A 57,671-nucleotide genomic window follows, 5' to 3' on the forward strand; every position below is an offset into this window, starting at 1 on the left:
CGCACCAATCGCGGCGCCGCGGTACGCAAACCGAAACCATTGCCTGGCACACGGAAGCAGCGCGAAGTGACGCTCGAGGACTTGAATGCGGCGGTAATGGGGACTCACCGCAATCCGGGAGGCTCGGTGCTAAAAACCCCCTCCAGATAGATATAAAGGACTGCAAAACAACCACACCCAGAACCAACCTCAACCCCGACATCTGTATTTAGCCGGGACCCCGACATCTGAAAATGGCTTTGACATTGCGTGTAGGTCCCAGATAGAAATGTCGGGTTTGGGGGTGCGGCGGAATTCTTGGACTATTAGGAGCTAGTCCTAGTTAATGCGCACGCTCGCGTGAGGCGTCGACCAGGGGCGAACCATGAACGGACGTGAGCTGATCACGGCAAGCATGCGCGAACTCGAGCGGGTCAAGGTCATCGAGGCGGTCATTGAGGGCCGCCTGCGGTGTTTTCAGGCGGCTGAGCGGCTGCACGGCAGATCAGCCGGCTGTGCCGGCGCTATGAGGCTTGCGGGCCGGCTGGACTGGTCTCGGCCAGGCGTGGGCGGCCGAGTAACCGGGAACTGTCCATTGATCTGCGGGCCCGGGCCATGGCGCTGGTGCGGGAACGTTACGCCGATTTCGGGCCGACGCTGGCGTGTGAGAAGCTCGCTGAATGCCATGGGTTTGCGCTGGCCAGGGAGACCGTACGTCGATGGATGCGCGATGCAGGTCTGTGGATTCCGCGCGCGCAGCGCCCGCCGAAGGTCTACCAGCCACGGGCCCGCCGCGCGTGCCTGGGCGAACTGGTCCAGATCGATGGCAGCGACTACCGCTGGTTCGAGGCGCGCGCGCCGGACTGCACGCTGCTGGTGTACGTGGACGATGCCACGAGCCGCCTGATGCACCTGCACTTCACGGCAACGGAATCGACGTTCAGATACTTCGAGGCCACGCGCGCGTACCTGGAGCGTCATGGGAAGCCGGTGTCGCTGTACAGCGACAAGGCCAGCGTGTTCCGCAGCGTCAGCGCCGGCAAGACCGGGCGCCAGCTCCAGACAGTCTCACGGCGCTGCGCGTACTGGGCCACTGTCGCCGGCTTGCCTGGCAAGGCGCGTCCAATGATCTATCCTCCGTCGGCTACACCAACGAGCCGGTCCGCGCGCACGAGCATGGGCATCACAAAAATCAGTTTGCGCTGTGCGAAACCCGGACCATGGACCTGCATGCGGAAATGCCCCCGGCGCCAGTGAGGCCGGACCTCGGCGCCGGTGCCGGTAACACCACCATGCTCGCCGTTGTGCTCCTCCAGGACTCCAGGGCCCACGATGTACCGGTCATAGAGCCGCCCGATTTCCGCGAGCCGCTTCTGCCGCCTGCGTTTGCCCAGTCCTGCAAATTCACGCGGCGCACTGCTGTACGCCCGATCCTGCCCGATCGGCACGTGATCAAGCGACAGGTACAGCAACATCTTGACCAGGTAGTCCAGCGCATGCCGCCAGAACGCGATCCGTTCTTCGGGTATCGACCAGTCCCGCAGGGATGCCTCCTGTATCCCACTGATGGTCGCCGATGCATCGTCCCAATGCATGTCGTGCGCCACCCACGAGCCACTGGGCAGACTGGTGGTCGGTGCCTGCCAGGCCGCCACGGTCAACCTGCGGCCAGCGGTTGCCTTGTCAGGAAGACCTGCATGTTCAAACACGGTGAGCGCAGTCAAACCGCCCGGACGATTACACTCGCACGACGGGGGAATGATGCACAATGCCTTCGCAGGCAGTCGCAGCAACCGGGGCGGCACATCATGACCGATGTCACTGACCTCCATCAGCCGGTGCAGCGCGGCAGTCGGTTCATAAAGCGCGCCCTGCCGCTGCCAGAACACCTCTTGCAGACAGTTCATGTTCGCGAGCATCATCACCAGCTGTCCGTCGTCGCTCGAGCGCAGATCGAGCTGGCTCTGCGCTTCGATGAAGCCGGGCAATGCCGCACACATTGACAGGGGCGCATACCTGGGATCACGCAAGCGGGCTGCAAACTGTGCCCCTTCCCGGCCGGAAGCGCGCCAGACCGCCTGCCAGGCGTCAAGCGCGCCCGTGGCGCGGTAACGCACTGGGGGCGGCAAGCTGATGAATTCCGGCGCCGACGCGCGCAGCAGACACTGCAACGCATGCCCGATCGCTTCCTCAACCGGGGTCCGTCCGGGGGGACCGGGTGCTGCCGCCGGACGCTGCCCCGCGGGAGCAGGCCGGGAAATGCGCGGGGAAAACCGGGACTTGAGGGCCCACTCACGGGCCGAAGCCGCGCCGGAGGCAGCGGGATCATCCTTGACCACGATGTCCATGGTACCCGGTAGCCACGAGACATACTGATCCCATGCACAATGAATCACCACATCCTGCACGACAAGGCGTACGGCCTCCTGGGGCAGCGGATCGATCATGCACCAGTCACGCATCTGCGGCCAGATCGCTTCGCATAAAGCACTCACGACGCCATTGACCTCGTCCATTTCCAATGGCCGGCTCGCAAGTTGCGCCTCAATCAGGACCGATACGCCCGGAAAAACGCCCTGGATACGCACGGGGCTACCGCACCTCGACCAGGAGCCCACCAGCGCGCTGAGCAGCATGGCGTGGGCCGTTCCATCGTGACGGCCGCGCAGTGCCATCTCCTGAACCCATCCGCTTTCGGGAGGTGATCCGAACGCAACGGACCTGCCTCTGTCGAGCCTGAGACGCTGCTTCATCCCTTTGACCTCACTGTCCATTCATCGACCTATATTTACGGATACGTATCATGTCCGTATCAGGCCGCCGCCTTCAGTGCCTGAAAATTGATCGCGAGGATCATGCGAATGAGTGCTCACGCGAAAACCAGCGAGCCGTTCGTCTGCCGGCAATGGGTTTGCCGCGTGATGGCAATATTCGCGCTTCCTTTCTGGTTAGTTCGTCGCGGATTCGGGAGATTCCGTGCCACTCGTCAGGCGTTGCGAACAGTCGCGCGACTTTCACTGTGCAGGTCGCGTCTTCTGTGTGTCGCCGTCGGCAACGAGATCGTTGCCGACGAGTTCGAGCTTCAGCGGGTCATCAGCCGACAGCTTTTTCTTCGCGAACACATGACGCCAGGTTGTGCGGCCCCTCGCGTCACGGAAGAACGCCACCACCGCAACGTACTGCGTGTCGGCCTTCATCGGTTGGGTGACATTCACCGCACCTCCCGGCGCCACGATGACGCTGGCCATGTCCTGGAGGTCCTGGGCCAGCACCGAACGGTCGTCATTCAGCAGATCGTCGTACGACGCGGCGTCAAACCCTTTGCGGTCCTTGAGCTGATAGATGCGCACGGCAACCGAGAACGGCTGGTTGCCCGAGGTACTGTTCAGCGATGACCGCGCGCTGAGGTCCACGTTGAGCGTCTTGACCGTCTTGTGAAACACCGCGTTGTACGCGCTCGCGGTGCCGTCCGACACGGATTGCCACGCGCCGCACGCCGACAGGATGAGGCACAGGCCCGCTGTGGCCACTACAGGAAATATCCGCACGGTTCCTCCGTGATTCATGGGTTCAGTGAGTCGCAGTGGAATGGCTATCCAACATGCCTGCAATAGAGACGAATGCCATTCACACGGTGGCCCCTTCCCCAGTGCCGGCCATCGAGCTTTTCGGAACTTCGGCGGTCAAAGACGCTGTACTGTCGTGCGATGTAGAGGCAACTGTCTGCTCGTGGCTATTCCGATATACGTTCCGATAACGCAGGTAACCACCGGTGATGTCCTGCGGCTCCATATTCGTTGGAAGACGGAATCCAGCGCGCGAGTCGTGCAAATAGCGGTTGAAAAGATTTTGCACTCCTTTGGGCACGTCGGAATTTTCGGTTGCAGCCGAGAAGAGTTCGCGGGTCTCGTCGCTTGTCGGACGATGTTCCCATGCGAACTTTGCTGCCGTGGCGGGTGAGAGAATACCAAGCATGGCTTCGGTACCTAGCGTCTTAAGCGGGGATTGCAAGCTGGTGCGAATTGCATTTACCTGCTCAACCAGATCATCCTGCGCCTCTTTCAGTTGGCCTCTGTCGGGTTCTTCTGCCGAAATATAGATGTCGCGATATTGCAGATCTACTTTCGTCGGCAAGGCTTTACGCCACTGCAGGTATTGACGCGTGTGCTGATGAATCATGTTCATCACGCCGTCCTTGCCTGATGAGCTCGAGGCGATGTGGCATTCGTTCCAGTACGCCTTATAATCTGAGAGCAACTTGACCGGAATCTCGAATGCGTCCTTCTGTGCAGGCCCGTTGACAGAGGTTACCTTGCGCTTGCTCTGGTTGCTTTTCAACACAGCTACCAGTTTGTCCTCCCATTGACGCAGAGCTGCGATACGGCGTTGCTTTTCCATAGCGATGTTCGCCATCATTCTTCCTAATTCGGCCCCTAGACCGACTGAGGGGGCGAGGGCTTGCCTCATCATGCCGCTCGAATTAGAGCCCGAGCTAGAACTAGAACTGATGGAGTTGACGAGTTGCTTAGCAGCATCATCGGTGAGCAACACATGTCCGTCTGTGGCATACGCATGTATCGAGTTAAATATGCGCGTGATGCCCCAATTAATGCGGTCTGCACCCATGTAGCCCGCACCCAAACCTAGCGTATTTCCACTCTGATTGTTGTCGCCGATTTCCTTCATCGGAGTACCCACGCCGGTGATGTACCATGGAAATAATCCGCTCTCAGCATCAGGAATCACGGCGTTAAAAAGCCGGGCGACATTACTGTGTTTGCTTCGATCCCTCTGATTTCCGGTGGCTTTCGGCTCGACCCAATCTTGATTATTTCCTGTCCCATCAAAAAAAATGGTGGTATAGACTTGGCCTTGGCAATGCCCGGCCTCCTGCTTGTGTATGCAATCCATTGCGGCAGATCTTTGCGCCAATTCGCGTGGTGAAAGCTTGCGATAGCCATCTTCTGGAAGCGGATCCGGAATCGTGAGCGTGCAAGACATTTTCATCGTCCTTGTTATTTCTTCTACATTCTGGCTTCGTCGCCTTTCAGCGGGTAGTCAGGGTTAGTTATATAAACGAGATCTGTGACGAAAACTTTTATCTCGCCATTCCGCAGAAAATGCACGGCAAAAACACCTGTGTCCTTAGGTCCGAAAGGCGGGACAGTGACAGTACGACTTTGGGGGTTTTTGTTGTATTCATCGGTCCATCTCACTGTGACAGTCATACCGGTGGCGTATTTCGCCGGGAGAGCGGCGCAACAGGCAAAGCCTCCCTGCTCATGCTTGCCAAGATAGGAGCCAGCTTCCCCGTTAACTGAAAAGCCACCGATATCGTGATCGGTATGGTTGTAGCCTACGACGTCGAGTCCCATGGTGTCATCGGCTACCGCATTGCGATGGATAAGCAACGCGCTCGACAGCGCGAGAACTACGAAAAATGCAATAATTTTGATCAAGCGATACATTTTGGCATCCTTCTTATTCGTCACAGATTGAGCGAGTTGTAGCGACCGAGATTGATTGTTACTGTTTGGTTTTCGGCAGGCGTCAGTAGTGCGGTCCAAGCCAGACGTGGCCGATGCACGCCGGATGGCGCAGCGCCTCCCGTCAGGGCAAGGGTGGGCGCAGCGGTTGCAGGAATTTCCATGCGCAATAGCGCGTCGGCCTTGTTGCCAAGATAGAGGCCCACCAGACGCATCAGATCCTCATGGAGCACCTCGCCCGGTAGTAGCGCATGCGCCTGTGTCGTATCGAGCGGCCGGATCGTCACGAGAATCGCCTGCGAGCGGTCGAGCACACGGGAACCCAGGACGTGGCCATCACCGAGTCCGCTCAGGGCTGGGCCGTTGCCCCGGCGGCCACGCGGCCTCGCGGTCAGCCCCTGCTGCTGCCCTGCTGGCGTCCACTGCGGGTAGAACTCGCGCACCGTGACACTTGCCCCATCAAGCAGGTGGCTCACGACGCCCTTCACGCCCTCTGCCGGGCGCGTACGCTGCATGAAGAGCCCAACCAGCGCCAGAAGCCGCGACGGTGCCAGGCCGGCTTTGCCGGCCGGGTCGCCAATACCCAATCCGGCGAGAGACAGGAGGTACTTCGAGATTTCATCGGTACCGCCCGGGCGGAAATTGACCGGATAGTGATACTTGAGCCAGGCGCGATAGAGCAGCGTGACGATGCGATGGTTGAAGATGTCGAGAAAGGCCGTCACCTTCTCGTGCCCTTCCTTGCGCAGCACGATGTCGTCGATCAGGTGCGGCGGCATCGCCGCATCCACGCCATAGAGGCCAAGGAAAGTGGTCTGCACCGACGGCGGTGCGTCCTCATCCTCCTCATCGAACGCCACGCCCGCGACTTCGGACCCCGGGAACCCGACCCGCGCGCGCGGCTGGAAGCGCACGGGCTCGTGCTCCGGTGTGTCCTGCGTACCGAAGCCGGGTTTATCGGGCGTCTGCAGTTCGAGCAGGCGCAGCAGCTGGAACACATTCATCTGCGGCGCCGAGGACAGCAGCGCGCGCACAAACGGCGCGAGCTTTGGCCGGCGGACCCGCATGGCATCCATCCCGCTCATAGCGGCGACCTGTCCGACTTGCTGGCCGGCCACTCGATACGCTCCTGGGTGGGGAGGCTGATGATCACGAGCTGCGTGAAGTGATTCACATCGGCATAGAGTTCAAAAAAGCGGTGCAGCATCTCGCCGAAGAGCATCATGTCACCCTCGCCGGCAAACGCGTGGCTGTCGAGCGTTACCTCGATCTGCGTGCCCCGCTCCACGGCGCCCTGCATGACCTTGCGCTGGCCCTTGCGGGTGACCTTCTGGATGCCGTCGAGGCGTCGACGGTTCATCTCGCCGTTGGTCCAGTCATACAGCGCGAGCGTGCCACGCAGGATTTCCGCGTCGAGCTGCGACAGGTAGTTTGGGGCGAGATGGGAAAGAATGCGCCATTGATAGCGGTCGCCCTTGGGCGGATGCAGTGGCAGCGTAGGCGAAACGAGATTGCGAACGCGTGCGACGTTCGAGATCCCCTTGCCCATCTCGTTGATGCCGGCGTCACGCAGGCCCTTGCGGGGCAGCATGCCGTTCGTGCCGGTGACGCGCAGCGACAGCGTTTCGCGCGGCAGCGCCTCGGCGTTTTCCCACGCCTGGCCGCCGAGCACCAGCCACGTTTCGTAGAGCCCCTTCACGCCCTGCTGGACGCGCGTATGGTAGTAGCGCTCAGGAGCCTCGTGCTGGAGCATGCCGCCGCGGTGCCTGAAGCTCGAGAACGGCACGTATTCGACGCGGTCGCCCGTTGCATGGTCGTGTGCGTCCACCGCATCAACCGAGTACGTTTCGACGTGCTCGCCATGGCGTAGTCGCGGCCGCACGACATAGGACGTCGCGTGATGATCGACGCGGATCGGCTCCGCATCCATGCGGAACAGGTTGATGATCGGCGTGCAGAACAACCGGATGTTCTTTTCCGAAAAACGCAGATCGGACGGATAGGTCTGGTTCAGCACCACCTCGACCTCGAATTCGGTCACACTCGGCGCGAGCGCGGCGAGATCGATGCCGTGGAGGTCAAGGAAAAGGAACTTCTCCGGGAAGCTGAAATATTCGAGGAGCAGCTGGTAGCCGCCAAAGGAATTATCGGCCTTGGGCCACAGGCGCTCGTCGGCACCGAATCCGGCCGTCGCGAAGTACGCGTCCGGCAGCGAACGCGGTTCGCCATCGCGCACGGACGGAAGGCGCAACAGGATGTCGTCGACATGACGGGTCAGCGCGAGATGCAGGGCCGTGGCCACCGGTCGGTCGGCGTTCAGGTACAGCCGCAGATGCGGAACACTGAGGGTGTTTTGCCGCGACTGGGCCTCGATCTGGAACGTCAGGCGAATGGTCGAGCGTCCGTCTTCACGCGATCCGGCACTGGCCGACTTCAGCTGCAGCGGTAGCAGATCCACCGGCCAGGTCGTCCGGTAAGTGCAGCGGGTGCCTTCCGGACCGATCGGGTCGGAGCGCACCTCGATATCTGCTGGAATCGTTTCGCGCTTCTGCAACGTGCCGAAGTCGGGAACGAGCTCGAGGATGGAGAGCGACGGGAGTGTGCGCAGATAGTGTGGCCAGAGCAGGCTCACCAATGCCTCGGTGATCTCCGGCAGTTCGTCATCGAGTTTCTGGCGCAGGCGCCCGACCAGAAACGCGAAACCTTCGAACAGCCGTTCGACGTAGGGGTCGCGCTCGCCCACGCGATCGAGATTGAGCATCCGTGCGCGGTCCGGATTGGCTTTCGCGAACTCCCGACCGGCTTCGGTCAGATAGCGCATCTCGGATTCGTAATAGCGCAGCGTGGAATCGTCGTCCATGCAATTTTTCCTGGGTATCTTTTTACAGAACGGCGACGGCCCGAGCGGGATCGAGAACGGTCATTTCATGGCCGAGCTTTTCGATCTGGCGGGTGATTGCCGGTTTGTCGGCATCCTTGCGATTCATGGATGCCTTGAGCGTCTTGAGCAGGTGGTGCTTGACCTCGAACGTCAGCGATGGCTCCCATCCGGCGAGCCTGAACTGCGGACCTCCGGCATCCAGCTCGGCCAGCAGGCGAAGACAGATGTCCGGCCGGCCGGCATGGTCCGCGACGCGCGCCATGACCCAGCGCTGCAGATAGCGCTGGCGGTCGGTGCGGATCCCGGGCAGCGCGTCAATCCACGCAAAGGCCGCCTCAATGCCCTGCGACTGTGCGAGCTCGCGTGCCTGTATCTCCATTTCCTGCCAGTTTGCGACAGCGCCATCTTCGCCGTCGGTCGATACCGGCAACGCGGCGAGCGCCTCGCCCTGGTCAAGATTGCGCACGACCGCATTACCTGCGATCCATTCGAGCGTCGCATCGTCAGCGAACGGCGTGCCGTCATTGAAGGCGAGCCGCTGGACGCCTGGCATGCGCTCGAGAAAAAGTGCAAAGTCGGTCTTCAGGATGTCCCGCCATTCCGTGTATGGCGATCCGGCGTGATCGAGCGCGACTTGCTGGTAGTACTGCAGGTCCAGCCACAGGTGGTTGTCGCCTTCCATATAGGCGCCTTCGACGCGCTCGAGCAGCTCCAGCCACTGCTTCTGCAGGACGAGCCGTTTGAACTGCTGCCGCAGTTCAGCCCGTGGCGGAGCAAGACGCGTGTGCCCTTTAGGATCGGCCGGCGGTACCTCATGAACGGTATCCCAGCGCATGCAGCGCACGAGACGCGCCGCTGGCAGATAGCCATGTTCCTCATCGCGCAGATATTTCGCCAGCACGCGGGTGTACTCGAGCGCGTCGCGCGTCGAGGCAATCGCCGTGACGCCAGCGGAGAGCGAGCCCGATCCGCCCGGCATTGCCGTTGAGCTTTCCGTCACCGGCCGCAGGACGTCTTCGCCGCCTTCGAAACGGGAAACCAGCGCCTGGAGGTTCGGGTGGGCCGTCTCAGGCCATTCTGCGGTTTTGCCGATCAGCAGGTTCAGCGCCGCCATGGCCCGCTCGAGCTCCGCGGGCGCGAACTCGCCGTGGCGGTCGAGCTGTTCCAGCACGCGTGCCGTCGCCACCCATTCGATCGCCGAGCGCTTCGCTTCGTCGCGGGCCGGCAGCAGGGCATGGCCGAAGCGGTCGACGAGTGCTGCGATGAGTTCGAGGCCATCGGAAAGACCTGCCGCACCCTCCTGGCGAACCCGTGCGAACACGTAATAGCCCGCGAGGCGCAGATCCTTGCCGACCTCGCAGATCATCTGCTGGCAGTTCTGGACGATCAGCTTGTCGTCGATTTCGGAAAGCTTGCCGATCTCTTCCTTGACCGCAATGAAGGCGTCGTCGTATCCGGGGTCGCGGCCCACGCCCTTCCCGTCCGCGGACGGCAGGGGTTTGAGCCACGCTTCCCATGCGCTGAACCGCTCGCGTGCGAGTTCGTCCGGGTTGCGCGCGCCGAAGAGCTGCTCGATGAAATTTGCGAACATGCTCATTCGGTGTCCGGAACAGCGCCATGGGGAAGTGAAATTGGCGCGTGACGGGCGGCCGCGACGGCCGACGCTGGCAGAGGCGGCGGCCCCGCGTTCTTCATCGCACCCGCGCCCGGCGCGGCTGCCGGCGCGAAGATTCTCGTGGGCATAGAGAAGCCGCGCAGGGCAAGCAGCTCCAGTGGGCCCCTGCCTGCATCGGTGCGCATCACATAGGTGAGCGGGTGCGTCACGTTCTTCGGCACCGCAGTCTCAGGCGCCTTTGTCGTCAGTGTTGTCGGATCGCTCGCCATCGTGGGCGCTGAGGCCGCGACCGGACTCGACGCAACTGCGGCGGCTGCGACAGTGGTTGGCACCGGTCCGGGTGTGGCGATCCACGTCAGCTTGTATCGCGTATCCGAGAGCGGCTCGACATTAGCCGACGCCAGCATGCGCACGAAAGCCCAGCGCCCCTGCTTTTCGAAGCCCTTGTTGAGTCCCGACTGCACGGTCTGCCACTCGAGGCGCGTACCGGTCACGAGCAGGTCATTGCCCGGCCACACGAACGGTTGCCAGCGATCGGCCGAGTTCAGGTATTTCATCGTCTGCCCGTCGACGGTAAGCTGCGTTTCCGTTACATCGGCAGCCGGTTGCGGCATCAGGTCGAAGCGATACTGCGCGGCACCCGAAGCCAGCATGTGTGACGCAATGCCCTGCAGCACATTGATCGCCTTCAGGAAGGCCGGATCGAACCGCAGTCCCGCACCTGCACTGCCGGGTACCCAGCGATCGCCGTGCAGCTCGAGCGCACCGGCGAGCTGCTGGTTGATGAACGCGGGAACGAGGCCGGTCTGGTCGCGCAGGAAACGCACGAGCTCCGGAAAGGATGCGTCGTCATCGCTTGATGCGAACGGATAGCGGCCCTGGAATGCGCGCGCCCACGGCTCGACAATGCTCTGCCGCCATGCGTCGTTCAGGCTCGCCTGAGCCGGTTGCATGACCGCCTGCATTGCCTGGTCGACAGGACGCAGGAAGAGCGCGTCACCAAGGCCGGACCACTGTTCGCCAAGGCTTGCTGCAACCAGGCTTGCATAGGTGCGGGTGTCGGACAGTTCGGAACTCTTGCCCTGGAATTGTGCCTGTGCGACCCGCTTCGCCTGGTCATCCATACTGCCGCTATTGGTCATGGCCTCGATCTTCAGGCGCAGCGTGGTCACTGCGTCGAGGTAACGCTGCAGGCTGACGTTCGAGTCAGCAGCCTTGCCTTGCGGCTGGGCGGCGCTCACGAGCCGGAGCACAGGCCCGAAGGACGCATCGAGCGGTGCCGCCGGAATGACGGCCTGCGCGGCGCCTTCCACTGCTCCAGCGTAGGCACGGCCCCCCATCAGGCTTTGGGCTTTTGCGACGAGCGTATCGGAGAGAGACGTGATGTTCTCACCTGCCCGGCCCTGATATTCGAATGCCTTCATCAGCGCGATCATCGGCGACTGGCGGGAATCGGCAAAGAGGCGGATCTGCTCAGCGATCGCGGGCAACGTGGGCGCACTCACCCACTGGATCGAATTGGCGAACGCCTGCCACTGTCTGCCGTATTCGTCGAAGTACATGTCGCGCAGTGCCTTGCGAAGCGCATCGACCGACTGCGCTGGCTGTGTACTTGCAGATGCGTTCAGCACCCAGTCGGACGTCACGTTCTGGCGTTGGGCTGCTTCGTCTATGGCTTGCGAGATCTGGCCATCCCATGCCTGCCGCGTGTAGACGCCCGGCACCGTGGCGCCCGTGCGGAACAGTCCGCGTGCATCGGTGCCGGCGAGCAGCGTGGCCAGTGTCTGGTCGCCGTACTTACCAGTCGCCGCGTCGAGGATCGAGTGATAGATCGTATCCGTCGAGTTGCTCGTGCCAATCAGCGCGAGCAGCACCTGTCGCGTGTTGTTCACGAGATCTGTGCGGGGCTGGATCGCCCATTCAGGGTGAGCCCCGAGATGCTGTGCAAAGAACGGGAAAAACTGGTGAGCCAGGTCCTGCCGTTCACCAACGGTCAGGCTGGCGTTCGTGATCCAGTTCCACGTGAGCTCAGGGACCATCACCTTCGCGTCGGCGCGCTTCGGTCCTGCCAGCATCAGGTAGGCGCGAAGGGTCTTGTGCCCGGCGAGCGCCTGCTTGCTCGTTGCCTCGTCCGAAACATCCGTACGCATCGCGGCGACATTTGCCAGGGACGATTCGAGTCCCTGCTGCGTCGGTGAGACGAGCAGACGTCGACTTGCTGAGGTGTAGGCCTGCCAAAGGCCCGTAAGAATCGCCTTGTCGCGGTTCAGGCCGAAGCGCGAATACCACGGCGCGCCTGCCGACGCACGATATTCGAAGCGTTCGATATCGTGCTGGACATCAAGCAGTGCATGGAGCCCCGAGCGACCATCGGACGCCGAAGCCTGCTGTCGAGCCAGCTGGTTTGCATAGACGAGTTCGCGCGTATTGGAACCGCCAGAAACGAACATGCCAGCAATCCAGAGGATGGCAAAGGCAGTTACGAATGTCGCGCCAATCTTGCTCGGATGCCAGCCTACGCGGCGACCACACACTCTGCCGCATGCCTTGCCGATCTCATTCCAGATGGAATGCAAAGCGACGGCCTCCCGAGTTGTCGTCATCGGAGCTTCGGAAGCAGGCAAGAACCATATACCGCGCACCTCGAGCGGCACTCGAACCGAGGTCGACAAGGCTGCCGCGAAGTCAGATATCGACCTGTATTGCTTCTCCAGTCGTTTTGAAAGAGCAGCGAGGTAACGATGTTGTCTATCCCGGGCAAGGCTACTGGTTCCCACGCGGGCGAGACGATCTGCGAGTGTACGCAGCGCGTTCGATGTCACCGCCCCGTCGTGCTTCCGCGGGAGGGAACATCCAATCGGATTGTTTACCTCTGCATCTAGCGCATTGATCCCGGAATCAGCAACGATATAGACCGGCGGCGCCAGATACAGTGCGTGAGCAATTCGGTAGAACAGCGATCCAAGCGCGGATGCTTGTCGCTTCAACGCGGCCTCGTCGCTTTTACCATCGACGACAAGTGCAACGGCGTCGACCGGTGGGCACCGCCTGAGTTTGTAGAGTTTGCGTAGCCACGTTTCCTCAGGTAGTCCATTGCTTCCGCGTGGCGCCCACAACAGAACCATATCTTCTGTCGCAAACCAATGCCCTTTGGTTACGGAAGGCAATTGCTTCGCAATCAGTTCGTCGTCGCCCGTTACAAGTACCCAGGGCAAGTGATAACGCCAACGCCAGCCATAAATAGCCCGCAATTCATGAGCGATCTTTGATTGCCAGTCATCGTCTCCCGCCGAAGTCATCCGGGCGGCGGCATCGCGCGTGTAGCGATCAGCACTACGGGTCGGCGCCAGCCTCGAAAGCCACTTCCACGCCAATGCGAGTAAACCACGCCCGAGAAGCAGGATGGCACCTGCAAGCAGTATCGCGAGTACCCGCACCGCCGGCGACGGATGTATCGACGCCCCTTTGAACCAGGCAGTGACAGCCAGGCCCGCCGTCGCTAATCCGACAACGAGCCAATAGGCAGATATCTTTCGAGCGGCCATTCTTATTGCCTTGTCTCTTCGAGCTTGGGGGTTGGCTGAATAACAGCGAATTGCAGGGTCCCCTGTCGGCTCATCACCAGCTGGGGAGCATCAGTCTGGGACGCATGTTCGGCTGCAACGGCAATCGCGAGCCACGACGCGGCGACACCCGCATCGCCGATCGCTGCATCGATATCGTGAATACCAGAAAACTTCTCCGATTCGGAAACCGCCATGGACAGATCCGATGACGCCTGCAACAACGCTGACCGATCGGCGGCCGCAATCCCGGCCTGCCAGACGTCTGCGATCTCCGAAGCCTCGGTACCGCCCCACATCAATGCCGTGGAGAGGCCCTTATTGAAGTCGTCGGCGACCTCTACCGGACGATGCAACATGCCAAGAGACGACAAGCCACTGCGTTCGACAAGTGGCGCCCAGCCGAGCAGAATCGCGACAGCCGCCTCCGCACTGTTTTCAACCGGCGTCTCTCGCAACTGCGCAGCGACAACAAGAGCGATCCGTTCCAGCGACGGTCCACCCAGAACGTCGAGCCATGTATCGAGGTCCATTACGCCTCTATCCATGCTGAACAGCTCGCATCGAGCGCTTTCGTAGCCAGCGGATTGCCAGCATTGGTGCCAGACGTCTTCCATTTCGTTGCGGTTTAATTCCACGGGGAACTGGAGATACACACCGAAAGGTGCTTGATCGGGAAGGGATTCCAATGCCACTTTGAGCTGCTTCAGGAGTTCAGCAAAGCATGATCGATATCGATCACACGGAATCCCCCCGATCTCCACCAATGCTGTATGGCGAACGGCACTTCGGCCGTTCGAGGGTTTGCGCGCCTCAAGCGCACCTCGACGACTAACGATGGCGCTCGCGCTTCCAACGGCGCAGAGATAGCGATGGTCAATGATCGACAGGGGTTCGCGAGCAAAGCGCAGAGCCTCATCGTGATCTGCGTTTCGTGTGTCTCGCTCCGCCTCAGTACGGTCCGTTTCCTGCTCCCAATAAAGGAGCCGAAACCCATAGGCGATTCCACCTGCCACTGAAGGGAGGAGGAGCACGCGAACCCAGAACCAGGTGGTATTGGTCGGCGCGCCCTTGGGCCACGTAACGAGCGCCAACGCAACGCCACCAGCGACAATCAAAGCCACCAGGATGCCCCACAAAAGGGGATTCGGTAGTGATGGCTTCGAGTCATCGTCAATCGGAGGAGGTAACTCAACCGGCATCGGGAAGTATCAACTCAGGCTTGAAATCAGTCGGCAGCCGCACATCGCCCGGTACCCGTGACGGGCGAGCGGTATGCCATCGTCGTCTGTCATCGATTCATCCCCGTCGATGATCCGGTTGGGACGGATATCGGGATGCTTCGGGCAGGTCACTTCGTCGCCCTTACGGGCGACTCTCAGCCCGTCGTAGTCCATTGTCGAAGACGCGCTGATTACTTTTCCACCGTGGTCGGTGGAATCACAAAGTCGTATGAAGTCCATATTCGATTGTCCGTTGTTATTGCAACTCAAAAATGCCGCTTCCCATTGGCCGCATGGCATTGAGGCTGACTTCGATTCTGCGATTCGGTTCGATTACGTCCGTCCAAGCGCGTATGGTGACGTGTCCGGACAATCTCAATCCTTCCCGGTTCCCAGCAGAAATTAGGACATCCGTTATTCGAAATTTGCATTGAATTCCGCTCTTTGCACATTATTGGTCGCTTACGCGAACCCTTATCTGACAAGGAGTATCGGAGGCGAAGTAGACCGTATACCCCTGCCTATTAAGGATTCCACGGTACGTATCTTGAGAGGCGCAGCCTCGGATTTCATACCGGCGTTGATCTTCCAAGTTGGTCCCAAGTGACGATTTAATGACAAATAAATCTCCATACTCACCGTTGCCAATTCGTTCCACCAGAACATGGTCTCCACTGTCGGGAGCATCGAGCCAGATCGTGCTGGTTCTGCCTCTGGCGTCTGACACTCCCGCGGCTGCACGGTCGCTAAGTGCGGTGTCATCAGGTGCCACCCGAACAATCCTCCGATCGTGAAAGACGATGTAGTACGGCGTGTTCGCAAGTCACCGGATCAGAAAGCACAAACGACGATGCGACGCCTGATGCAATGACGCTCGAAGCGGAAGCTGTCTGCAACGTCGAGGAAGCTTGTTCAGCTTCGCGCTGGAACACGCAAGCCATCAAGAATGTGCAGGAGACCAGTATCGCGAGTACCGATTTTGTCAAGGCATCAACTCCGTTGTTTTACCCAGGATATGTTTTCGCACCTCACGCCGCGATCCGCATCGGTCCGAACTCCCGCAGGATCGATGCACCGCCTGAGCGAAGCGGGAAAGCTCCGGAGGTGGCGGGCACAATAATTACTCGGCTGCCATTCATTGCTTAAGATCAACGAGATGTCATGCTTCCGTCTCCCTTCTGCCGCATGGCATCGGGTCTGAGCCGGATTGAAGGGATCATGGCGTCCCACAAACCCATTGCCTCCTTGGGCGTAAGGGAAGAACTGATATATTTCCCTATGTTCTCCTTCGGCCCCCTAACCAGTTGCCCACCTGCATCGAGATTGATATTCATGTGAGGTCGCACCATTGCTGGATCACGACGCATCGACTCCGCCACAAACGTGAGTAACGTAATGTCGCCATGATCGTGGTCCGTCAATCGCCCCAGCCACTCGTGCGCCTTAATGCCGCCTAGCGTAATATCCCGATTCCGAAACGTATGAACTTGCGGCAGGCCGGATGCGTCCTTCACCCGCTGCGTGAGGTAATCCGAAGGGTCGGGCGTGAGCCCCTTGTTATAGATCGAAAAGTGAAAGTCAGGATACCGGTCAAGGAACATATAGGTATTTCCTTCTTCCTCGTCCTGACCGCTGTCAACGACAACCGGCCCAAGACAGTAACCCGGGCCCGCCTTCTCTGCCGTCTCATACGGGCGGATTTCGCTGGCGATCCTGAACAATCGCGCTGCTACCTGCTCAGGCGTCTCAACCCTTCCACCCGGCTCAAAGCGGCCCGCTCCATCGACGCCTTCGTACGAGGTCGCGGTAAGCGCGAGTTGTGTCTTTCCCACGAGCAAATGCAATTCGTGTTTGCTGGCAGCTGCGCTTTCTCCTCCGTCCTGCTGCCTGAGGTAGATCGTGTGGTCGTCGACCACACGATAGTCGAGCAGATTGGATTTTTTGGTCTTCCAGTTCTTGTCGCCCCTGTCGATCTCTAACGCTTCCGCATCCATCGCGGTTCCCAATGTTGCCACGGTACTGTCAAGCGATTCGATCGATACATCAACGGTCTTGAAGCTTTTATCAAGACCGAAGTACAGCTTGACATCTCCAACAATTCTTGCATCTTGTGGGGCATTCATCAAAAATCTACCGACACAAATAGATTTCATGTTCGAAGTCAGGTTCTCGATCACTTTTTTTTCCTTCTCACTGGGACCGCATCCCGCCAACAATGCGACGATTGCAACGGTTACAACTGCACGGAACGTTCGTTGCCTCATGTGTCGACCTTGGTTTTCGAAGCGATCTTTTGCAGTGCATACAATGCGACGAGTTGCGCAGTATGGTTTTGATAGGCCGGCTCGTGCTTGATCCCAGGCAAACCGAACTGCTGCTGAATCGATGCCGCACCGCTACGAAGGGGAAAAGCCCCCGAACTGACCGGCACAGTACCGTCGCCTCCGCCGTCCTGCGCGGCACAGACAAGATCCCAGTAACTCGTATCCATGACAGTGGCACCATTGAGGCCGGGTGTCACAGTCAAACCGCCACCAACATGAAGCGGATTCCTCCCGTCATCGCGTACGCCACCAAAGCCCATATTCCTTACATCTTCGGGCGTAGGTGGCGCCTTTGCGTCGGGTGCAACCATGCCGCGTTTAATTTTCCAATGCACGCCCTCGAAACTTGGAACTTTTCTGTCCTTTCCATAAAAAACATAGGTATTGGCATGATAAGAGTCTCGAATGCCATCGTGAAAATCACGGGCCTTACCAACATTTTTCTCAAAATCCGACCACGTGAGATTGTTTCCGCCTTCCGGGCTTAGCCATTCCTTACGCGCCAACCCCCACCAACGGTCCTGTCGCAGGTAGATATCCTGATACGGATTACCCGAACCCGGTTCAGCGTTACCTACTGTTTTCCCGGAAGGCCCGTCTATGGTCAGCCAGCCCGCACGATACTGGTCTGTCGGCAATAGCTGCAGTGCTCCCGGCGCCTGCGCGAAAACCGCCGTAACGTCCGGCCCTGTGTACCCGATCGTGCGAGCCCCCAGCTGGGCAGCGAGTTTGTCTTTCGGATGCAACCAGGACGGTTGAATCTCGTCGGCCATACCGATCTTGCACCGACGATATGCGACGGCCGCGCCGACAGCGGGCATCACACCGTGAACAATGCCAGCGATCGTCTCCTGCATCCCTTCAAGCTTCTGGCAGGCTCGCGCCACCAGTCCGCCCATCGAATGCGTGACCAGCACGACCTGCGAACAGCGCGACTTGCCCCGATTATTCTCATCAATGACGAAATGGATTCGCTTACGCAACAAATCTGCGGCCGCTTTGTTACTGTCAAGCCAGTTGTAGCCAAATGCATAGACCGGCATCCTGAATCGTGCGCGTGCAATCAGGTCGTCTGAAAACAAATCTGCGGTGCCTTTTTCAGCCAGAGTCGACCACCCTTCAGCCTGCGGCATCGACATGCGAATACCCGATGTCAACGGCTGCACGTCCCGTGATTGACCAGGCACAGGAGTCGCGGACATGGCAACGTATGAAAACTGCTGCCACCTTGCCGGATTGAATCCCTGACCATTCAGAACCTGCTCCAGCCAAACCAGAAAGCTACTGTACGACGTCTCGCCAACCTCCCCCCAGCCACGAGACACGTACGATTTTGTCTCGTAAATCGACCCTGCGGGTTGCGTCGGTACGGCCCCGTCGGGGTCCACCTCAACTCCAGCAGGATCCAATACTTTCTGTCGATCGCCGGTACTCTTTGTCAACATGTCACGCAAAAGCGTCGTAGGTATTCCCCCAGTGCTATCGAGCCGCCATACAGGGGTGCCGCGAGCTTTACTCCGCAGATTCGATCCCATGATTCCCGGTACAAAGATCACCGGCAGGACGTGGTCCGGTGGTAATTCCAGGATAACCGGGTCGGTAATATGAGCAGCGGTCAACTGCCAGCTGAATTCATGCCCACCATCGGCACTAACGTTTCCCGGCGCGTACCGGGTTTGATCGACTTCACTCATTACGCGCTGCCTCCGTTGGATAAATCAGGAAAGCGTACGCGCAGACCTTCCACGGATACGCCCTGCTGCAGGTTGATCAGGCCTTGCGCGTCCGTGACACCGTGAATTTCGCCACCATCGGCGCGGGTCAGGATATACGCCCTGTTCTTGGCTGCTTCGCCGTTGGGCAACTGGACACGGAAGCGTTCATTAAAGGGAGTGCCATTCCAGCCGTTCGCGGCAATCGACAGCGTTTGCGCCCCGCGTTTGCCCCAATAGGCACATTTTTCAAGAATGTCTCCGGAGGTGCCATTTTCAATGCGCTCGCCACTGATCCGGATATACGATCCACCAGCCCCAATCCAGACCTCCTTTGCGGCAGTAAGGATGAGTTTTCCGTCGACACTGGTAATCGTGACGTCTTTCAGCGCAGAGAGGGACATTCCGTCGCCCTGCGCCTCCATTTCGACCTTGCCCTTGGCAGCGAAGATCTTTACACCCAGCTTCTGGGCAAAGAGGGATATCGCCTGACCCGCGGCCACAGTGAATTTCTTCAATACACCAAAGTCCGCATTACCACCCGCGGTAGCAAACAGATTGCCACCAGCGCTGGCCTGAAGATCATTTCCGGACACGAACCCCATGCCGGCCGGGGCACTGAGAAGCACGCCGGCCTTCTTAAGGTCCTTCAACGTATCGTCGAGTAGTGCTTTCTGTCGCGTAACCTCGGCGCCGTAGGCTTGCGATGCCACCGCTGCATCGGTCAACGCCTGAAGTTGCGCCAATGCCTGCTCCAAAAGTGTCTGTGCGGGCTGCATGTCAAGTTGCTGTCCGCTGGCCCGCGACTGTTCGTCAGCAGAGATCAACACGCCTTTACCGCCGCGCACTGCTACATGGTCATCACTGCGCAGCTCCGCTCCGCTACCTCGCTTCTCGCGGCTAGAATTGACGATGTTCCCGAGAGTCAACTGGCTCTTGCCACCGCCCTCGGTTGCAATCTTAATGTGCTCCTCCCCTTCAAAGTCTTCGAGCTGAACGGTATTATTCGACTGCGTGTGAATAACGTTGCGCGTCATCCAGCGATCGTCGCTCGTGATACATCCGGATTCACGCTGTCGTGCATCACGTGAGCGATAAACGGAAAATCCGGATTGCCGTTCTCAAAGCCGACTTCGACGCCCGAGCCGTCTAGCGCCGGGAAATGAGTACCGGTGGTCCTGGGACCAGCAAAGGACTTCGCGATACGCATCCAGCAACTCGTCAACCCGCCCGTACGCTCTTCGCGGTCAAAGTCGAACGAGACCATATAGTGGCCGTCCTTGTTGACGTAGCTATATTTGTATCGGTTCGGGGATGTAATACGTCCGCTGATGGTGCCGTGGATTTTGGGCCACGTCTCTTCAAGCAGGGGCATACGGTAGATCAGGTGTGACGGGATCGCCGTATAGGTGTTGTGGTAGGTCTTGTCGCGCGACCCACTGTGTTCAACGCGCGTGATCAATTGACCGTACTCGGCCTCGGGCAGCGTCCGGTTGGTAAAGCGGAAAACGCGGCCGGGCGCGACACACAGCACGTTACCCTCGCCCGTATAGACGATCTTTTCGCACAGCAGCGCTTCATGCCGCAACTGGGCTTCCCACTCAGCCTGATCGTCACTCAGGTGTCCGGCTGCCCAGACGTCAGGCGTACCCCACGTGGTCTTGTCGTCCGGCGCGGCGTTGGCTTCCCCATCAATGGGCTGCGGCGCCTTGCGGTGGTTGTAGTGGCGTACAGTGACCGCCTGGGCGATCGTCTTCGTGCGGGTCTCGAACGTCTCGACCGACTCGGCACCTGTGCTTTCAAGACCAGAGGCTGGCCTGAAGGGCGCGACGAATGTGTCGCTGCGCTCGTAGTGCGTGAAATCATCGCCGAAGTGCGTCACTTCGCCATATTCGCCTTGGCGAACCACAAACCAGATTCCTGAACGGCGCGCGAGACGGGTAAAAAACTCGAGGTCCGTCTCGTTCCATTGCATCACGAAGTCGCGCTTCGGATACTCACGACGGAGCGTGAATTCAAAGTCACTTGTGCCGGCGCCGAACCCCTGCTCGCGGAATATCTGCTCGATGATTTCGGGATCGGTCTGCCCTAGGAAGATGCGGCAGCGTTTGATGTTTCTCAGCAGCGCGATACGCGACTCGAGCACGGCCTCGTAGGTTGTCTCGTCCCTGCTACTGGAAAGCTGGTTAAACTGTGTAATGACACCCTGAAACTGTCGGCCAGGGCCAGCAGGCAGCGCCGCGCCGGCCAGGGTGGGCGGCAGGATGGAAAAGACAGCCGTCTTCGTCAAGATGTCGTCTACAGGCAGATCAGCGACCCGGTGAGTCAGCTTTATCTTGAAGTGGGTCGGTGCACCCGCCTCCTCCACACCTGTAAAATCGACGACATCGAACCCCGGCGCGGACTTGCTGCCGGTGACCTCAAGATGATAGGCCTGCAGGCCATCCCTTCTCAGGGCTCCGATCGCTTCGTTGACACCCATCTCCCTCGCTCCTCGGGAAACCTTCCGCAAAACGTCCAGATCAGAAGTCCTGACCGGACGTCAGGGTGGACAAACATAACGCGTGGTATGAGATGTCTTCCGACGCTACGTACCACTCGCATCCGCACAAGACTCAGGCAGCGGAAATGTCCCTGTCTCGCGTCTCAACAGAAAAGTCAGGCGCTGTAGCCGATTTCGCCGCATCCAGATCCCGCGTGTTCTTCTGTACGGCGATGGCCGCGAAGGCGCTCAGAGCGAACGACATTCCGTAGAACCCCTTTTCGCTGAGCGTGAACGACGCGTTGAACAGTCCGATGCAAAGCAGGGCAATCCCCGTCAGCAACGCAGCCCACGTAATACCGTAATAGAGGCCAGTCACCGGGACGCCCTCCAGTCGGTCGCGAACGCTTTTCTGCAGGGAAACTGCCGCATAGAGCGTCAACACCAGTACGGCGAAGTAGTAGCCCTTTTCATTTAGCTGCATACCGGCGTTCCAAAGTCCAAGCAGGTACGCAATGACACCCGCGAACAATGCGCACCAGGACGCTGCGATAAAGGCAAATGAGGGGCGGCGATAGCCTTGTATGTGTGACATTGATCCAGTTCCTTTTCTGCAATTGATGGGCGGCCTCTATCGGCAAACGCCCTCTTTTATTTCGCCCTGGTCCAGCCGTCGTCAGGTCCTTCAACCTATGGACGTAGACCACGTGACTTATGGGCGCGCGGCCTACAGCGAAGGAGGAACGGGGCGCGGCTGGAGCGACCCGTTCCTCAAGATGACCCACTCAGTTCTTGGCCTTGGGCATCTGCGACACCATCGACAGGCCGATGTCCATGCCTCGATCTGGAAGTGCGGGATGACGTATAGCTTGACGCGGAAGAAGCCCGGGTTGTCCTCAATATCCTCGACCGTGACCTTGGCCTCGCGCAGCGGGTGCGAAGCCTGAAGCTCGTCACCGAGGTCCTTCATCTCGGTCACGAGCCCCTTGATCCAGTTGTTCAGCTCGAGCTCCAGCACACGCCGGTCCTTTGTCGTGCCGATGTTCTCGCGCTGGATGAGCTTCAGGTAGTGCGCAATACGCGAAAGCAGGAAGATATACGGCAGACGCGCATTGATGCGACTGTTGGCCGTCGCCTCCCTGGTCTCGTACAGCGCAGGCTTCTGGGCCGAATTGGCCGAGAAAAAGCACGCATAGTCGTGATTCTTGTAGAACGACAGCGGAATGAAGCCGAGGTTGGCAAACTCGAACTCACGCGTCTCGGGAATCAGCACTTCGGTCGGGATCTTCGGCTGTACGCCCGTACCGAGGTCATACAGATGAACCGGCAAGTCTTCGACCTTGCCACCTGCCTGCGGACCACGCACCTGGACACACCAGCCGTTGTCCATGAAGCTGCGGGCCATATTCGCGGAGAACGCGAACGACGCGTTGACCCACAGGTACTTCTCGTGGTTCGGGCCCATGACGTCTTCCTGATAGTTGAAGCTGCGCACCGGTGTTGTGTCCGGGCCATACGGCAGACGGCCGAGCACACGCGGCATCGTCAGGCCGATATAGCGTGCATCGTCCGTATCGCGGAAGCTCTTCCACTTGATGTACTCGGCGCGATCAAAGTAGTTACCGATATCCTGGATGGCGGCCACCTCTTCCATCGTCTTCTTGCCGAAGAACGCCGGACTAACACAGCCGATGAACGGCATATGCGCGGCGGCCGCCACCTTCGAGATGTTGCGAAGGAGCGCGATATCCTGCGGCGAGTTCGTGAAGTCGTAATCGGCGATCATCGCACTGATAGGCTGACCGCCCGGCGCGTCGTACTCGTCGATATAGGTGTGGCGGTAAAGGCCACTCTGGATTATTTCGGCGCAGTCCTCAAAGTCGCGCAGGAGGTCTTCCTTTGACAGATCGAGCATTTCGACGCGTACATTGCGGCGAAAATCGATGCGATCGACGTTGAACTTCACGCCACGCCAGCGCGACTCGAGCCGCTGGAACTCGGGGTGATGCATAACAGCGTCGAGTTGCCGGCTGATCTGCTCGTCAAGCTGCCCGATATGAAAATCGAGCAGCGACTTGTCCAGTCGCTCGACGGGCTTGCTGCTGTTGCCTACCAGTTCGAGGAACGCGCTCATGCCGCGCGCGATACGCTCGCTCGCAGACGATTCGGAGAGCAGGTCGCTGTTCTGGAAAGCCTCGAGCGGTCGTGCTTCGCTGACCGGTTGAAGATTGATCTTTTCGCACAGCGCCTGATAAACGCTGTTGTGGTCCGCTTCGTGGGCGTGCAGCACGACGCTTTCGCGTGTTCCCGTCCGCTGGGATTCGTTGTGTGCCATGTGATGTCCTGTCGGCCGATCTGCGGCCATAGAGATTCGTGATGCGGTGAAGGCCCGTTTGGCCTTTGTCTCAGGCATGACCTTCAGGGTGCATTGCCGCGGTCGCGATCTGCGACAGTTCTTCGCGCAGGCGTGCCGACAATGTCGAATCCTTCAGGACCTTCTCGAACTCGCGGCGGAAAGTGCCTTTATCCAAAAGGTTACTTTTCAAATCACGCAGCAGATTGCGCATCGCAAGCATGGCCTGCAGTTCCGGAATTTGACGGGCAACCTGTTCCGGCTCAAAATCCTTCATCGCACGGAAGTTCAACGAGACCGGGAGTTCAATGCCATCGCCAGCCAGCGTGTTTTCCGCAGCGATCTTCAGCTCCGGATTGAAGTCCGCCAGGACGCTGTCAAAATTATTCTTGTTGATCGAGACTTTCTTGCGCTCACCCAACCCTCCTGCCGCCTTGTCGGCACTGAAGTCCCCCGCCACAAGCAGTTTCAGAGGCAGTTCGACCTTCTTCTGCGCGCCACCCGTGTGCAGATCAACGGAGATGTTAATTCTGCTTGACGGAATTTCTCTCTGATAGTTGTCTGCCATGCCATTCCCCAAAAATTGGTGACTCGGGTGTCCCGTTTCCCGTATCAGCTGACTATCACCGTAGGCGCCTCCGGGGTTTGCAGCCAGTGCGGCCTTATTCCGGCAGGACTCCTATTCAGGTGCATTCCCTCATTGTGAGAGCGAACGGTGTTTTTCACCCATCGTGTCGGTTTGGAAGTAAACCGGGTAAACCGCTTTTCGTCAATCCGAATTACGCAGGAGGATTTTTTAGATTGTGAATAAATGTGAAATTCAGACGCGTCGCAATGACACGCTCTTGCTAGCGACGTAATTGCGTGTGATTGTCGCTGACCGTAATTGCTCCTCGCAAGCGAGCATGAACTGAAAACACCGGGAGCCGTTGACATCCATCAGAATTCGCCGCATTTTCAGGGCGAATTGCTCGATTCATCAATTTCTGGATACGCATTTCGTACGGAAATTGTTAAATATGTGAACAACTATCAGATAGACGGCTTGAATGTTCTTCCTTTTTCTTGATTGAAACGTGTTGAGTGATCGTTATGGATTGTTTGCTGGACGATGTGTAATTAATTGTGGTTACAATCCGATACCCGATGTTCAGTAAACCTCATTGATCACAATCACAATATGCGGACATTCAAACCGCTGTGGCAAGAGGGCATTGTGCTCTCCCCGCATCATTTTCAGCAGCAGGGCCGTTGGTGGGAATTCGCCCAACAACAGTTCGTCCCGCTCGCGATAGCGGAGCCATGGGGCGTGCTGGAAGCCGGGCCGGACGAGGAGCTTTTGCTCAACGGACGCGTGAAGCTCACTACCCTCAAGATGCGCTTCGCTGATGGCACGCCCATCGATACATCAATCGCTGATGTACTGCCGCCGGCGCGGGATCTCGCTCGCGATGTTGCGGCCGATGTTCAGAGTGTGATCGTGTACGTGGGGCTCCCGCTGTTCGATGCAGTCGGGAACAACTGCCGCATGGACGGGGAAGCGGCCTCGCGGCCACGACGCTACTTCCGCGAGTATGTAGAAGTCCCGGACCTGCACGGCACGACGGACGCAGAGCTTGCGGTCGAGCGCCATGCGCTCCAGCTGCTTTTCGATTTCGAGTCGCATGCCGATTACGTCGTCTGCCCGATTTTCCGGCTTGTGCGGGGCCAGCGTGGCGTATTCGAGGTGGATCATGACTGGGTGCCGCCCTGCCTTGCGCTCTCCGGTCATCCGCGTCACGAGGAGCGGGTCTCGCGCATTGCCGATATTCTCCAGGCGAAAAGCATTGCACTGGCTGCACGACGCAGCGAGCGCATCGACGACGTCGCCGAATTCGGCGTAGCGGACGTCTCGCTCTTCTGGCTCCTTCACTGCCTGAATACGCAGTGGCCCGAACTGCGCTTTCTCGCGAGCCACCCGTACCAGCCGCCCGAACGGCTCTATCACGTCCTGGCGCAACTTACCGGCGCGCTGATGACCTTCTCGACGCGGGCAAACCTCGCCGAGATTCCGGCGTACGAGCATGCTCGCCAGGACGAGGTTTTCTCGAAGCTGGAAACGCTGATCCGCGAACTGCTGGACGCCGTCATTCCCTCGCGCGTGGTGCCGATCGGCCTGCTGAAAAAGGCGACGACGTACTGGAGTGGCCAGATCCACGACGATCGGCTGCTCGAAGGCGCCGACTGGTATCTTTCGGTCAATGCAGCGATGCCCGCTTTCGATCTGGTCGAATTGCTCCCGCGACTGTGCAAGATTGGCGCACCCGACGAGGTCACCCATATCGTCAACGCTGCACTCCCCGGCGTGCCGCTTCGTGCGGTACAGCGTGTACCAGCCGCCATTCCGGTCCGCCTTGAGAACCAGTATTTCGCGCTCGACGCGAAGGATCCAGTCTTCACACGGATGCTCGCAGCGCGCACCTGCCAGATCTATCTGCCGGCGTCCGTTCCCGAGGCGTCGCTGGAGCTCTATGCCGTGCTGACTTCGCAGGGCGACAAATGACAACCGGCAGCCCGCTTCCGCTTTGCGCCCTGCTTCGCAACACGGCGCTCGAAACCTCGCAGCTCGCGCAAGGTGCCACGACAGATGACGTCGAGGACCTGCGGGTACAGTGTCGCAAGCTGACCGACGACTTTGCCTCGGCCATGGAGGCGCGCAAGGTGCCGGTTGACGTCGCACGCGATGCGCTTTACATGCAATGCGGGCTGCTCGACGAAACCGTGCTTGCGCATCTGCCGGCTGAAAGTCGCCCGCTCTGGGAAGCGACGCCCCTGCAGGTGGAACGGTACGGCGAACACGATGCAGGCGAACAGGTGTACAGCCAGCTCGCGGCACGCATGCGCGAAGCCCCGCCGGATGTGGAACTGCTCGAGTGCTACGCAACCGTACTGGGACTGGGTTTCCAGGGGAAGTATGCACGCGAAGGTGCCGCCCAGCGGGCAGCGATCATCCGCGCGCTCAACGAGCACCTCGGGAAACTGACTCCCGGGGAAGAATCGGGGCTGGTCGTTGACGCAACGCGTACGCATCGCTTCGACTGGTTCTACCGGCTCTCGCCGTGGGCGATCGCCGGACTCGTGTGTGCGGGCGCCGCCATCGTTTTCGTGCTCATCGGGCAAGGTCTCGATCTGCAGGTCTCCCATCTGCTGTCGGCGAAAACCTGATGCTCGCGGGTTCCGAAGCCGCAAGGCAGATTTTCCATGGCGGCTATCCCCACCGGAGAGTGGCGGGGCTGACGACCGTGCTGGTTGTCGCGCTTGCGCTCGCGGTGTTGCCAGTCGACCGGGTACTCGCGTGGTGGATTGCTGCCGGGTCATACGTGCTCGGTGCGGCGTTCGTGCTGGTCCGGACATGGCGTTTGCGCGAACGTCAGGGCGAACAGCAGGCAGTCATGGCAGCGCTCGGCACTACCACGGCGGACCTTCCTGCGAGCATGCGCACGCGCACGCCTGCGTTCCTCGTGACCGGCGACGCTCTCTCGCAGATCTTCGATCGGGAACATGGCTCCGAACAGCTTGCCTGGGTTGGTGAAGGCGCGATCTGGTTGCGAGTTCCCAACCCGCAAAGCCTGCCACGCATCGCCGTCGCCGTACGGCGATGGCGAGACGGGCGTGCGCCCGAAGGGGTCGTGCTGGCACTCTCGCCAGCGGCATACGGCGACGATGACGCGCTCGGCCAGAAGCTGAGGTTGATTCGCCAGGCGGCGAGTGATGCATCGAAGCTCCTGGGTACGCGACTGCCCGGCTATATTGCGGTCTATCAGCAGTTCGGTACACGCGAGCGGCAGATCCCGTCTGCGCGCTGGTACGGTGTTTCCAGCGCGACGCCTTTCGAGGACGCATCGCGGTTTGAGGCCGTGGTGCGGGCGGCCGAGCGCTGCGCGTGGCAATCGGTCAATGACCGCACGCCGGCGTGGCGGGCCGCCGAACTCGCGGCGCTAGTCGACTGGACCCAGCGTGCCGTTGTCGGGCCGCTGCACGACCGGCATCATCCGGCCGCCCGCTGGAACCTGTATGGCATCGGCTGGATCAATTGCGGTCCCGAGGACTCGGGACAGAGTGCGTGGAAAGCAGCTGTGTCCACGCGCACGCGGCTGAATCCGCCGGTACTCGCCGCAAGCCCTGCTCCGTGGCCGCTGCCGCAACCGATCGTTGAAGCGGCCCCGCGAAAGCTGTAGGTTTCGCCGCGACTGCGCGCGCTCGCGCATGTGCTCGGCACAAGAGACGGTTTCATAAAGGTTGCTGAACGCGCTGAAGCGTGTTTCAGCAGATCAAGCAACAGTCGAGTTTGAGGAAGGCTTCGTGAATGTCAGCGCGACGTTCGAAGCGAATACGTAGACGGCGGAAGTTATGCAACCAGGCATGTGTACGTTCGACGACACAACGGACTTTTCCAAGGCCGCTACCGTGCGGGTGGCCACGCCGCGTGATGCTGGTGGGGATGTTGCGCGCGTGAAGGATGCGTCGGTACTTGCCATGATCGTAACCACGGTCGGCGTAGATACGGCCAGGACGACTCAGAGGCCGGCCGCGCACGCCGCCAATCGGCACGATGGCCTCGATCAACGGGATCAGTTGGGTGACGTCGTGACGATTGGCTCCGGTCAGGATTGCCGCGATCGGCGTGCCGTTGGCGTCGGTGGCGACGTGGTGTTTGGAACCGGGTCGCGCTCGATCGGTGGGGTTCGGTCAGTTTTTCGCCCGCCCCAACCGCACGAACGACGATGAGTCGCCGGCTGGCTGCCAATCGCGTAGCCTGCGCCAGCAACTGACGCCAGAGCCGCACCCCATCTCCGCTGGCAAATCTCGCCACCGGATGCCGGTCTTCAGCGCGAACAGGATGCCGGTCAGCGCCGCACGATCCGGTACCGGTTTGCGGCCCGGATCCTTGCATCGGCGTGGCTTCGCTGGTGGTAGCAGTGGGCTCGATCAGTGCCCAAAGAGATGTCGTGTTTTTGACCGCTGCGCGCCAACCTCAAACCGTGTGACGCGCGCGAATCGAGTCACTGCCCCCCTTGCTGAGCCGCCTGCTCGATCAGCGCGGCCACTTCCTTCGGATGCGACTCGTAAATCGAATGGCTGGCGCCATCGATTTCCACCGTCTGGGCGTGAGCTCGCTTCGCGTACATGCGTTCGAGGTCCGGATTGATGATCTTGTCCGCCTTCGCAACCAGATAAAACGTAGGCTTGCTCTTCCATGCCGGATCCGGGATTTGCGACGCGAATACACCTGCCGCAGTCGGCATTTGTTCATGGGCCTCGAATTCAGCCTGCGCAATCGGAAGGTCGGCGGCAAAATCGCGCGGATAGTCAGCGGGATTCAGGTAGAGATAGTCGTCGGCCGTTTTCACGATGTCCTCGTGGGGCGTCGCATTTGGATAACGCTTGCCATTCGAGACTTCGGTTTCGCCGGCATCGAGTGCATGAGCGGCAATGTAGACGAGCGACTTCACGTGTTCGTCGTTGCCCGCCTCCGTGATGATCGCGCCGCCGTAGCTATGGCCGACGAGCACGCACGGGCCATCCAGGCTATCGATGACGCGCCTCGTAGCCGTCACGTCGTCCTTGAATGACGTCAGCGGTTCTTGCACGAGCGTCACGTTGTATCCGTCCTTCGTGAGAATGTCGTACACCGGACGCCATCCGGCGCCACCCACAAAGGCGCCATGCACGAGGACGACGTTCTTGATGGGCGCGGCCTGCACTGTTGTGACGGCGCCGCCAACCAGACAAAGCGCCGCTGCTGCGTGCGCTACGACAGAACGGAAAGTGGGGAAAGACATTGCAGCTCCTTGGAATGACGCGAAGTAAATCTATCGATTGACAACACGGCCAGTCTAGAAAGCTGCCTCGAACGAGGGGGTTACCCAGTCATTACAAAAAAATGACGTGCCGCCAGGGCATCGAATCAAAGGGGCGGAAGGTTCGTTATTTTTTTGTAATGACTGGGTAACCTTGGCGACCGAAGCGCCTACCTACACTGCAACCACGCAGTAACGCTTTGCCTCGCTTAGCCATGTTTCAAGTTGACCGTTCCTAAGCCTGTCTTCGCGTCCATGCACAGTCGATGCTGCGGCTTTCCTTCCCGACTCATCCGCTCTACGGATATATAGGAGTATTGATCATGTCCAGGCTTCTTCTCAGCATTCTCTTCGCTGCTTCTGCGGTCGCCGTTCCTGCATATAGCTTCGCGCAGTCCACTCAACCCCTGACCCGCGCCGAAGTGCGTGCGGATCTCGTGCGTGTCGAGCAGGCCGGATACAGCCCGGGCCGCGGCGACGACGTCGACTATCCGGTTGACATTCAGGCAGCCGAGGCCAAGGTCGCAGCGGCGCAATACGCGCAAGATTCGGCGCAACGCGACATGGGTGGCGTATCGATGGCGAGCAGCTCGGCCGCGGGTTCTCGTACGCATACGCCCGCACCGTCCACCTGTGTTGGCCCGGTCAGCTTTTGCACGACGTATTTTGGTAGCTGAATCGCTGGCGTAATGTGGTTAGTGATCCTGTTGAGACGGTTCGCCTTCCATAGACGGCGAGCCGATCTCGCCCGTTGCGAGCGCGAGCGTCGCAGCGGCGGACAGCGCGGCGCTGTAGCTGTCGGCATACGCGTTCTGCGCGGCGAGCAGCTGATTCTGCGTGAGGAGCGCGTCGGTCATGGTGCCGACGCCGTGCCGGTACGCGGCGAAAGCCGCGTCGTAGGTCGTCTGCGCGGCATCGACCAGCGCCTTCGCGGCATCGTTCGACGCGAGGCTCGTGAAAAGCCCATTCTGCGCAGCAACGATCTGCCGGACGGCTTCTTGCCTCGTATGGGTCAATTGCGCGGACGCACTGTCCGCATCGTTGCGCGCCTGCATCAGCACGGCGGAACGCAAGCCGCCGTCGTATAGGGGAATCGTCACGCCGAGGAATATGCCGCCGCTGCGGCGGCTGCCGTTCAGGTTCACCGTTGCCGCCTGATCGCCGACCGGGGGAATTGCCGTGATCGACGTCGTGCCGGTGCCGTACGCGGCCGTAGCGGAGAGGAAGATCTTCGGCATGAAGGCGGATTCGGCTGCGCGGATCTTCGCCTGGTTGGCCTGTTCCAGCGCATAGGCGCCCTGCACGTCCGGCCGCCGCGCAATCGCATCGGTCACGATTTCGTCGACGCTCTGGTGCAGCGCCGGCGTGAGCGTACGCGCCGGCAACGGGGCGATCAGCGGTTTCGACAACGGCGAAATGCCGAGCGCAGAGACGAGGCTCAGATAGCTGTCGCTCAATGCGCCGTCCGCCTGCACCTTCAGGAGATTGGCCTGTGCGCGGTTCTGCGTGGCCTGCGCGACTTCGACCACGGTGCCCACGCCCTGCTTTCGCCGTGCGCGCGCGGCGCTGAGAATGCCGTCCGCGTTGTCGAGCGCCTGCTGCGCGGTATGCTCCCTCGCGCTCGCGGCTTCATACGTGTAGTACGCGATGCTCACTTCATGGATCACGTGCTGGTGAACGGACGTGAAGGCGACGTTCGCCGCCACGGAAAGCTGTTTGGCCGCATCGAGGCGCGCGCGGCGGCCGCCGAAATCGAATAGCAGCCATTGCAGCGAGAGCACCGAAACCGTGCCGTGAATGTTCGAGTTGGTCGATGTGGTGCCGAGCAGCGGCGTCGATGCCGCGCCGCTCGCCGCTTCGTATCCGCCCATGGCGGTGGCGGTGAGCTGCGGCAAGTAGGCGGTCTTCGCGATGCCCGCTGCGAGCGCCGTATTGCGCGCGTCGTTCCAGGCGATTCGCGTGAGCGGGTTCGTCGACTCCGCGAGATCGATCAGCTCGGGCAGCGTGTACGCGTGGTTCGCATCGAGCGCCGCCGCGGGTTCGATCGAAGCGAGCGCGGCGCTGCGCGGCAACGTATAGCCCGCCTGCGTCGCGTCGCTGGCGCTGCGCGGCGGGCCGGGCACGATGTTGCCGCCGGCGTCCGTCTGCGGCTGCCAGGGACGGTCCGGCGCGGGAGGCGCGAGATCGATCGAGGACGTCGCACATCCCTCGAGTCCCGATATCGCCAATGCGGCAGCCAACGCGGCGGCCAATACGATGAGTCGTGGCGTCGGTTCAGGGGCGCGCATCGGACTTCGTCTCCTTGGCCGAAGCCGGGCGCGTAATGTCGGCGATCTGTCCGAACCGCTTGGCGATGACGTTCTGGAGCGCATCGAGTGCGGGGTCGGCAGTGCGGTCCTCCGCGGCCTCGGTACCGGGCGTCTGCGTGTGGGCGGCATGCTGCGCGTCTTGCACGTGCGTGTCGTCGCCGGCAGCGAGGCGCTGGGCGATTTCACCCAGCCGCGCCGCGCCTGCGCGCCCTGCCGCGAGGACCAGCGGCGCCTCCAGCGCCTCGAGCTCCGCGAGCGCTCGCCGCCGGCTCGCGACCCACTCCGGCTCGGGACGCACCCACGAAGGCTCGTAGTGAATCAGGCCGATATCCTGGCGCAGTCCGCCGTATTGGGCGAGCGCGCCTCCAGCGAGCGCGCTGCGCGTGCGGGCGTCCGCTGCGCGCGCGATGTGGCTCCACTGCGCAACGAGCGCTTTGAACGTCGCGTCGATCCGGCCGGCGATGCTCACGGGCCAGACGCGCGTAAAGACCAGATAGATCACGACGTTGCCGATCAAGATGCCGATCACGCGGTCGCGTGCGAGCGTGAGGTCGAACGCGGGCGCAGCGCCCTGGATCACGCACAGGAAGAAGGCGAACGCGATCTGCATGCCCGCGTAGGAGATCCGTGCGGACCCCATCGCCACCCACGCGGCCAGCCACCCGCCCGCGAACACCAGCGCCATCAGCTCACCCACCGAGGTCAAACGAGGCGTCACGAACACGATCGCAGCCGTGCCGAGCAAAGCGCCGATGAGGCAGCCCGCGATCCGCAGTGTCAGCTTCTCGACGGTTTCTGCCGTCGTGCTGAGCGACACCATATAGCAGGTGATGAAGCATGTATGAATGCCCTGCCAGTCGAGCTGCTGATACAGCACGTAGCAAAACATCGCCGCTGCCGTGGTCTTCAGCGCGTACCGGACGTGATCGGGATTCGTGAAGGCATCGGCGTCGAAAAAACCGCTGCGCGCCGGAGGCTCGGCGCTTTTTTCAGGAGCAGAAACTGGCGCTGCGGCGGGCTCCGCCGGCGGCACCGCGAAACCTTCCAACGCGGCGCGCAGGTCTTCGAGCACGAGCGCCGCTAGCGCAGCACCCTCGGGCATGTCCGGCACATCGAGCGTCACATCCACGGGATAGCCGCCTGCCTCGAGCATCGCTGCCATCCGCGTCATCGTTTCCGCAAGCTGCGTCGCGCACGCGTCGGGCAGGCGCGCGCCGGGTTCGCTCGCCGCGAAATCCGTCGCGACCAGGATCGCGGTCGTGGACGCCGCCGCCTGGCGCAGCGCCGCGCCGTCGGTCGGTGCCAACGTGCCTTCGAGCTTCGAGAGCTTGAGCCACGTCAGGATCTGATGGTCGCCCTCCCGCATGCACGCTTCGAATGCGGCTCGCTCCTCATCGGTCGCCGTGCCCGTGAGGCGATGCGCAGCGAGCCTTAGGCGCCGCGCAAGCTGGGAGGTGGCGAGCCGGCGCGGCGACGGCGCGATCACGAGGTTCACGACGATCGCCACGCCAATCGGAATCGCGACCATCAGCCACGCGTACATCAGGCCCCGCGTTGCCGCCTCGCCAACTGGCGCGAGGCCAAGTTCGTCGAGCCCGAAGCCGACGATCATCGAAAGGATCGCGCCGATCGGCCGAAGCTTGCTTGCCGACGTGGCGAATAGCAGTCCGAACGACAGGAGCGCCATGCTCGCCACCCGCAGCGGCGGCTGGTCGATAGTGAGGATCGCGAAGATCATGACGATCCCGATGATCACGGTCACGAGCAGCATCAAGGCGAACGACATGACAACGCTCGTCATGCGGTCGGGCCGGTTCAGGAAGTACACGATATACACGGCAGTCGCGGCACCGGGCGTGCCGTAGCCGGTCGTCACGAGCACCGTGAGCGCGCAGATCAGTGCAATGCGTGTGACGATCGCGGCGCGCCCCGGAAACGGCGCGAGCAGCTTCGCGATTTCCCGCGGGCCGGGCCGCCTGATGTCACCGGCAAGACTGGCCATGCCGGACCTCGACGATCGCGCTGGCACCGACGCGCACCAGTTTGTTGACCGGCGCGTCTATGCGCACGCGAACCGGGAAGCGTTGCGCCACGCGCACCCAGTTCACCGACTGCTGCACGTACGGCAGGCTGCGCGGCAGGTTCACGCGGTCCGTGTCCATGATCCCGGCGCCGATGCCGATCACCTTGCCGCTCATCGGCTGTCTGCGGTCGATCATCGAGTACACGGTTGCGCAGTCGCCCACGTCGATGGCGCCGAGCGCCGTCTCGCGGAAATTCGCCACGGCAAACCATTCGCCCGAGTGAACCAGCGTGAAGATCGACTGGTTCGGCGCGACCGTCTCGCCGGCGAGGATCGTCAGTCCCGTCACGTAGCCGTCGAACGGCGCGCGCACAACGGTATCGTCGAGCGCGCGCTGCGCGATGGCCAACGCGGCCTCGCGCGCATGCAGTGCCGCGATGGCGTCGGTGTCGTCGCCTATCGTCTGCGCAGATGAGCGCTGCTGCACCTGCGCCTGCGCGAGCGAGACACTCGCGTCGCGCTGCGCCACGACCGCCTGGTCGAGTTGCTGCGCGGACACATAGCCTTGCGCCGCGAGCGGCCGCAGCCGATCGACGCTGCGCGTCGCGAGGTCGTAGTTGTGCGTCGCACGACGGGTCTGGTCGGCCGCGATCGTTGCGTTCGACGTCTCGCCGATCAGCGTGCGGCGGCGTGTGGCGAGCGAGGCGCGCGCCAGCTCGACTTCGGCCTGCGCCTGCGCGGCCGCGAGCCGGTACGGCACCGGATCGATTTCGAACAGCACGTCGCCCCTGGAGACATGCTGGTTCTCCTCGACGGGAACGCGTATGATGCGGCCGCCCACGGGGGACGCGACGTGGACGACGTCCGCGTCGATGGACGCGTCGTCGGTGGACGGATAGCGCGACGACCGGTCGTATGCGTACCAAAGCGCCGCGGCGCCGAGCAGGACGATCACCACGGCGATCGCGCGGCCCTTCCATGCATGTCGAGGATTCTGGCCGGCCATTTTCATGTCAGAACTGCCCCGTTCCCCACAGCCAGACGAGCACCCCGGCAACGATGCCGATCGCGGTGCAGACGGAAAGCTGGTACGGCACCAGGCGTTGCCAGCCGGTCGAGATGAACACGCGATGCGCGACGAGCGCGCCCACGATGCCGATCACGCCGCTCACGAGCCAGTACGGAAAGTACGCGCCGAAGAGCGACCAGGACGGCGCGCCGCGGGCCACGCATCCCGCAAGCGGCATGAAAGCCAGGAATGAACAAACGACAGCGAGTCTGGGCCATGTACGTTGTTTCATCGCTTCTTCTACGCTTCATGACTGGAACACATGTTGAATTCCACTCGTACGAACAACCCATGCGCGCACCGATGGGTTGCGTCCCGCATTCCTAATTCGAGGCAGCCCATCATAGCGCGGTTTGTCGCACCGCCGCCCCTGGGGCGCCTACTGGCTGCGCCGCTCGCGCTGCCGCGGGAACACGAGCGTAAAGCGCGTCACGCCGTTGCTGCTGGATGCGTGCCACGTTCCTCCGTGCAGCAACATGATGCTGCGCACAATCGAAAGCCCGAGCCCGCTAGACTCTGACGACCGGTGCCGTGACGGATCGGCCCGATAGAAGCGGTCGAAGATCCGCTCGAGATGATGCGGCTCGATCGTCGGTCCGCGATTTTCGACGTGGAGTGTCGTGGCCTCCGGTCCTTGCTGCGCCACGGTCGAGATTGCCGTACCCGGCTCCGCATACCGCAAGGCATTCGCAAGCAAATTGCCCAGCGCACGGCGCAGCAGATCCGGATCCGCGCACACGTGGCCTTCGCCTCGCCACTCGAGGCTCACGTTGCGGTCCTCCGCGAGACCTTCGAAGTACTCCTGCATGCGCCCGAATTCCACGGCCAGCGGCAAGTCCTTGCGCTCGATGGCGTTATCGGCCTGCTCGGTGCGCGCGAGAAATAGCATGTTGTCGATCATCTTCGACAGGCGTTGCAGCTCCTCGTAATTCGAGCCGAGAAGCCGCTGGTAGTATGCGGTGTCGCGCGTCTGGCTCAAGCCGACTTCGGTCTGCCCGAGCAGATTGCCGATGGGCGTGCGCAGGTCATGCGCCATGTCTGCCGACACCTGTTTCAACTGGGTGAACCCGCGCTCGAGCCGGTCGAGCATGCCGTTGAATGCCGCGATCAGTGCGTCGAGCTCGGGCGGCGTGGCGCGCTGCTCGATGCGCGTCGAAAGCGTGCTGATGCCGATCGAGCCGGTTTGCGCAGCGAGAACACGCAACGGCTGCATGTTGCGGCGCGCGAGGACGAAAGCGAGCAAGGCAACGATAGTCGCGCCAGCGGAGGCGAAAAGCAGTATCTGGTTGCGGTATGCCCGCAGCAATTGCGTGCGCTCGGTCAGCAAACGTCCGGAGATGATCTGCAGATCCTGCTTCCCGGCGACGTCGTGCGCCGCAGCGGCGACGTAGATGAACGGCGTTCCATCGGCCACGACTGTATGCTGGACGGCGCCGAGCGTGAGCGGCGCGTCCACCGGCACCGGCTTCATGTCCGGTACCGCCCTGTGACCGGGATTCACCGCAATGAGCGGCGCTTCACCCGGAAAGCCCAAGATCAGCAACGATTCCGTGTTGCCGAGCATGTTCGCGAAGAGATGCGGCTTGTCCCGTATCAGCTCGCGCACGTCGACATCGTCCATCAGCGTGCGAAGCTGGTCCACCCGCGTCACCAGCGCCGCATCGTCGCGCACCATCAGTTGCCGCTCCAGGCCGCGGTACAGCAGGGTGCCGAGCAACGCCATCGCGGTAAATACGATGAGTGCGTATAACAACGCAAGGCGCGTGGTGAGCGAAAGCCGCTTCATGCTTCGTACTCGAAACGGTATCCCACGCCGTGAATCGTATGAATCAAGCGAACCGGAAATGGGTCGTCGATCTTCTGCCGCAACCGGCGCACCGCAACATCGACGACGTTGCTATCGCTGTCGAAATTCATGTCCCAGACGCGCGAAGCGATCAGGGCGCGCGACAGCACCTGACCTTGATGCTCCAGAAAGAACGCCAGCAGGTTGAATTCCTTGTTGGTGAGCGTAATGCGCATGCCGCCCCGGTCGACTCGCCGCTTTGGCACATCGACCCGCAGATCCCCGACTTCGTAGACCTGCTCCTCCTGCTTTTGAGGCTGGCCGCGCCGCAGTATGATGCGGATGCGCGCCAGCAACTCGGCAAACGAGAAAGGCTTGACGAGATAATCGTCGGCGCCGAGATCGAGGCCCTTGAGCCGGTCTTCGAGTGTGCCGCGCGCGCTCAGAAATAACACCGGGGTTTTGGTGCGCGCACCGAGCTTCTTCATGACGGTCCAGCCATCCATCTCCGGCATCATCACGTCGAGCAGGATCAGGTCGTAACCCATCTCCTGCGCGAGATGCAGCCCGTCGATGCCGTTCGTGGCCACGTCCACCACGTAGCCTGCTTCTGTCAGGCCGTTCTGGATGTACTCGCTGGTCTTGGCTTCGTCTTCGATGACGAGGATTTTCATAGCGTCCGGTCCCTGCACTTTCATGCGCGTGTCACTGATTCTGTGCTCGTTTGCGCCCCTATACCAGCCGGGCGTGATAGCAGTCTATGCAGTGCGCTCTAACAGGGCCGTTACTCAATCATTACAGAGAAATGACGAAGCGCAGCGCCTTCCCTCCCTGATATTTTTATGTAATGACTCAGTCACGCTCCTGTTTTTGCCGGACGCCTAGACTGCGAATCCGTTGTACCGCAGACCGACTTGCGCAGCGCCATTTCCGCGGAGTGCGATTGATCACCGGTACCGCACATTCCTCCAATGACCCAGCTTAGGAGTCCTCCATGGAAACCACGCAAAACACGGCCAAACTCACCCAACGCATGACGATTGGCGAGTTCCTGCTTCGCCGCCTTGAGGAAGCCGGTATTCGTCATTTGTTTGGCGTCCCGGGCGACTACAACCTTACGCTGTTGCAGCAACTCCACGACAGCGGTGCACTGGAATGGGTCGGCACCACGGGCGAGTTGACCTCCTCCTATGCGGCGGACGGTTATGCGCGGCTGAACGGCCTGGGCGCGCTGCTCGTCACGAACGGGGTCGGCGCCTTGAGCGCGCTCAACGGTGTGGCAGGCGCCTATGCCGAACACGTCCCCGTCATCTGTATCAGCGGTTCGATCCCGCTGCGCTCCATCGATCGCGGCCTCGGCATGCACCACACCATGGCCGACGGCAACTTCGACCACTTTCTGCGCGCCTATGCGCCGGTGACGGTGGCCCAGGCCAGGATCACCCCGCGCAACGCCGTCGTCGAGATCGACCGGCTGATCCTCACCGCCTGGCGGGAAAAGCTTCCGGTCTACATGGAGCTGCCGTCGGACATCGCGTATCTCGAGATCGAGGTGCCGGCTGCTCCGCTCGTTCTTGCCCACGTTCCCGGCGATCCGGAACGGCTGCAATCGTGCATCGCCGCGCTCGCGCAACAGCTGTCCGCTGCAACTGCACCGGCGATCCTGGTGGATACGGACGCCGACCGGTTCGGCGTCGTGCCCGAACTCGTGGCGCTGGCGGAAAAGCTGCAGGCTCCGGTCGCGGTGATCAACGCAGCCAAGGGCGTGATCGACGAGTCGCACCCGCAGTACCTTGGCATCTACGCCGGCAAGGGCAGCGAGCCAGGGGTACAAGAGACGATCGAGAACAGCGACTGCCTTCTCGCCGTGGGCTACCGGCCGATCGAAGTGACCACGGGCGATTTCACGGCAACGCTCCCCGCCCGCACGATCCACGCGCGTGCGCACGCCGTGGACGTCGGTGAAGACAACTATCAGGCGGTGACGCTCAAGGAAGTGCTACGGGGCGTGATCGACACAATCCCGCAGGTTCCGACGCGCGTTCAACGCCCGGTCGACGCGCCAGCCGCCCGCATGCGCGTCGAGGCTGCTGCGAAGCTGACTCAAGCCGCCTACTGGCAGGCTGTCCAGGACTATCTGCGGCCCGGAGACGTGCTGTACGTCGACAATGGCACGTCATTTTCCCTTCTCGGCCTTAAGCTGCCGCCGGCCTGTACCTTCATCGGATCGATCAACTGGGGGTCGATTGGCTATTCGGTCGGCGCCCTGCTCGGCGCGCTGACTGCGGCGCCTGAGCGCCGCCACGTGTTGCTCATCGGCGATGGTTCCTTCCAGGTCACGGCGCAGGAGTTGTCGACCATTCTGCACCACGATCACAAGCCGGCGATCCTGCTGATCAACAATGGCGGCTACACCATCGAACGCGGCTACCTGGGCAAGACCGAGCCTTACAACGATATTGCGAACTGGGCCTACGCCGACCTGCCGAAAGTGCTCCATCCCGGTGCCTCCGTGCAGTCGTTCGTGGCCAGGACCTGCGGGGATCTGCAAAACGCCCTCGCCGCGCCGAACGACCGGCTGATTTTTGTCGAATCGATCATGGACCCCTGCGATGCGCCGGCGGCAATCACGCGAAGCAGCAATCTGGGCGCCGAACTCGACTACGGTCCGCGCGGCCCGCAGCACCGCGAGGGTCTCCAGCTCCGGACCGACGCAGCACAGATCTAAAATAAGAACGCCGCCCCGCAAAGACTCAGGTCTGCGATGGCGGCGTGTGCTATTTCGTGCGCAGCGAGCCGGCGTGGTCGAGCCGGTTCGAGTGCATGCAATCAATGCTGCGGAACCTTCCCACCGAGTTCATCGTCGACGAACGCGCGCACGATATCCTCGAACGACACGTCGCCTTGCAGCCCAAGCTGGGTCGCGCGCGCAACGTCCCACTGCGCGGGCCAACTGCCGACGATCTTCTCGACACGCTCATCCGCCTTCCATTCGATCCGTGCCGCGACCGCATCGCCCGCCACTTCGCGCAGCGCGGCGATCATGTCGTCGACTGTCACCGACACGCCCGGCAGATTCACCGTGCGCCGGATGCCGAGCGCCGCGCCGTCGATCTCGCATCCAGCAACGAGGCATTCGATGGCCTTGCGCGGCGACAGCAGCCACAGCCGCGTCGAACCGCTCACCGGACACACAGCCGGCTCACCGTTCAGCGGCTCGCGAATGATGCCACTGGCAAACGAGGACGCCGCTGCGTTCGGCTTGCCTGGCCGCACGCTGATAGTCGGCAGACGCAGCACGCGGCCATCGACGAAACCGCGTCGCGAGAAGTCATTGAGCAGCAACTCGGCGATGGCCTTTTGCGCGCCATACGACGACTGCGGATTCAATGCGGTTTCATCGAGGACGACGTCGGGCAGATCGCCGCCATAGACGGCGACCGAACTCGTGAACACGACGCGCGGCCGATGCCCGCGCTCACGACACACGTCGAGCAGCAGCCGCGACGCATCGAGATTGATCCGCATGCCGAGATCGAAGTCTGCTTCCGCCTGGCCGCTGACGATCGCCGCGAGATGGAAAATCGCCGCCGTCCTGTCGTCGATCAGACGTTCGAGCACGCTGCGCTCGGCAATGTCGCCGACTTCGACACGCACGCGTTCGTCAGCCGGCCCCGGCGCCGCGACGACGTCGAGCAACACCAGTTCGGCGATCGGCTCACGCTGTCCGTCTGCGCCCTTCAGTTCGCCGCGAGCGAGCAACTCGCGCGCGAGACGCTGGCCCAGAAATCCCGCACCGCCCGTGATCAGTACTTTCATGTTGCTGTTGTTCCTCAGTGTGTCTGTCGAATGCGCGCAGTTTCGTGCGCTCAGGTACGTGCGCTCAGGTACGTGCCTTCACGTACGGCCTGATCCATCCGAGCCCTTCCGATGTGCCTGCGCGCGGCCGGTATTCGCAACCGATCCAGCCGTCGTAGCCGAGTTCGTCGATCAGCGAGAACAGATACGGGTAGTTCACTTCGCCAACATCCGGCTCGTGCCGCTCGGGCACGCCCGCAATCTGGATATGTCCGATGCCCTTCATGTCACGCTTGAGCTTGACGGCGAGATCGCCTTCGACAATCTGGCAGTGGTAGAGATCGAACTGCACTTTCAGGTTCGGCGCGCCGACTTCCGCGCAGATCGACTGCGCGTCGTCTTGCCGGTTCAGGAAGAAGCCGGGAATATCGCGCGTGTTGATCGGCTCGATGACGACGGTGATGCCGTTTGCCTGGGCGGCCTTCGCCGCATACGCGAGGTTCTTCAGATACACCTCGCGATGCGCGGCGCGCGATTGCTCCGGCTTGATCAACCCGGCCATCACGTGCAACTTGTCGTTGCCGAGTACACGCGCGTATTCGAGCGCGGTCTCGACACTGCGGCGAAACTCGTCTTCGCGGCCTGGCAACGACGCGATGCCGCGTTCGGCCGCCGCCCAGTCACCCGGCGGCGCATTGAACAGCGCCTGAGTCAGGCCGTTCTCGTCGAGACGCCTCTTGATGTCGCCGGCCGGGAACTCATAAGGGAACAGGAACTCCACGGCCTCGAAACCGTCGCGCGCGGCGGCGGCGAAACGGTCGAGAAACGCGTGTTCGTTGTACATCATTGTCAGATTGGCGGCGAAGCGTGGCATCGAAGCAACTCCTTGAATACGGTTAGCGGTTCACGAGCCGCGCGGGCGTCAGCCAGACGGCGAGCGCGCCGATCACGAGCATCGCGGCAAGCACGTACATCCCGGACTGCGTGCTGTGCGTGAGATCCTTAAGATAGCCGATCATGTACGGGCTGGCGAAGCCCGCCAGATTGCCGATCGAATTGATGATCGCGATGCCCGCAGCCGCCGTCGCGCCGGACATGAACGCCGTGGGCAGCGACCAGAAGAGCGGCGCGCAGGTCAGCACGCCCGCAGCGGCAATCGACAGAAACACAATCGACACGGCCGTGTTGTTCGCGAACGAAGCCGCAACCGCGAAGCCGACCGCGCCCGCGAGCGCCGGCCCGATCAGATGCCAGCGACGCTCGCGACGCTTGTCCGCGCTGTGGCCCATCACGTTCATCACGACGATTGCAACAAGAAACGGGATCGCGCTCAGAAGACCGATTTCGAATGCCCCAGTCACACCCGTCGACTTCACGAGCGTCGGCATCCAGAACGTGAGTCCGTATTGGCCCGTGACGAACGCGAAATAGATCAGCGACATCCACCACGTGCGCGGATCGCGGAACACTGCGCCCAGCGATTGCGACTTCGCTGCTTCCTGCGGCTGCGCGGCGATCTCGTCGGCGAGCAGCTTCTTTTCGCGCGGCGTCAGCCATTTCGCGCTGGCGATGCCGTTGTCGAGATACAGGATCGTCGCGAGGCCGATGGCGATGGCGGGCACCGCTTCGATCACGAACATCCATTGCCAGCCTGCGAAGCCGTGATGGGAATCGAAAGTCTGCATGATCCAGCCCGACAACGGATTGCCGAAAATACCCGAAACCGGAATCGCCGACATGAACACGGCAATGATCTTTGCGCGACGATGCGACGGGAACCAGTACGTCAGATACAGAATGACGCCCGGATAGAAGCCCGCCTCGGCGAGACCGAGCAGGAAGCGCAGCGCATAGAACTGCATCGGAGTCCGTACGAAAACGAACAAAGCGGAGAGCAAGCCCCACGTGATCATGATCCGCGCAATCCAGATACGCGCGCCAAGCCGATGCATCAGGATGTTGCTGGGCAGTTCGAAGAGAAAGTAGCCGACGAAGAACACGCCCGCGCCGAGACCGAATACGGTCTCGCTGAACGCGAGATCCTGCGACATTTGCAGCTTCGCAAAGCCCACATTGACGCGGTCCAGATACGCGACCACGTAGCACAGCATCAGAAACGGCACGATGCGCCAGAACACCTTACCGTAGGTGCGTTCGATTTCGGCCGCGCCGGGTTGCCCGGCAGCGTCGGCGGTGGATGCAGGGCGAACCGATTCCGCCTGATAGCTTGTCATGCGTTGTCTCCTTCGTGGTGGCACCGGTTGCGGGCCGTCCGCTTCGTGTCGGACGGCCCTCCGGCTTTTTGCCTGAGGTGGGTGATACGGAGGGTCCGCGGGGGCGCGCGGCGTGCTCGATGTACTCGAACGGGCTACCAGCGCGCGCCGAACACCGTGCGCAACTCTTCGAGCGCGGTGTCATCGAGCGGCGCGGGATGCGGGTTACTCATCAGCCACAAGCGCGCCGTCTCTTCCAGTTCTTCGATCACATACGAAGCCTGCGAAACAGAACGCTCCCATACGACCGGCCCGAGCCGCTCCAGCAGCACGCCGCGTACGCTGTCGGCGAGCGAGGCGATCTGTTGCGCGACTTGCGGATCGCCGGGACGCCGGTAGCGGATCAGCGGAATGTGCCCGACCTTCATCACGTAGTACGGCGTGATGGGCGGCAGCACGTCGGCGTCGCTCCAGACGCCTGCGAGCGTCAGCGCGACGAGGTGCGTCGAATGCGTGTGCACGATGCCGCGCGCTTCGCGGTTGCGCTCGTAGACACCGCGATGCAGAGCCAGCGTTTTCGACGGCTTGCCGCCCGAAACCGCGTTACCGTCGAGATCGACCTTAGCGATCTCCGCGGGATCGAGGCGGCCGAGGCAGGCATCCGTCGGCGTGATCAGCCAGCCGTCGTCGAGTCGCGCGCTGATATTGCCCGCGCTGCCGACGGTGTAGCCGCGCTCGTATAGGCTCGCACCCGTCACGCAGATTTCTTCGCGGACCTTCGCTTCGCAGCTGGTGTGAATGGCCGCCGTCATTGCGCTTCCCCGTCGAGCATACGCAGCGCCTTCGCGAAGAAGTCGATCGCGCCGAAGTTGCCGGACTTGAGCGCGAGCGCGAGCGGCTCAACACCGGTGGTCGCGGTTGCGGGCACCCCCGGGTCGATCTGCTTGCCGATGCGCAACATGTCGACGCCAAGCGCCTGCACCACCGCGCCCGAGGTCTCGCCGCCCGCGACAACGAACTTGCGCACGCCGAGATCGCGCAGACCGCGCGCGATCGACGCGAGCGTGCGTTCGACCACCTCGCCGGCCTGCGCCACGCCGAGTTCGCGTTGCGTCGCCTTCACCTCGTCGGGCGATGCCGTCGCGTAGATCAGAACGGGCTGCGGCCGCGCGGCGTGCATATGCTCGCGCGCGAAGGCCAACGCGTGTTCGACGACCGGTTCGCCGCGCGCCACCGCGAGCGGATCGACGCGGTACGCGGGACGTGTTTCGCGCCATGCGGCAACCTGGGCATTCGTCGCCTTCGACGCACTGCCCGCCAGCACCGCCGACGCGCCGTCGATACGCGGCAGCTCGCCGGCATCGGCGGAATCGGCGAGCAAACCGGCGCGGCGGAAATTCGCGGGCAAACCGAGCGCGACACCCGAGCCGCCCGTGATCAGCGGCAAGTCCGCGCACGCTTCACCGAGGGTGTAGAGATCGGCATCCGAAACGGCATCGGCGATTGCCATGCGTACGCCATCGGCCCGCAGCCCCTCGAACGATGCGCGCACGGCTTGCGCGCCTTGCGCAACGGCGTCGTAGCGCACGAGGCCGACTTTCGAGCGCGTTTGACGTTGCAGCACGCGCACGAGGTTCGCGTCCGTCATCGGCGTCAGCGGATGATGCTCCATGCCCGACTCGTTCAGCAGCACGTCGCCGACGAACAGGTGCCCGCGATAAATCGTGCGGCCGTTCTCCGGAAACGCGGGACAGGCGATGGTGAACGGCCCGCCGCCTCCGTTGGGTGACAGCGCGTCGAGCAGCGCGTCGGCCACCGGCCCGATGTTGCCTTGATCGGTCGAATCGAAGGTCGAGCAGTACTTGAAGAAAAACTGGCGGCAGCCTTGCGCGCGCAGCCATTCGAGTGCGGCAAGCGATTGCGCCACGGCGTCGGAGGCGTCGATCGTCCGCGACTTCAGCGCGACCACGAGCGCGTCGGCTTCGATGCGCGTGTCGGCGCCGGGCACGCCGATCGTCTGAACGGTGCGCATGCCGCCGCGCACCAGCATGTTTGCGAGGTCGGTCGCGCCCGTGAAATCGTCGGCGATACAGCCGAGCAGCGGCTTGCTTGCAGAGGCGTTCGTGTTCGTCATATCGTTGCGCCCTTCTCGCTTAGCGCTTCGCGGGCACATCGATGCCCGGGAAAATCTTGATGACGGCCGAATCGTCTTCGCCGCCGTGCCCCGCCGTCGACGCCATCATGAACATCTGATGCGCAGCCGCCGACAACAGCAGGGGAAACTTCGAGCGTCGCGCGGTATCGAGCACGAGGCCGAGATCCTTGACGAAGATGTCGACGGCCGACAGCGGCGTGTAGTCGCCGTTGAGAATGTGCGGCACGCGGTTTTCGAACATCCACGAGTTACCGGCGCTGTGCGTTATCACGTCGTAGAGCGCGTCGGGATCGACGCCTTCGCGAAGACCGAGCGCCATCGCCTCGGCGGCGGCGGCGATGTGCACGCCCGCGAGCAACTGGTTGATGATCTTCACCTTCGAGCCCGCGCCATGCTGCTCGCCCAGCCGGTACACCTTGCCCGCCATCGCGGCGAGCACGTCCTCGCACGTGGCGTACGCGGCAGCGGGCCCGGACGTCATCATCGTCATTTCGCCCGATGCGGCGCGCGCCGCGCCGCCCGATACGGGCGCATCGAGCAGTTGCAGGCCGGCCGCCTCCACGCGACGGCCGAGGTCGATCGCGAAGTCGGGCGCAACTGTCGCGCACGCAATCACGACGCCGCCCGGCTTCATCGACTTGACTGCGCCCTGCTCGCCGAACAGCACCGTTTCCGTTTGCGCTGCATTGACGACGAGCGTGACGACCACATCGCACTGCGCGCCAAGCTCGGCGGGACTCGCGCAGGCCGTGCCGCCTGCGGCGACGAACGGGTCGAGCACTTCGCGGCGCACGTCGCATGCATGGACGTTGAAACCGCCGCGCAGCAGCGAACGCGCGACACCCATGCCCATCGCGCCCAGACCAATGACTCCGACATTTCTCGACATACCCTTTCCTCTACGAACAGTGCTGCAGACAGCGCATCGCGCGAGCGAATGCGTCGGCAAAATGCGTCTGCGAATCAGCGGATACCGGCTTCGGCCAAACGGCGCGCCGCGTTGTACATGTGCGTTTGCGCGGCATTGCGCGCGGCCATTGGGTCGCCTGCGCGAATCGCCGCGGCGATCGCGGCGTGTTCGTCACGCACCTGACGCGAGAAGTCCTCGCGCAGCGCCTCGTTGCGGCGCGTGACGACCGTGCCCGCTTCGAGGTATTGATTGAGAAACGTCAGCGTCTTCAGAAAGTACGGATTGCCCGTTACGGTGGCGATCGCGCGGTGAAACGCGACGTCTTCGGCGACGCCGTCGCGGCCTTCGGCGACGGCTTCATCGATCTTTTTGAGCGCGGCGTCGATGGCCATCATGTCGGCGTCGGTGCGGCGCATGGCGGCTTCCGCTGCAACTTCGGCTTCGATTGCGCGGCGCACGGCGAGAATCTGCAGCACAGAGCCGCCTTCCATCGCTTCCGCATAGTCGATGCGCAGCGGCCGGATCGCGCCATGCGCGGATACGTACACGCCGCTGCCCTGGCGCGGCTCGACCACGCCTTCGTTCTTCAAACGCGAAATGGCCTCGCGGATCACCGTGCGGCTGACGCCGAACTCCTGAGCGAGCACGGCTTCGGTCGGCAGCTTGCCGCCGCGCGCAAAGGTGCCCTTGTCGATCTGCGCGAGCAATTGTTGCGCGACGGTGTCGCTCAGCGCCCGGTTGGGAATTTTCTCGAACATATCAGCAGATTTGCCATGTCATAGGGTCATCATACAAATTTTAGCGCATGGATCTGCATTGGGGAGAACCCTTAATGCTCAACCGCGTTTCACGCGGCGAGACCTCGCGTCTTTTGGAACGCACGTCACATTGCGTTCATTCGGGAAGGTCGTTCACTTCGGTATCGAGGAGCACGATGCTCATCGACTTGCCGTGCGCTTCTAGCGCGAGCGGACGTTCATCTGTGGTGAATTTTGCAGGGCGCGGAGGCGGCCTGCCACGGCAGCGATCAAGTCGATAGCTGATCGCGCCATGTCTGAAGCAACGCACCAAATCGAGGACGTGCCCCGCATTGTCTCAGCGTTCGAGAAAGGGCCTCAACCTGTCAGCGTTACGGGGGTCTCTCAGCGTGCGCATCGCCTGGCTCTCGATCTGACGGATTCGCTCACGGCTCACATTGAACTGCTCGCCGACCTCTCCAAGCGTGTGATCGGAGGTTGTATCGAGGCCGAAACGCATCCGCAGGACCTTGGCCTCCCGTGGCGACAGTCCGTTTAGCGCCTCATCAATCGCGGTGCGCATGTTCGCGTGAATTGCTGCCTCAGCCGGTGAACCCGCAGAGACATCCTCGATCATGTCGCCGAGCGTCGCGTCCGCATCGTCGCCCGCCGGGGTTTCAAGCGACACAGGCTGCCTCGCGGCCCTGAGGAAGCCACGCACTTTCTCCTCGGACATCTCCATACGCACGGCAAGGGCGGCGGGATGTGCTTCCTGTCCCGTCTGTTGCTTGATTTCGCGCGAGATGCGGTTGAGCTTGTTGATCGTCTCGATCACGTGCACCGGTAGGCGAATGGTTCGCGCCTGGTCAGCAAGCGCACGCGTGACAGCTTGCCGGACCCACCATGTGGCGTACGTCGAGAACTTCCAGCCGCGCCGGTATTCGAACTTGTCCACCGCCTTCATCAGACCGATATTGCCTTCCTGGATGAGATCCAGGAACGGCATGCCGCGGTTCACGTATTTCTTGGCAATCGAGATGACGAGACGAAGATTCGCTTCGATCATCTCCCGTTTGGCCTGCCGCATTTTCGACTCCGCGGCGCGCATCGTGCGGTTGACCTCCTTGAGCTGCTGCAGCGGCAGCGAAGCCTTCACCTCGATGTCGCTGAGTTTCTGCTGCCCGGCCTGAATGGCAGGTAGATGTCGCTCAAGCGCCGCGCCGAATTGCCGTGACGTCACCGCCATCCGGCTGGTCCATTGAAGGTCGGTCTCGTGGCCCGGGAACGACTCGACAAACAATTCGCGTGGCATGCAGCAACGGGTGACGGCGATCTCCAGGATGCTGCGCTCGATCGCACGAACCTCCGCCACCTGTTCATGCACACTGGCACACAGGCGATCAATGGTTCTGGGCGTAAAGCGGATCGTCGCAAGTTCGCGCTGGATTTCCGGGCGTACCCGCGCAACGGCTACGAAACGGGTATTGCCGTCAGCAGCCTCATGTGGCATCGGCTCGAGCAGTGCCCGCACACGAGCGAAAACCGCGAGACTGTCATTCGTAAGTTGCTCGAGACGGGCTGCGTTCGCCGTGTCCGGGTCCCCGGCCGCCGGCCCAGCGTCGTCACCATCGGGGTCATCGCCGCGGGCCGATGCTTTCGCCTCCGTTTCTACGGAGTCCACCGTCAATGCGCTTTCGTTTACATCGTCGCTGATGCCATCGACCAATTCGTCGATACGCAGTTCGCCGGCAATGATGCTGTCCACATCGGCAAGAATGGTGGCCACGACCGACGAACATGCGGCGATCGCCTGAATCATGTCCTGCAGGCCGGATTCGATGCGTTTCGCGATTTCGATTTCGCGGGCTCGAGTCAGCAGCTCCCTGGCCCCCATCTCCCGCATGTACATCCTGACCGGGTCAGTCGTGCGGCCGAATTCAGAATCGATGGTCGACAGCGCAGCTTCCGCTTCCTCGGTCTCCTGATCGTCAGACGATCCGGCGGGTGCGGCGCCGCTTAACAGGAGCGTTGCCGCGTCCGGTACCTGCTCGTACACCGCCACGCCCATTTCGCTGAACGTGCTGACGATCGCCTCCATCGCTGCAGTTTGCGTAACGTCGTCTGCCAGGTGATCGTTGATGTCCACGTGCGTGAGATAGCCGCGCTCACGGCCAAGCGCGATCAGTGCGCGCATCTGGCGTTGTCGCTCCTCGTCCTGTCGGACGATTGCCTCGATGTCGAGCGCTGGTTCAACGGCACGGGGCTTTCTATTTGCAGCTCGGCGGCTGGCCTTGGGTGTAACCGCGATCACGCGGGATGCTAAATCGTCACGAACTCGATTGGCCAATACGTTCTCCTCGACAGGTTGGCTGACGATCGGCGCAGGCAGGACGGCAGACCAATTTGACTGTCGGGGTGCAAACGGAATCGTGGAATGACGCGCGGACAATCGAGGCTGGGATGCCTCCGAAGGGATTCGGTGCGCGAAGATTCGGGAATCGTAAATCATACCTGCGTTTTTTGTGCGACGCAACATGCGATGCAAATTTTTCCGTTGCATAGTCAGCAGGCGAAACGGACGGCAACGACACGCTGTCACAATCGGGAGCACAGCGCCCCAACCCTTTTACATGTGCGCCGGCTTCCCGCCCACATGTATGCACATTGCGTACAGCGCGCCCCCTCACGGAGCGGGCTGGCGGCAGCGCCACATGGAAAAACCTTGACTCGCATGGCTTTCCGGAGTAGCTTCAGGGTCTGAAGTCTTCAAGAAGCGCGATTGCTGCTCGTCATTCACCGCTCCCTGCGGTACTCGTTGCCCGCTCCCCTCCTTGATCCTTTTCCCCCGCGCTCTTCTGGCGCGCACCTATATCTGTTCATATTCAGGAAAATTCCATGGACACTGGTACCGTAAAGTGGTTTAACGACAGCAAGGGCTTTGGATTTATCACGCCCGACGCAGGTGGCGACGATCTGTTCGCGCATTTCTCGGAAATTCGCGGCGACGGCTTCAAGACCCTCGCAGAAGGCCAGAAGGTCAGCTACGAAACGAAGCGCGGCCCCAAGGGTATGCAGGCATCCAACATTACCCCGCTGTAAGTCACGTGCGCTTGTGCCGCCAGGACGGCGGCACCGCCGACTCTCCCACGGAACGGGATCCGTCTGGCCATCTCGCGCCAGGCGGTGAAACTGCCGGCCAGCCGTTGGCTAGGCCCTGCATCCCGTTCGACCGGTCCCTCCAGGCGAGGGAACCGGCTCAAGCATGTTTTAAAAAAAGAAAATAGTGCAAATTCCTGTCGCCAGGCACTAAGGCGGTCAGGCGTTCCGCTCACCGTGTTCACGACGGTTTCTTTTCTTCAAATCTCACACTCACACGTTCGGGTAGTCGCGAAGAACGTTCGCGTTACGAGTTTTTTTCCCTCGGATATTTCACCACCGAAATGAAAGCCCTCGGCTTTTCAGATCATTGGGGACGCGAATGGATCGATGCCCGGGGCTAGAGCCGTTTCTGTGCGTCGAACGCCGCTAGATCGCCACTGAGGTGGATGTCATACTTCCATTTGCCGCAGGCGTCGTCATCATCGTCAGGCTGCGCGACTGTTCAACAGGGCCATGATCTGCCCTGCCTCGCAGTCCAGTTCACAGCTGGGCAGTCCGCTTTCACGTAACAGCGCCCGAACCGAGACGAATATCAAAAACGCTTGCGCGTCAATCTCGTGGCGGTGCTCGCCTATCAGGCACTCCAGCTCGGCATTGGCGCCCGGGGGCAGAAACTCCTCGATAATGTCGCGAGCGTTGGAGCGAAGGCACTCGAGCAGACCACTCCTGTTCATACAAGAACTCCGGCGACGCTGGAAAACCACTGTTCAACCGCGTAACAACGGCTCCTGCAAAGAGCAAAATGTTCAGGATGTCAAATCAAGCACACTGGCGTCCGGCGAACATGAGTCGATCAGGTGTTCTGCATAGGCAACCGATGCACGACGCGCATCGCCGGCGTTCGTGAACGGTCTGCCGACCGCAACGCCAAATACGCGGCTGCGTGAGCTGCCGTCCAGCTCCTGCGGCTCCCGGATGCGGACTGCCGCGTCAAATCCCTCGTCGTAGTTGTGCCCCGACCCCGGCGCGGTCGGTCGGTGCGGATAAACCAGTGGGTAAATCTCAAGCCCACGGTAAAGGCGGACAGGGACAGTCATTGAGTCACCTTCTGGTGCCGCTTGTCGCGGCAAAACCAAACAGGAATGGACGCGCTCGCACCCACACATGCTGCGGGCAACGCTGCGTTTCGTGGTCTGCGATGGAGGGTAGCGGCTCGATCCCCAGGAAAAGCGTGCAGGAGGGGCGCTGGGATCGGTCGCAGGTCGACTGATGCGTCCATGGTACGCTTCAGCCGCCGTTTGTACAGGGAAAGTTTGAATCCCGCCCGGTACGCCATCGGCTCAGTCTATGCGTCGCCACCGGACCGCTGCATCGCAGATCGCGCGTTGGGGCAGGCGCGTTCGCGAGGCTCCGGTTCAACGGCGCCGGAAAGCAGGGCTGCGTACAGTGCCGCCGCCGCTACGTTCGTCCTTGTGGCGAAAGTTAATACGACCTTTTGTCAGGTCGTAGACCGACAATTCGAGCGTGACCCGGTCACCTGCAAGAATACGGATATGATTCTTGCGTATGCGGCCGGACGCGTATGCGCCCACAACCACGCCGTTGTCCAGCGTGACGCGGTAGCGGCTATCTGGCAGTACTTCCTCGACAATACCATCGAGTTCGAGCAACTCTTCTTTTGCCATTCAAGTTTCCTGAGCAAAGTGAGCGGATCGTCGCGCTACGACGTCACCGCAAGGCGTGAAATGGACATCGCACCTGTCGTGGTCCATGCGTTGGCCGACGATGGTTTAACCGATCGTCGCATACGTATTCTTGCCGCGCGGGAGCGCCCGAAATTTCGAGGAATGGCCGCTGGTCGCGGGGCTGGGGCGGTGTCAGAGTGGCCCGTAAACTGGACCAGCAAGGACAGGTGAAAATGAATGAGGCGATGAAGGCGGCTCGGCAGAGCCGGAGCATGAAGCAGGGAATCAGCGTCCCGACGACAGGCTAGACGCACCCGATGACGTCATTATGCATTCATTTCACCTTATTGGCGAGCACCTGCTGTGACCTCTGTTCCGGCAACCCGTTACCGGTCTCGCTTTGAGTTTTGCGTGCGGAAACGGATTGACGGCGCGCTGGGCAAAGCGTAGCGTCATGTAGCTCGACGTCTAACTGCGTTGCATCCGTGGCCGCGCGCTGCGCTTTTCTCACGATGGCTGCTTCAGCTTCATGTCACGACTGTACGATCGTCTGGTGACTTGTAGGTCGCATTTTGTCGGCCCCTCAGGCGTAGTATTCAACGCATCGACGGGAACCTCATTTTCCGTCGCTTCCGGAGATTGCCCGGTCGAACGACAAGCGTCGGTCCGTACCTGCCGACTCGCGAAGAATCGACAGTACGGAGCGTTAAAAGAGATGATCTTCCCCAACGGAAACGCCGCCTATGCAACGTGATACCGACAACATTCCGTACTACCTTGTCCTGCGCGCCGGCTGCCTGCCCTATGTTCTTGATGTCGACCGCCTCATACTGCGCCGCGAGGCAAGCTTACTTCTTCGCGCGTTCGCAAAATCCCGCGCAACGCCAACTTGCATCTCCGATGACTTGTGGAATGATTTCTCCGGAGCGGAATCTATTTCGCCCCTCGAACGCACGTCTGTGCAGGCTTACGCACTGATCAATGGGGCGGAAAGCGCGCATCACCTAAAGCTTCTCGCCTCCCTGTGAACATTGCAGCGCGCCGGCCTTTATCACCGCCCGGCTTCTTCGCGCTCTGCACAGGACACGTTGGAATATCAGTTCGCGGACACATGCGCGCGCAGGCCTCAGTGCCGACGCCCTGGATATTTGCTCACTGTGAATTCTGCTGAAACCTGACGGTGCGTTTCGCTTATCGCGATTACGCCATTACGTGCGGTGCGAGGCTCCCAGTCGATACCGATCGCGTCTTCCTCCCGACCATTGCGCGGCAAGAGGAACATCTGCAGACCTGCCGTATAGCAATCGTGGTCCGGAAGGCGCCGGTTGACCTCGTTGACGAATTCATCCGGACTTATGACGGGCTTTGGCATTGCGGGCCTCCTTCTGACGGGACTCATCGTAACATGTCAGCTTCGGCCTGATCACAGTGCGAAGGTTACCCCCGCCTGGCACACCCGTTACATTCAAGAAATCCTCCGACGGAACGCTTTCTGTGCTGACAGCAACAGCCGCCCTTTGGCACCTCATGCCGTCCTCGTATTGACATGCGTAAAGCCGGGCAGCGCCCACGAGCGACAACTGGGGAGCCACCCGGTCTCGTTTGCACGCCGTCAGCAATAATCGCAACGATTGAAGTCTGCTACCCAACCCCGATTCATTTCGTCATCCTTAATGTATAGCAAAATCACGATGAATATCACACTTTTTCCCGGCAAAGCGCTCATTACCGCGACACCGGAAGAAGGGCGGAAACTCGCCATCAAGATGGCGCGGTTGGGTATCAAGACAACTCAAGGTCGAATTCGATCGCCTGCTCGTCGAAAAGCTGCAAACTCAATGTGGCATTTCGCCGGATGACGTCATCGTGTCGATCGTCGAGAACAACGATGCGGCACGGATCAGGAGCGCACCTGGATACGATTGACGACGCCTTCGATCGCATCGAGACACCACGCGTCCTGTTCCGCATGCCTTCTTTCGGCTCCGCTCGCCACCCAACCTGCCAGTTCGATTACGTGGTTTTCTACATTGATGGTGATCTGGTCGCCGCGCACACGCGGATCGATTTCGAGCACAAGACGCAAGGCCTCCGAAATCTCATCGTCGCTGTCCGCTTCTGCGGGCACCAACTCCAGCAGGTTGAGTACGTCGCGGCAGCCGCCGACCCACCAGGAAATCGCACTCGCCAGGTGCCGGTGAGGAATGCTGATCACCTGCCCGGTCAACGTCACCACACCGTCCTCGACCGTCACTTCGACTACGCCGCTGCCCTCGTTGCCCGCCTGGTCCATCGTGCCGCGCAGCACCTGGATCTGGCCCTTGGCGCGCGCGCAGATCATGCAGTCGCGAAACTCCGCAGCCTGCGCCAGCCGGTCGCAGACTTGCCTGCGGAGCTCGCCATCACCGACCCTCGGCTCGGCAGTGACACGCAGCTGGCCAACTACCGGCATCCCCTCGCTGAATAGCCGCGTCAAGCGAAGAAGGCGCTTCATGGATGCGATATCCGGCACTTCGCCTGCCACTGTCAGGACATCGCCATCGAAGCGCATATGAACCGGATGATGCTGGAGTTTCAGGTGTGATTCGCGCTCGAACGCCGCCATCACGCGCCTCAATACCGTATCGCTGCGTTGCATGATCTGCCTCGTCAAGGTTGGGTGGTGCAGCGCCCTTCATGCCGCCCTGTGCACGCCTCGCCGCACGATGCGGGTACCGGTCAGGTCGGCATACGCTGCGTGCGCCGGACGAAGCGTGTCCGCTCGGCCCGGTCCATCAGAGCCAGCCCCCGGCTCACGTGGGCCAGCGCTTCGTGGCACTGCGAAATGGACGTGCCACCGCCTTGCGAGACTCTCGTCCACTGGGGCCGCATGGAATGGACCGACTAGTGCTTGCGATGCATCCACCGCATGTGGTGCGCGTCCAGCCACTGAGTCACGCCTTCTCCTGGATGCTCAACCGTGTACCGTCGCGCCAGCGCGAACGCGACGACTACGAGGACCACCAGACCAACCACAACGCCAATCATCGACTGAGACATGGAAGCCTCCTCCCGGATCGCCCGATCCCGTAAACAGATTTTAGGCATCGCCGGGGGCATTTACACGGATCCCCGCTGCCCGCACGCGCGCCGTCTGGCCCCTTCTTGCCATCTGGACGGCGAATCGCGAGCGTCAACCTCGAGTCAGGAAGTCAGCCGCTCAGGCATCACATCCGTGAATCCTGTTCGCTGGACAAGATACGTGTCCGAGAAGCCCTTAGAGAAGGTGGTCTGGAGTTGCCGTGCGGGAGGTGCGCCGTACCCCATCCACCACGATCCGTGCCCTGCTGCAACTTTTTGGCAATCAATTGATCCGTCCCCCTACCCGATGCGTCCGTTCGCCGGCAAAGCCGGCAATGCGCGGTTAACCCAATGCGTCCTGGCTCAGGTAACGCGCTGCAGCGCCGTAAACCAAATAGACCTGCCGAAACTCGCGCACCCATCGCGACACCACGGCGGCTGACCACCGACCACGGCACGTGCACCGCCGGGCAGCCAGAGACGGAGAAGGCAGCGTGAACCGATTTAGCTTGAACACCAAACTGTGGCTCGCACTTTTGATTACCTGGCTTGGTCTGGCGGGCCTCGGCGGCTGGGCCGCCTGGCAGTCCCGCTCAACCATGCTTTCTGAGCGAAAGGCGGCCGTACAGAACGTCGTCGACAGCGCGTATGGCATTGTGGCTGACTACGCGAAGCTCGTCGAACAGCATGACATGACGCTCGACCAGGCGAGACAGCAGGCGATGGCCCGACTCTCGGCGATGCGCTATCCCGGCAATGGCTACATGATCATCACGACCGCGACGCCGGTCGTCATCATGCACCCTACGCTGCCAGATCTCCGCAACAAGGATGTCTCCAACTACGCGGATACCGACGGGAAACTCCTGTTCGTCGAAATGGTAAAGCTCGCGCAGTCGCAAGGCGAAGGCTATGTCGAGTACATGGCACGGCTGCCCGGCAAAACCGAACATGTACCGAAAATCAGCTTCGTCAAGCACTTCGACGCTTGGGACTGGTATCTGATCTCAGGCGTCTACGTGAACGATATCGACGACGCTTTCCGTGCCAATCTCTTGCGCTATCTGATTACCATTCTCGCAATCGGGAGCGTGAGCACGATCGCGCTTGTGCTGATCATCCGCGATGTGAAGCGCAGTCTCGGCGGCGAGCCGTCTTATGCCGCGATCGTGGCGGAAACCATCGCGGAAGGAGATCTCTCGCGTCCCGTTATGCTCGGCCGTGGTGATCAAACGAGCATGCTGTTCGCGATGCAACGTATGCAGAACCGCCTTGCCGACGCGATCCGGAACATTCGAGGCGGCACTGAAACGATCACGGTCGCGGCGGGCCAGATCGCCTCGGGCAATCTCGATCTTTCCGCGCGGACCGAGGAGCAGGCGTCTTCGCTAGGCGAAACCGCGGCGAGCATGGAGCAATTGACCGCCACCGTGAAGCAGAACGCGGACAATGCGCTGCAGGCGAACCAGATGGCACGCAGCGCTACGCAACTCGCAGGCGAAGGAGGGGAAGTCGTCCAGCGTGTTGTCGCGAACATGCAGAGCATCGCGCAGAGTTCTGTGCGCGTGGTCGACATTATCTCGGTGATCGAAAGCATCGCATTCCAAACGAACATCCTGGCGTTGAATGCAGCGGTCGAAGCCGCGCGCGCCGGAGAAGAAGGACGCGGTTTCGCCGTGGTCGCGGGCGAAGTGCGCAATCTCGCGAGACGTAGCGCGGATGCTGCGAAAGAGATCAAGAGCCTGATCGAAGACTCGGTCGATCGAGTCGGCCAGGGCAAGGCACTCGTCGAACAGGCGGGCGGCACTATGCTTTCGCTCGTCGAAGCCGTGAAGCGCGTCAACGACATCATCAGCGAAATCTCGGCCGCCTCCGACGAGCAGAGTCGCGGCATCGAGCAGGTCAACATTGCCATTGCCCAGATGGACCAAACCACGCAGCAAAACGCGGCAATGGTCGAGCAGGCAGCCGCTGCAGCACAGTCAATGCAGGAACAGGCGCAGATGCTGCGCGACGTCGTCAACACGTTCCAGCTGCAGGGCGCGGCGGATTGAAGACGGGCCCTTCGGCAATACACGCTTGTGCCGCGAGTCCATGAATCGACTCCTGGGTACAACGTGGCAGCACGGGGCGTTTCACCTGCCGCTGGGTGGTACTAACTGGCCCTGTGCGGACCTCGCGAGAAACCTCGTCCCGTCCGATGACAGTTCCTCCGGCGTGGCGCTCGAACTCAACGCGCCCCAGCTGTTTGCCTTCCCGAAGCGTCAGTTTGCCTGCCTCGCCGGAGTGACACCGGCCTTCACGGAGGAACGTGCTGCCGGTAAAGTACAACGAACGACTCGATGCTAGACTGGATTGCATCGTCAGACTGGCGTCTGGAAGTGGGCATATGCACGAGGCAATGGCGTCTCGTGCGTCTAGTGTGTTTTGGCGCCTTAACCCGAGTGAGGAAGTTCGACGGTCACATGAAGACGATCGAATGGAGCAAGGCGTCCGTCATTCAGAGTCTGCAATTGGACGGCGGCGGTGAGACAAAATGGGTTGTCCCGGGAAGATTCTTTGAGCAGTTCAACCAGGCGCTCGACACCGTTCCTCCGCTCGCCGGAAAAGAAGCGCTTTACGCGCAATTCCGTTCGCTGATGGCGGTAGCAAGCCGGGACCCCCGAGAACAAAAACGTTCTTGTCTCTACTGCTACCGATACGGAGCGGGACGTTCGACAATCAAAATTCATTAAGGATTCGAGATGACTCAGCTCGTACATCATCCCGCGTACCTCTTCATCACGCTGATCATACTGCTGTCCGTGGCAGCCGCGCTCGGTTCAATCGGTCTGCTACGCGCCATCCCGCTTTCGGACGACGCGCGCGACAACTACAACGTTGTTCAGGGAGCCACGCTCACCCTGCTTGCACTCCTGATTGGATTCACGCTCTCGATGGCAGTGAGCCGCTACGACCAGCGCAAGAATTACGAGGAAGAGGAAGCGAACGCCATCGGCACCCAGTACTTGCGGGCTCAGTTGCTCGGCGAACCGCGAGCCGCAAAGGTCAAGGCCCTGCTGCGTGACTACGTGCAACTGCGCATTGAGTACTACAAGACGCGCGACGCACGCGAACTGGATACCATCAATGGGAAGACTGCTGAACTTCAGAACCAGTTATGGGCGAACGTGCGAGAAGCGGCCATCGCGCAACCGACCCCGATTGCAGCGCTCGTCGTAGCCGGAATGAATGACGTCATCAACACCCAGGGCTATACGCAGGCGGCATGGCTCAATCGCATTCCCGTCTCCGCATGGACGCTCATGATAGCCATCGCGTTCTTCAGCAACCTGATGCAGGGGTACGGCGTGCATGGTGCGACCGGGC

50 protein-coding genes and 3 pseudogenes (1 of these 53 running past the window's edge) are annotated in these 57,671 nt (G+C 61.3%); 14 read left to right on the top strand and 39 right to left on the bottom strand.

Going from position 1 to position 57,671, the window contains the following annotated elements:
• Nucleotides 1-364 precede the first annotated feature (364 nt).
• Nucleotides 365-1,053: pseudogene (locus tag M3I54_RS16805) on the top strand (ISNCY family transposase); the annotation flags it as partial.
• 56 nt (nt 1,054-1,109) lie between these two features.
• Here the strand turns inward: M3I54_RS16805 and M3I54_RS16810 are convergent.
• From M3I54_RS16810 to M3I54_RS16855, 10 genes are all read right to left on the bottom strand, one after another.
• Nucleotides 1,110-2,732 (bottom strand): hypothetical protein, encoded by a 1,623-nt coding sequence (locus M3I54_RS16810; protein ID WP_254337763.1) that lies wholly within the window; start codon nt 2,730-2,732, stop codon nt 1,110-1,112.
• 261 nt (nt 2,733-2,993) lie between these two features.
• Entirely contained in the window at nt 2,994-3,527 is a 534-nt protein-coding gene (gene tssJ / locus M3I54_RS16815) for a type VI secretion system lipoprotein TssJ (RefSeq protein WP_375542155.1), read from the bottom strand.
• A gap of 79 nt (nt 3,528-3,606) precedes the next feature.
• Entirely contained in the window at nt 3,607-4,980 is a 1,374-nt protein-coding gene (locus tag M3I54_RS16820) for a DUF2235 domain-containing protein (RefSeq protein WP_254337767.1), read from the bottom strand.
• A 23-nt stretch (nt 4,981-5,003) separates the two neighbouring features.
• Nucleotides 5,004-5,447 carry a DUF3304 domain-containing protein gene (locus tag M3I54_RS16825; protein ID WP_254337769.1) on the bottom strand — a complete coding sequence of 148 codons (444 nt, stop codon included), beginning with the start codon at nt 5,445-5,447 and terminating at the stop codon, nt 5,004-5,006.
• A gap of 20 nt (nt 5,448-5,467) precedes the next feature.
• A complete protein-coding gene (gene tssG / locus M3I54_RS16830; protein ID WP_254337771.1) occupies nt 5,468-6,583 on the bottom strand; it encodes a type VI secretion system baseplate subunit TssG in 1,116 nt (371 codons plus the stop codon).
• Nucleotides 6,547-8,325 carry a type VI secretion system baseplate subunit TssF gene (gene tssF / locus M3I54_RS16835; RefSeq protein WP_254337773.1) on the bottom strand — a complete coding sequence of 593 codons (1,779 nt, stop codon included), beginning with the start codon at nt 8,323-8,325 and terminating at the stop codon, nt 6,547-6,549. Before tssF ends, tssG begins: the two co-directional genes overlap by 37 nt.
• A 22-nt stretch (nt 8,326-8,347) precedes the next feature.
• Nucleotides 8,348-9,937, bottom strand: a complete 1,590-nt coding sequence (gene tssA, locus M3I54_RS16840; RefSeq protein ID WP_254337970.1) for a type VI secretion system protein TssA — start codon at nt 9,935-9,937, stop codon at nt 8,348-8,350.
• Nucleotides 9,938-9,939: 2 nt separating this feature from the next.
• Nucleotides 9,940-13,506, bottom strand: a complete 3,567-nt coding sequence (locus M3I54_RS16845; protein WP_254337775.1) for an ImcF-related family protein — start codon at nt 13,504-13,506, stop codon at nt 9,940-9,942.
• Nucleotides 13,507-13,508: 2 nt separating this feature from the next.
• On the bottom strand, nt 13,509-14,663 hold the full coding sequence (locus M3I54_RS16850; protein ID WP_254337777.1) for a hypothetical protein: 1,155 nt from the start codon (nt 14,661-14,663) through the stop codon (nt 13,509-13,511).
• Nucleotides 14,664-14,735: 72 nt separating this feature from the next.
• On the bottom strand, nt 14,736-14,987 hold the full coding sequence (locus tag M3I54_RS16855; RefSeq protein WP_254337779.1) for a PAAR domain-containing protein: 252 nt from the start codon (nt 14,985-14,987) through the stop codon (nt 14,736-14,738).
• Nucleotides 14,988-15,614: 627 nt separating this feature from the next.
• Here M3I54_RS16855 and M3I54_RS16860 point away from each other — a divergent pair.
• Nucleotides 15,615-15,893, top strand: a complete 279-nt coding sequence (locus tag M3I54_RS16860; RefSeq protein WP_254337781.1) for a hypothetical protein — start codon at nt 15,615-15,617, stop codon at nt 15,891-15,893.
• 2 nt (nt 15,894-15,895) lie between these two features.
• Here the strand turns inward: M3I54_RS16860 and M3I54_RS16865 are convergent, their stop codons facing one another.
• From M3I54_RS16865 to tssB, 7 genes and pseudogenes are all read right to left on the bottom strand, one after another.
• Nucleotides 15,896-16,924, bottom strand: a complete 1,029-nt coding sequence (locus M3I54_RS16865; protein ID WP_254337783.1) for a T6SS immunity protein Tli4 family protein — start codon at nt 16,922-16,924, stop codon at nt 15,896-15,898.
• A gap of 83 nt (nt 16,925-17,007) precedes the next feature.
• Entirely contained in the window at nt 17,008-18,765 is a 1,758-nt protein-coding gene (locus M3I54_RS16870) for a triacylglycerol lipase (RefSeq protein ID WP_254337785.1), read from the bottom strand.
• The gene (locus M3I54_RS16875) at nt 18,765-19,820 is read right to left on the bottom strand and encodes a type VI secretion system Vgr family protein (RefSeq protein ID WP_254337787.1); all 1,056 of its coding nucleotides are present in this window, start codon (nt 19,818-19,820) and stop codon (nt 18,765-18,767) included. The genes M3I54_RS16870 and M3I54_RS16875 overlap by 1 nt, the downstream gene beginning before the upstream one ends.
• Entirely contained in the window at nt 19,817-21,265 is a 1,449-nt protein-coding gene (locus tag M3I54_RS16880; RefSeq protein WP_254337789.1) for a type VI secretion system Vgr family protein, read from the bottom strand. Before M3I54_RS16880 ends, M3I54_RS16875 begins: the two co-directional genes overlap by 4 nt.
• A gap of 133 nt (nt 21,266-21,398) precedes the next feature.
• Nucleotides 21,399-21,860 (bottom strand): inner membrane protein YiaA, encoded by a 462-nt coding sequence (yiaA, locus tag M3I54_RS16885; RefSeq protein ID WP_254337791.1) that lies wholly within the window; start codon nt 21,858-21,860, stop codon nt 21,399-21,401.
• Between the two features lie 190 nt (nt 21,861-22,050).
• A pseudogene (gene tssC / locus M3I54_RS16890) lies at nt 22,051-23,600 on the bottom strand (type VI secretion system contractile sheath large subunit).
• Nucleotides 23,601-23,670: 70 nt separating this feature from the next.
• On the bottom strand, nt 23,671-24,186 hold the full coding sequence (tssB, locus tag M3I54_RS16895; protein ID WP_254337793.1) for a type VI secretion system contractile sheath small subunit: 516 nt from the start codon (nt 24,184-24,186) through the stop codon (nt 23,671-23,673).
• 612 nt (nt 24,187-24,798) lie between these two features.
• Between tssB and tssK the strand changes: the two genes are divergently transcribed.
• Genes tssK through M3I54_RS16910 form a run of 3 tightly spaced genes read left to right on the top strand, consistent with a single transcriptional unit; the run spans nt 24,799 to nt 27,835 of the window.
• A complete protein-coding gene (gene tssK, locus M3I54_RS16900) occupies nt 24,799-26,160 on the top strand; it encodes a type VI secretion system baseplate subunit TssK (protein ID WP_254337795.1) in 1,362 nt (453 codons plus the stop codon).
• Entirely contained in the window at nt 26,157-26,822 is a 666-nt protein-coding gene (locus M3I54_RS16905) for a DotU family type IV/VI secretion system protein (RefSeq protein ID WP_254337797.1), read from the top strand. The genes tssK and M3I54_RS16905 overlap by 4 nt, the downstream gene beginning before the upstream one ends.
• Nucleotides 26,822-27,835 carry a hypothetical protein gene (locus M3I54_RS16910; protein ID WP_254337799.1) on the top strand — a complete coding sequence of 338 codons (1,014 nt, stop codon included), beginning with the start codon at nt 26,822-26,824 and terminating at the stop codon, nt 27,833-27,835. Before M3I54_RS16905 ends, M3I54_RS16910 begins: the two co-directional genes overlap by 1 nt.
• A gap of 85 nt (nt 27,836-27,920) precedes the next feature.
• Here M3I54_RS16910 and M3I54_RS16915 read toward each other — a convergent pair.
• Both M3I54_RS16915 and M3I54_RS16920 read right to left on the bottom strand, forming a co-directional pair.
• Nucleotides 27,921-28,590, bottom strand: a pseudogene (locus M3I54_RS16915) (IS5 family transposase).
• A 70-nt stretch (nt 28,591-28,660) separates the two neighbouring features.
• Entirely contained in the window at nt 28,661-29,440 is a 780-nt protein-coding gene (locus M3I54_RS16920; protein WP_254337801.1) for an alpha/beta fold hydrolase, read from the bottom strand.
• 341 nt (nt 29,441-29,781) lie between these two features.
• Here M3I54_RS16920 and M3I54_RS16925 point away from each other — a divergent pair, with 341 nt between their 5' ends.
• On the top strand, nt 29,782-30,135 hold the full coding sequence (locus tag M3I54_RS16925) for a DUF4148 domain-containing protein (RefSeq protein WP_254337803.1): 354 nt from the start codon (nt 29,782-29,784) through the stop codon (nt 30,133-30,135).
• 18 nt (nt 30,136-30,153) lie between these two features.
• Here M3I54_RS16925 and M3I54_RS16930 read toward each other — a convergent pair whose 3' ends face one another.
• From M3I54_RS16930 to M3I54_RS16955, 6 genes are all read right to left on the bottom strand, one after another.
• Nucleotides 30,154-31,746 carry a TolC family protein gene (locus M3I54_RS16930; protein WP_254337805.1) on the bottom strand — a complete coding sequence of 531 codons (1,593 nt, stop codon included), beginning with the start codon at nt 31,744-31,746 and terminating at the stop codon, nt 30,154-30,156.
• Nucleotides 31,733-33,769 (bottom strand): FUSC family protein, encoded by a 2,037-nt coding sequence (locus tag M3I54_RS16935; RefSeq protein WP_254337807.1) that lies wholly within the window; start codon nt 33,767-33,769, stop codon nt 31,733-31,735. Before M3I54_RS16935 ends, M3I54_RS16930 begins: the two co-directional genes overlap by 14 nt.
• The gene (mdtN, locus tag M3I54_RS16940) at nt 33,750-34,802 is read right to left on the bottom strand and encodes a multidrug transporter subunit MdtN (protein WP_254337809.1); all 1,053 of its coding nucleotides are present in this window, start codon (nt 34,800-34,802) and stop codon (nt 33,750-33,752) included. The genes M3I54_RS16935 and mdtN overlap by 20 nt, the downstream gene beginning before the upstream one ends.
• A 1-nt stretch (nt 34,803) precedes the next feature.
• On the bottom strand, nt 34,804-35,091 hold the full coding sequence (locus tag M3I54_RS16945) for a hypothetical protein (RefSeq protein WP_254337811.1): 288 nt from the start codon (nt 35,089-35,091) through the stop codon (nt 34,804-34,806).
• A gap of 147 nt (nt 35,092-35,238) precedes the next feature.
• Nucleotides 35,239-36,645 (bottom strand): heavy metal sensor histidine kinase, encoded by a 1,407-nt coding sequence (locus tag M3I54_RS16950; protein WP_254337813.1) that lies wholly within the window; start codon nt 36,643-36,645, stop codon nt 35,239-35,241.
• Nucleotides 36,642-37,319, bottom strand: coding sequence for a heavy metal response regulator transcription factor (locus tag M3I54_RS16955; RefSeq protein WP_254337815.1), 678 nt, complete (start codon nt 37,317-37,319; stop codon nt 36,642-36,644). The genes M3I54_RS16950 and M3I54_RS16955 overlap by 4 nt, the downstream gene beginning before the upstream one ends.
• A 320-nt stretch (nt 37,320-37,639) precedes the next feature.
• On the opposite strand from M3I54_RS16955, the gene M3I54_RS16960 reads away from it, so the two are divergent.
• Nucleotides 37,640-39,373 (top strand): alpha-keto acid decarboxylase family protein, encoded by a 1,734-nt coding sequence (locus tag M3I54_RS16960; protein WP_254337817.1) that lies wholly within the window; start codon nt 37,640-37,642, stop codon nt 39,371-39,373.
• Between the two features lie 101 nt (nt 39,374-39,474).
• On the opposite strand, the gene denD is transcribed toward M3I54_RS16960, so the two are convergent.
• From denD to rpoD, 8 genes are all read right to left on the bottom strand, one after another.
• Nucleotides 39,475-40,464: a D-erythronate dehydrogenase gene (denD, locus tag M3I54_RS16965; RefSeq protein ID WP_254337819.1), complete on the bottom strand. Its 990-nt coding sequence runs from the start codon at nt 40,462-40,464 to the stop codon at nt 39,475-39,477.
• Between the two features lie 64 nt (nt 40,465-40,528).
• Complete coding sequence (otnI, locus tag M3I54_RS16970) at nt 40,529-41,317, bottom strand: 2-oxo-tetronate isomerase (RefSeq protein ID WP_254337821.1); 789 nt, start codon at nt 41,315-41,317, stop codon at nt 40,529-40,531.
• A gap of 22 nt (nt 41,318-41,339) precedes the next feature.
• Nucleotides 41,340-42,677 carry an MFS transporter gene (locus M3I54_RS16975; RefSeq protein ID WP_254337823.1) on the bottom strand — a complete coding sequence of 446 codons (1,338 nt, stop codon included), beginning with the start codon at nt 42,675-42,677 and terminating at the stop codon, nt 41,340-41,342.
• A 134-nt stretch (nt 42,678-42,811) separates the two neighbouring features.
• Nucleotides 42,812-43,468: an aldolase gene (locus M3I54_RS16980; RefSeq protein ID WP_254337825.1), complete on the bottom strand. Its 657-nt coding sequence runs from the start codon at nt 43,466-43,468 to the stop codon at nt 42,812-42,814.
• Nucleotides 43,465-44,790 (bottom strand): 3-oxo-tetronate kinase, encoded by a 1,326-nt coding sequence (gene otnK, locus M3I54_RS16985; RefSeq protein WP_254337827.1) that lies wholly within the window; start codon nt 44,788-44,790, stop codon nt 43,465-43,467. Before otnK ends, M3I54_RS16980 begins: the two co-directional genes overlap by 4 nt.
• 19 nt (nt 44,791-44,809) lie before the next feature.
• Nucleotides 44,810-45,700 (bottom strand): L-threonate dehydrogenase, encoded by an 891-nt coding sequence (gene ltnD, locus M3I54_RS16990; RefSeq protein WP_254337829.1) that lies wholly within the window; start codon nt 45,698-45,700, stop codon nt 44,810-44,812.
• Nucleotides 45,701-45,774: 74 nt separating this feature from the next.
• Nucleotides 45,775-46,479 (bottom strand): FadR/GntR family transcriptional regulator, encoded by a 705-nt coding sequence (locus M3I54_RS16995; RefSeq protein ID WP_254337831.1) that lies wholly within the window; start codon nt 46,477-46,479, stop codon nt 45,775-45,777.
• Between the two features lie 337 nt (nt 46,480-46,816).
• Entirely contained in the window at nt 46,817-48,805 is a 1,989-nt protein-coding gene (gene rpoD / locus M3I54_RS17000) for an RNA polymerase sigma factor RpoD (RefSeq protein ID WP_254337833.1), read from the bottom strand.
• 548 nt (nt 48,806-49,353) lie between these two features.
• Between rpoD and M3I54_RS17005 the strand changes: the two genes are divergently transcribed.
• Complete coding sequence (locus M3I54_RS17005) at nt 49,354-49,557, top strand: cold-shock protein (RefSeq protein ID WP_028207638.1); 204 nt, start codon at nt 49,354-49,356, stop codon at nt 49,555-49,557.
• A 485-nt stretch (nt 49,558-50,042) separates the two neighbouring features.
• Here the strand turns inward: M3I54_RS17005 and M3I54_RS17015 are convergent, their stop codons facing one another.
• The 3 genes from M3I54_RS17015 to infA all read right to left on the bottom strand — a co-directional run bounded on the left by M3I54_RS17015 (nt 50,043) and on the right by infA (nt 51,242).
• Nucleotides 50,043-50,291 carry a hypothetical protein gene (locus tag M3I54_RS17015; protein WP_254337835.1) on the bottom strand — a complete coding sequence of 83 codons (249 nt, stop codon included), beginning with the start codon at nt 50,289-50,291 and terminating at the stop codon, nt 50,043-50,045.
• A gap of 72 nt (nt 50,292-50,363) precedes the next feature.
• Nucleotides 50,364-50,654: a hypothetical protein gene (locus M3I54_RS17020; RefSeq protein WP_254337837.1), complete on the bottom strand. Its 291-nt coding sequence runs from the start codon at nt 50,652-50,654 to the stop codon at nt 50,364-50,366.
• Between the two features lie 318 nt (nt 50,655-50,972).
• Nucleotides 50,973-51,242, bottom strand: coding sequence for a translation initiation factor IF-1 (gene infA, locus M3I54_RS17025; protein ID WP_254337839.1), 270 nt, complete (start codon nt 51,240-51,242; stop codon nt 50,973-50,975).
• A gap of 743 nt (nt 51,243-51,985) precedes the next feature.
• Here infA and M3I54_RS17030 point away from each other — a divergent pair.
• Entirely contained in the window at nt 51,986-52,270 is a 285-nt protein-coding gene (locus tag M3I54_RS17030; protein WP_254337841.1) for a hypothetical protein, read from the top strand.
• A 98-nt stretch (nt 52,271-52,368) separates the two neighbouring features.
• Here M3I54_RS17030 and M3I54_RS17035 read toward each other — a convergent pair whose 3' ends face one another.
• Nucleotides 52,369-52,614: a hypothetical protein gene (locus M3I54_RS17035; protein ID WP_254337843.1), complete on the bottom strand. Its 246-nt coding sequence runs from the start codon at nt 52,612-52,614 to the stop codon at nt 52,369-52,371.
• 319 nt (nt 52,615-52,933) lie between these two features.
• On the opposite strand from M3I54_RS17035, the gene M3I54_RS17040 reads away from it, so the two are divergent.
• Both M3I54_RS17040 and M3I54_RS17045 read left to right on the top strand, forming a co-directional pair.
• Entirely contained in the window at nt 52,934-53,101 is a 168-nt protein-coding gene (locus M3I54_RS17040) for a hexameric tyrosine-coordinated heme protein (RefSeq protein ID WP_254337845.1), read from the top strand.
• The gene (locus M3I54_RS17045) at nt 53,070-53,168 is read left to right on the top strand and encodes a tautomerase family protein (protein WP_254337974.1); all 99 of its coding nucleotides are present in this window, start codon (nt 53,070-53,072) and stop codon (nt 53,166-53,168) included. Before M3I54_RS17040 ends, M3I54_RS17045 begins: the two co-directional genes overlap by 32 nt.
• Here the strand turns inward: M3I54_RS17045 and M3I54_RS17050 are convergent.
• Together M3I54_RS17050 and M3I54_RS17055 are read right to left on the bottom strand one after the other, a co-directional pair.
• Nucleotides 53,143-53,880, bottom strand: coding sequence for a BON domain-containing protein (locus M3I54_RS17050; RefSeq protein WP_254337847.1), 738 nt, complete (start codon nt 53,878-53,880; stop codon nt 53,143-53,145). The genes M3I54_RS17045 and M3I54_RS17050 overlap by 26 nt on opposite strands.
• Before the next feature lie 245 nt (nt 53,881-54,125).
• The gene (locus tag M3I54_RS17055) at nt 54,126-54,281 is read right to left on the bottom strand and encodes a hypothetical protein (RefSeq protein ID WP_254337849.1); all 156 of its coding nucleotides are present in this window, start codon (nt 54,279-54,281) and stop codon (nt 54,126-54,128) included.
• A 515-nt stretch (nt 54,282-54,796) separates the two neighbouring features.
• Here M3I54_RS17055 and M3I54_RS17060 point away from each other — a divergent pair.
• The 3 genes from M3I54_RS17060 to M3I54_RS17070 form a co-directional block, all read left to right on the top strand.
• Complete coding sequence (locus tag M3I54_RS17060; protein ID WP_309249614.1) at nt 54,797-56,356, top strand: methyl-accepting chemotaxis protein; 1,560 nt, start codon at nt 54,797-54,799, stop codon at nt 56,354-56,356.
• Nucleotides 56,357-56,767: 411 nt separating this feature from the next.
• Complete coding sequence (locus M3I54_RS17065; protein ID WP_254337853.1) at nt 56,768-57,037, top strand: hypothetical protein; 270 nt, start codon at nt 56,768-56,770, stop codon at nt 57,035-57,037.
• 9 nt (nt 57,038-57,046) lie between these two features.
• Nucleotides 57,047-57,671 carry the 5' portion of a hypothetical protein gene (locus M3I54_RS17070; protein ID WP_254337855.1) on the top strand. 143 nt of this gene lie beyond the right edge of the window, so only the first 625 of its 768 coding nucleotides appear in the window; its start codon is at nt 57,047-57,049; its stop codon lies beyond the right edge, outside the window.

The organism is Paraburkholderia sp. CNPSo 3274 (assembly GCF_024206475.1).
Lineage (GTDB): Bacteria > Pseudomonadota > Gammaproteobacteria > Burkholderiales > Burkholderiaceae > Paraburkholderia.

Coding starts and splice junctions, on each gene's coding strand:
- M3I54_RS16960 (WP_254337817.1), top strand. CDS start 37,640: ATGGAAACCACGCAAAACACGGCCAAACTCACCCAACGCATGACGATT.
- M3I54_RS16820 (WP_254337767.1), bottom strand. CDS start 4,980: ATGTCTTGCACGCTCACGATTCCGGATCCGCTTCCAGAAGATGGCTAT.
- M3I54_RS16945 (WP_254337811.1), bottom strand. CDS start 35,091: ATGAAACAACGTACATGGCCCAGACTCGCTGTCGTTTGTTCATTCCTG.
- tssF (WP_254337773.1), bottom strand. CDS start 8,325: ATGGACGACGATTCCACGCTGCGCTATTACGAATCCGAGATGCGCTAT.
- M3I54_RS16980 (WP_254337825.1), bottom strand. CDS start 43,468: ATGACGGCGGCCATTCACACCAGCTGCGAAGCGAAGGTCCGCGAAGAA.
- M3I54_RS17005 (WP_028207638.1), top strand. CDS start 49,354: ATGGACACTGGTACCGTAAAGTGGTTTAACGACAGCAAGGGCTTTGGA.
- ltnD (WP_254337829.1), bottom strand. CDS start 45,700: ATGTCGAGAAATGTCGGAGTCATTGGTCTGGGCGCGATGGGCATGGGT.
- tssA (WP_254337970.1), bottom strand. CDS start 9,937: ATGTTCGCAAATTTCATCGAGCAGCTCTTCGGCGCGCGCAACCCGGAC.
- otnI (WP_254337821.1), bottom strand. CDS start 41,317: ATGCCACGCTTCGCCGCCAATCTGACAATGATGTACAACGAACACGCG.
- M3I54_RS16995 (WP_254337831.1), bottom strand. CDS start 46,479: ATGTTCGAGAAAATTCCCAACCGGGCGCTGAGCGACACCGTCGCGCAA.
- M3I54_RS16910 (WP_254337799.1), top strand. CDS start 26,822: ATGCTCGCGGGTTCCGAAGCCGCAAGGCAGATTTTCCATGGCGGCTAT.
- yiaA (WP_254337791.1), bottom strand. CDS start 21,860: ATGTCACACATACAAGGCTATCGCCGCCCCTCATTTGCCTTTATCGCA.
- M3I54_RS16810 (WP_254337763.1), bottom strand. CDS start 2,732: ATGAAGCAGCGTCTCAGGCTCGACAGAGGCAGGTCCGTTGCGTTCGGA.
- M3I54_RS16920 (WP_254337801.1), bottom strand. CDS start 29,440: ATGTCTTTCCCCACTTTCCGTTCTGTCGTAGCGCACGCAGCAGCGGCG.
- M3I54_RS17050 (WP_254337847.1), bottom strand. CDS start 53,880: ATGCAACGCAGCGATACGGTATTGAGGCGCGTGATGGCGGCGTTCGAG.
- M3I54_RS17030 (WP_254337841.1), top strand. CDS start 51,986: ATGCAACGTGATACCGACAACATTCCGTACTACCTTGTCCTGCGCGCC.
- M3I54_RS16955 (WP_254337815.1), bottom strand. CDS start 37,319: ATGAAAATCCTCGTCATCGAAGACGAAGCCAAGACCAGCGAGTACATC.
- M3I54_RS17035 (WP_254337843.1), bottom strand. CDS start 52,614: ATGCCAAAGCCCGTCATAAGTCCGGATGAATTCGTCAACGAGGTCAAC.
- infA (WP_254337839.1), bottom strand. CDS start 51,242: ATGGCAAAAGAAGAGTTGCTCGAACTCGATGGTATTGTCGAGGAAGTA.
- mdtN (WP_254337809.1), bottom strand. CDS start 34,802: ATGAAAATGGCCGGCCAGAATCCTCGACATGCATGGAAGGGCCGCGCG.
- M3I54_RS17015 (WP_254337835.1), bottom strand. CDS start 50,291: ATGAACAGGAGTGGTCTGCTCGAGTGCCTTCGCTCCAACGCTCGCGAC.
- M3I54_RS16925 (WP_254337803.1), top strand. CDS start 29,782: ATGTCCAGGCTTCTTCTCAGCATTCTCTTCGCTGCTTCTGCGGTCGCC.
- M3I54_RS16845 (WP_254337775.1), bottom strand. CDS start 13,506: ATGGCCGCTCGAAAGATATCTGCCTATTGGCTCGTTGTCGGATTAGCG.
- M3I54_RS16870 (WP_254337785.1), bottom strand. CDS start 18,765: ATGAGTGAAGTCGATCAAACCCGGTACGCGCCGGGAAACGTTAGTGCC.
- M3I54_RS16905 (WP_254337797.1), top strand. CDS start 26,157: ATGACAACCGGCAGCCCGCTTCCGCTTTGCGCCCTGCTTCGCAACACG.
- M3I54_RS16860 (WP_254337781.1), top strand. CDS start 15,615: ATGACGCTCGAAGCGGAAGCTGTCTGCAACGTCGAGGAAGCTTGTTCA.
- M3I54_RS17040 (WP_254337845.1), top strand. CDS start 52,934: ATGAATATCACACTTTTTCCCGGCAAAGCGCTCATTACCGCGACACCG.
- M3I54_RS17020 (WP_254337837.1), bottom strand. CDS start 50,654: ATGACTGTCCCTGTCCGCCTTTACCGTGGGCTTGAGATTTACCCACTG.
- M3I54_RS16855 (WP_254337779.1), bottom strand. CDS start 14,987: ATGGACTTCATACGACTTTGTGATTCCACCGACCACGGTGGAAAAGTA.
- M3I54_RS16950 (WP_254337813.1), bottom strand. CDS start 36,645: ATGAAGCGGCTTTCGCTCACCACGCGCCTTGCGTTGTTATACGCACTC.
- M3I54_RS16875 (WP_254337787.1), bottom strand. CDS start 19,820: ATGACGCGCAACGTTATTCACACGCAGTCGAATAATACCGTTCAGCTC.
- M3I54_RS16935 (WP_254337807.1), bottom strand. CDS start 33,769: ATGGCCAGTCTTGCCGGTGACATCAGGCGGCCCGGCCCGCGGGAAATC.
- M3I54_RS17055 (WP_254337849.1), bottom strand. CDS start 54,281: ATGTCTCAGTCGATGATTGGCGTTGTGGTTGGTCTGGTGGTCCTCGTA.
- M3I54_RS16880 (WP_254337789.1), bottom strand. CDS start 21,265: ATGGGTGTCAACGAAGCGATCGGAGCCCTGAGAAGGGATGGCCTGCAG.
- tssB (WP_254337793.1), bottom strand. CDS start 24,186: ATGGCAGACAACTATCAGAGAGAAATTCCGTCAAGCAGAATTAACATC.
- tssK (WP_254337795.1), top strand. CDS start 24,799: ATGCGGACATTCAAACCGCTGTGGCAAGAGGGCATTGTGCTCTCCCCG.
- M3I54_RS16930 (WP_254337805.1), bottom strand. CDS start 31,746: ATGCGCGCCCCTGAACCGACGCCACGACTCATCGTATTGGCCGCCGCG.
- denD (WP_254337819.1), bottom strand. CDS start 40,464: ATGAAAGTACTGATCACGGGCGGTGCGGGATTTCTGGGCCAGCGTCTC.
- M3I54_RS16975 (WP_254337823.1), bottom strand. CDS start 42,677: ATGACAAGCTATCAGGCGGAATCGGTTCGCCCTGCATCCACCGCCGAC.
- M3I54_RS17065 (WP_254337853.1), top strand. CDS start 56,768: ATGAAGACGATCGAATGGAGCAAGGCGTCCGTCATTCAGAGTCTGCAA.
- otnK (WP_254337827.1), bottom strand. CDS start 44,790: ATGACGAACACGAACGCCTCTGCAAGCAAGCCGCTGCTCGGCTGTATC.
- M3I54_RS16825 (WP_254337769.1), bottom strand. CDS start 5,447: ATGTATCGCTTGATCAAAATTATTGCATTTTTCGTAGTTCTCGCGCTG.